General features: G+C 71.8%; 53 protein-coding genes (2 of these 53 cut by a window edge). 33 read left to right on the top strand and 20 right to left on the bottom strand.

Annotation, left to right across the window (positions count from 1 at the left end; genetic code table 11):
* On the bottom strand, positions 1-685 hold the 5' portion of the coding sequence (locus AB0J74_RS06725; protein WP_363445494.1) for an ATP-binding cassette domain-containing protein. It extends 287 nt beyond the left edge of the window; 685 of the gene's 972 nt are visible here — the first part of the coding sequence; it begins with the start codon at positions 683-685; its stop codon lies beyond the left edge, outside the window.
* 59 nt (positions 686-744) lie between these two features.
* On the opposite strand from AB0J74_RS06725, the gene AB0J74_RS06720 reads away from it, so the two are divergent.
* From AB0J74_RS06720 to AB0J74_RS06705, 4 genes are all read left to right on the top strand, one after another.
* Positions 745-1,431 (top strand): ABC transporter permease, encoded by a 687-nt coding sequence (locus AB0J74_RS06720; RefSeq protein ID WP_363445385.1) that lies wholly within the window; start codon positions 745-747, stop codon positions 1,429-1,431.
* Complete coding sequence (locus AB0J74_RS06715; RefSeq protein ID WP_363445383.1) at positions 1,428-2,147, top strand: ABC transporter permease; 720 nt, start codon at positions 1,428-1,430, stop codon at positions 2,145-2,147. Before AB0J74_RS06720 ends, AB0J74_RS06715 begins: the two co-directional genes overlap by 4 nt.
* A 234-nt stretch (positions 2,148-2,381) precedes the next feature.
* The gene (locus tag AB0J74_RS06710) at positions 2,382-3,386 is read left to right on the top strand and encodes a glycine betaine ABC transporter substrate-binding protein (protein ID WP_363445381.1); all 1,005 of its coding nucleotides are present in this window, start codon (positions 2,382-2,384) and stop codon (positions 3,384-3,386) included.
* 149 nt (positions 3,387-3,535) lie between these two features.
* On the top strand, positions 3,536-5,188 hold the full coding sequence (locus AB0J74_RS06705; RefSeq protein ID WP_363445379.1) for a hypothetical protein: 1,653 nt from the start codon (positions 3,536-3,538) through the stop codon (positions 5,186-5,188).
* A 1-nt stretch (position 5,189) separates the two neighbouring features.
* On the opposite strand, the gene AB0J74_RS06700 is transcribed toward AB0J74_RS06705, so the two are convergent.
* Together AB0J74_RS06700 and AB0J74_RS06695 are read right to left on the bottom strand one after the other, a co-directional pair.
* A complete protein-coding gene (locus AB0J74_RS06700) occupies positions 5,190-6,341 on the bottom strand; it encodes an NADH-quinone oxidoreductase subunit D (protein ID WP_363445378.1) in 1,152 nt (383 codons plus the stop codon).
* Positions 6,316-7,365 carry an SAM-dependent methyltransferase gene (locus AB0J74_RS06695; RefSeq protein ID WP_363445492.1) on the bottom strand — a complete coding sequence of 350 codons (1,050 nt, stop codon included), beginning with the start codon at positions 7,363-7,365 and terminating at the stop codon, positions 6,316-6,318. The genes AB0J74_RS06700 and AB0J74_RS06695 overlap by 26 nt, the downstream gene beginning before the upstream one ends.
* A gap of 140 nt (positions 7,366-7,505) precedes the next feature.
* On the opposite strand from AB0J74_RS06695, the gene AB0J74_RS06690 reads away from it, so the two are divergent.
* The 6 genes from AB0J74_RS06690 (at position 7,506) to AB0J74_RS06665 (ending at position 13,603) form a co-directional block, all read left to right on the top strand.
* Positions 7,506-8,417, top strand: coding sequence for a DUF2520 domain-containing protein (locus tag AB0J74_RS06690; RefSeq protein WP_363445376.1), 912 nt, complete (start codon positions 7,506-7,508; stop codon positions 8,415-8,417).
* Positions 8,414-9,250 (top strand): pantoate--beta-alanine ligase, encoded by an 837-nt coding sequence (gene panC / locus AB0J74_RS06685; RefSeq protein WP_363445374.1) that lies wholly within the window; start codon positions 8,414-8,416, stop codon positions 9,248-9,250. Before AB0J74_RS06690 ends, panC begins: the two co-directional genes overlap by 4 nt.
* Before the next feature lie 98 nt (positions 9,251-9,348).
* Complete coding sequence (locus AB0J74_RS06680) at positions 9,349-10,227, top strand: septum formation family protein (protein ID WP_363445373.1); 879 nt, start codon at positions 9,349-9,351, stop codon at positions 10,225-10,227.
* 62 nt (positions 10,228-10,289) lie between these two features.
* Positions 10,290-11,930, top strand: a complete 1,641-nt coding sequence (locus AB0J74_RS06675; RefSeq protein ID WP_363445371.1) for an L-aspartate oxidase — start codon at positions 10,290-10,292, stop codon at positions 11,928-11,930.
* The gene (nadC, locus tag AB0J74_RS06670) at positions 11,930-12,829 is read left to right on the top strand and encodes a carboxylating nicotinate-nucleotide diphosphorylase (RefSeq protein WP_363445369.1); all 900 of its coding nucleotides are present in this window, start codon (positions 11,930-11,932) and stop codon (positions 12,827-12,829) included. Before AB0J74_RS06675 ends, nadC begins: the two co-directional genes overlap by 1 nt.
* 6 nt (positions 12,830-12,835) lie before the next feature.
* A complete protein-coding gene (locus AB0J74_RS06665; protein WP_363445367.1) occupies positions 12,836-13,603 on the top strand; it encodes a type III pantothenate kinase in 768 nt (255 codons plus the stop codon).
* Here the strand turns inward: AB0J74_RS06665 and AB0J74_RS06660 are convergent.
* The gene (locus tag AB0J74_RS06660) at positions 13,576-14,316 is read right to left on the bottom strand and encodes a methyltransferase domain-containing protein (protein WP_363445365.1); all 741 of its coding nucleotides are present in this window, start codon (positions 14,314-14,316) and stop codon (positions 13,576-13,578) included. The two genes, AB0J74_RS06665 and AB0J74_RS06660, sit on opposite strands and share 28 nt — an antisense overlap.
* Positions 14,317-14,753: 437 nt before the next feature.
* Here AB0J74_RS06660 and AB0J74_RS06655 point away from each other — a divergent pair, with 437 nt between their 5' ends.
* Both AB0J74_RS06655 and AB0J74_RS06650 read left to right on the top strand, forming a co-directional pair.
* Positions 14,754-15,104 (top strand): Lsr2 family protein, encoded by a 351-nt coding sequence (locus tag AB0J74_RS06655; RefSeq protein ID WP_089255811.1) that lies wholly within the window; start codon positions 14,754-14,756, stop codon positions 15,102-15,104.
* A gap of 408 nt (positions 15,105-15,512) precedes the next feature.
* A complete protein-coding gene (locus tag AB0J74_RS06650) occupies positions 15,513-18,035 on the top strand; it encodes an ATP-dependent Clp protease ATP-binding subunit (RefSeq protein ID WP_363445363.1) in 2,523 nt (840 codons plus the stop codon).
* Between the two features lie 48 nt (positions 18,036-18,083).
* Here AB0J74_RS06650 and AB0J74_RS06645 read toward each other — a convergent pair whose 3' ends face one another.
* Entirely contained in the window at positions 18,084-18,995 is a 912-nt protein-coding gene (locus AB0J74_RS06645; protein ID WP_363445361.1) for an A/G-specific adenine glycosylase, read from the bottom strand.
* 80 nt (positions 18,996-19,075) lie between these two features.
* Between AB0J74_RS06645 and AB0J74_RS06640 the strand changes: the two genes are divergently transcribed.
* The 3 genes from AB0J74_RS06640 to AB0J74_RS06630 all read left to right on the top strand — a co-directional run bounded on the left by AB0J74_RS06640 (position 19,076) and on the right by AB0J74_RS06630 (position 20,900).
* Positions 19,076-19,588: an ACT domain-containing protein gene (locus tag AB0J74_RS06640; protein WP_363445359.1), complete on the top strand. Its 513-nt coding sequence runs from the start codon at positions 19,076-19,078 to the stop codon at positions 19,586-19,588.
* A gap of 7 nt (positions 19,589-19,595) precedes the next feature.
* Complete coding sequence (locus AB0J74_RS06635) at positions 19,596-20,138, top strand: peptide deformylase (protein ID WP_363445357.1); 543 nt, start codon at positions 19,596-19,598, stop codon at positions 20,136-20,138.
* Between the two features lie 75 nt (positions 20,139-20,213).
* Positions 20,214-20,900 (top strand): hypothetical protein, encoded by a 687-nt coding sequence (locus tag AB0J74_RS06630; RefSeq protein WP_363445355.1) that lies wholly within the window; start codon positions 20,214-20,216, stop codon positions 20,898-20,900.
* A gap of 5 nt (positions 20,901-20,905) precedes the next feature.
* On the opposite strand, the gene disA is transcribed toward AB0J74_RS06630, so the two are convergent.
* From disA to AB0J74_RS06610, 4 genes are all read right to left on the bottom strand, one after another.
* The gene (gene disA, locus AB0J74_RS06625; RefSeq protein WP_363445354.1) at positions 20,906-22,099 is read right to left on the bottom strand and encodes a DNA integrity scanning diadenylate cyclase DisA; all 1,194 of its coding nucleotides are present in this window, start codon (positions 22,097-22,099) and stop codon (positions 20,906-20,908) included.
* Between the two features lie 125 nt (positions 22,100-22,224).
* Positions 22,225-23,625: a DNA repair protein RadA gene (gene radA, locus AB0J74_RS06620; RefSeq protein WP_363445353.1), complete on the bottom strand. Its 1,401-nt coding sequence runs from the start codon at positions 23,623-23,625 to the stop codon at positions 22,225-22,227.
* Positions 23,626-23,654: 29 nt separating this feature from the next.
* Positions 23,655-24,365, bottom strand: coding sequence for a hypothetical protein (locus tag AB0J74_RS06615; protein WP_363445352.1), 711 nt, complete (start codon positions 24,363-24,365; stop codon positions 23,655-23,657).
* A 123-nt stretch (positions 24,366-24,488) separates the two neighbouring features.
* Complete coding sequence (locus AB0J74_RS06610; RefSeq protein WP_363445351.1) at positions 24,489-25,328, bottom strand: UbiA family prenyltransferase; 840 nt, start codon at positions 25,326-25,328, stop codon at positions 24,489-24,491.
* A 63-nt stretch (positions 25,329-25,391) separates the two neighbouring features.
* Between AB0J74_RS06610 and AB0J74_RS06605 the strand changes: the two genes are divergently transcribed.
* Genes AB0J74_RS06605 through AB0J74_RS06595 form a run of 3 tightly spaced genes read left to right on the top strand, consistent with a single transcriptional unit; the run spans position 25,392 to position 28,361 of the window.
* On the top strand, positions 25,392-26,105 hold the full coding sequence (locus AB0J74_RS06605) for a methyltransferase domain-containing protein (RefSeq protein ID WP_363445350.1): 714 nt from the start codon (positions 25,392-25,394) through the stop codon (positions 26,103-26,105).
* Between the two features lie 43 nt (positions 26,106-26,148).
* A complete protein-coding gene (locus AB0J74_RS06600; protein ID WP_363445490.1) occupies positions 26,149-27,315 on the top strand; it encodes an acyl-CoA dehydrogenase family protein in 1,167 nt (388 codons plus the stop codon).
* Positions 27,309-28,361: a type III polyketide synthase gene (locus AB0J74_RS06595; protein ID WP_363445348.1), complete on the top strand. Its 1,053-nt coding sequence runs from the start codon at positions 27,309-27,311 to the stop codon at positions 28,359-28,361. The genes AB0J74_RS06600 and AB0J74_RS06595 overlap by 7 nt, the downstream gene beginning before the upstream one ends.
* Before the next feature lie 36 nt (positions 28,362-28,397).
* Here the strand turns inward: AB0J74_RS06595 and AB0J74_RS06590 are convergent, their stop codons facing one another.
* Positions 28,398-28,556, bottom strand: a complete 159-nt coding sequence (locus AB0J74_RS06590) for a hypothetical protein (protein ID WP_363445347.1) — start codon at positions 28,554-28,556, stop codon at positions 28,398-28,400.
* A 145-nt stretch (positions 28,557-28,701) separates the two neighbouring features.
* Positions 28,702-29,559, bottom strand: a complete 858-nt coding sequence (locus AB0J74_RS06585; protein ID WP_363445345.1) for a hypothetical protein — start codon at positions 29,557-29,559, stop codon at positions 28,702-28,704.
* Positions 29,560-29,942: 383 nt separating this feature from the next.
* Here AB0J74_RS06585 and AB0J74_RS06580 point away from each other — a divergent pair, with 383 nt between their 5' ends.
* From AB0J74_RS06580 to AB0J74_RS06565, 4 genes are read left to right on the top strand one after another with little or no spacing between them, the layout of a single operon-like run.
* Complete coding sequence (locus AB0J74_RS06580) at positions 29,943-30,428, top strand: CarD family transcriptional regulator (RefSeq protein ID WP_116068121.1); 486 nt, start codon at positions 29,943-29,945, stop codon at positions 30,426-30,428.
* A gap of 42 nt (positions 30,429-30,470) precedes the next feature.
* Positions 30,471-31,163, top strand: a complete 693-nt coding sequence (gene ispD, locus AB0J74_RS06575) for a 2-C-methyl-D-erythritol 4-phosphate cytidylyltransferase (protein ID WP_363445343.1) — start codon at positions 30,471-30,473, stop codon at positions 31,161-31,163.
* 10 nt (positions 31,164-31,173) lie between these two features.
* Positions 31,174-31,650, top strand: coding sequence for a 2-C-methyl-D-erythritol 2,4-cyclodiphosphate synthase (gene ispF / locus AB0J74_RS06570; protein ID WP_363445341.1), 477 nt, complete (start codon positions 31,174-31,176; stop codon positions 31,648-31,650).
* Between the two features lie 23 nt (positions 31,651-31,673).
* A complete protein-coding gene (locus AB0J74_RS06565) occupies positions 31,674-32,609 on the top strand; it encodes a hypothetical protein (RefSeq protein ID WP_363445339.1) in 936 nt (311 codons plus the stop codon).
* Here AB0J74_RS06565 and AB0J74_RS06560 read toward each other — a convergent pair.
* On the bottom strand, positions 32,606-33,775 hold the full coding sequence (locus AB0J74_RS06560) for a cupin domain-containing protein (RefSeq protein WP_363445337.1): 1,170 nt from the start codon (positions 33,773-33,775) through the stop codon (positions 32,606-32,608). The genes AB0J74_RS06565 and AB0J74_RS06560 overlap by 4 nt on opposite strands.
* Positions 33,776-33,888: 113 nt before the next feature.
* Between AB0J74_RS06560 and AB0J74_RS06555 the strand changes: the two genes are divergently transcribed.
* From AB0J74_RS06555 to AB0J74_RS06545, 3 genes are read left to right on the top strand one after another with little or no spacing between them, the layout of a single operon-like run.
* Positions 33,889-34,725, top strand: a complete 837-nt coding sequence (locus tag AB0J74_RS06555; RefSeq protein WP_363445488.1) for a hypothetical protein — start codon at positions 33,889-33,891, stop codon at positions 34,723-34,725.
* Positions 34,722-35,930 carry a fumarylacetoacetase gene (fahA, locus tag AB0J74_RS06550; protein WP_363445335.1) on the top strand — a complete coding sequence of 403 codons (1,209 nt, stop codon included), beginning with the start codon at positions 34,722-34,724 and terminating at the stop codon, positions 35,928-35,930. Before AB0J74_RS06555 ends, fahA begins: the two co-directional genes overlap by 4 nt.
* On the top strand, positions 35,914-37,191 hold the full coding sequence (locus AB0J74_RS06545; RefSeq protein WP_363445334.1) for a PQQ-binding-like beta-propeller repeat protein: 1,278 nt from the start codon (positions 35,914-35,916) through the stop codon (positions 37,189-37,191). Before fahA ends, AB0J74_RS06545 begins: the two co-directional genes overlap by 17 nt.
* Here AB0J74_RS06545 and hisC read toward each other — a convergent pair.
* From hisC to hppD, 4 genes are read right to left on the bottom strand one after another with little or no spacing between them, the layout of a single operon-like run.
* The gene (gene hisC, locus AB0J74_RS06540; protein WP_363445332.1) at positions 37,188-38,267 is read right to left on the bottom strand and encodes a histidinol-phosphate transaminase; all 1,080 of its coding nucleotides are present in this window, start codon (positions 38,265-38,267) and stop codon (positions 37,188-37,190) included. The genes AB0J74_RS06545 and hisC overlap by 4 nt on opposite strands.
* Complete coding sequence (locus AB0J74_RS06535) at positions 38,264-39,205, bottom strand: RDD family protein (RefSeq protein ID WP_363445486.1); 942 nt, start codon at positions 39,203-39,205, stop codon at positions 38,264-38,266. Before AB0J74_RS06535 ends, hisC begins: the two co-directional genes overlap by 4 nt.
* Positions 39,206-39,210: 5 nt before the next feature.
* Positions 39,211-39,834: an RDD family protein gene (locus AB0J74_RS06530; protein WP_363445330.1), complete on the bottom strand. Its 624-nt coding sequence runs from the start codon at positions 39,832-39,834 to the stop codon at positions 39,211-39,213.
* Positions 39,835-39,844: 10 nt separating this feature from the next.
* A complete protein-coding gene (hppD, locus tag AB0J74_RS06525) occupies positions 39,845-41,041 on the bottom strand; it encodes a 4-hydroxyphenylpyruvate dioxygenase (RefSeq protein WP_363445328.1) in 1,197 nt (398 codons plus the stop codon).
* 118 nt (positions 41,042-41,159) lie between these two features.
* On the opposite strand from hppD, the gene AB0J74_RS06520 reads away from it, so the two are divergent.
* The 3 genes from AB0J74_RS06520 (at position 41,160) to AB0J74_RS06510 (ending at position 44,884) form a co-directional block, all read left to right on the top strand.
* The gene (locus AB0J74_RS06520; RefSeq protein ID WP_363445326.1) at positions 41,160-41,705 is read left to right on the top strand and encodes an Lrp/AsnC family transcriptional regulator; all 546 of its coding nucleotides are present in this window, start codon (positions 41,160-41,162) and stop codon (positions 41,703-41,705) included.
* A 72-nt stretch (positions 41,706-41,777) separates the two neighbouring features.
* Complete coding sequence (locus AB0J74_RS06515) at positions 41,778-43,199, top strand: PQQ-binding-like beta-propeller repeat protein (RefSeq protein ID WP_363445324.1); 1,422 nt, start codon at positions 41,778-41,780, stop codon at positions 43,197-43,199.
* 11 nt (positions 43,200-43,210) lie between these two features.
* The gene (locus AB0J74_RS06510) at positions 43,211-44,884 is read left to right on the top strand and encodes a fumarate hydratase (RefSeq protein ID WP_363445322.1); all 1,674 of its coding nucleotides are present in this window, start codon (positions 43,211-43,213) and stop codon (positions 44,882-44,884) included.
* Positions 44,885-44,920: 36 nt separating this feature from the next.
* On the opposite strand, the gene AB0J74_RS06505 is transcribed toward AB0J74_RS06510, so the two are convergent.
* Complete coding sequence (locus AB0J74_RS06505; RefSeq protein WP_363445320.1) at positions 44,921-46,378, bottom strand: hypothetical protein; 1,458 nt, start codon at positions 46,376-46,378, stop codon at positions 44,921-44,923.
* A gap of 224 nt (positions 46,379-46,602) precedes the next feature.
* Here AB0J74_RS06505 and AB0J74_RS06500 point away from each other — a divergent pair, with 224 nt between their 5' ends.
* Positions 46,603-48,003 (top strand): class II fumarate hydratase, encoded by a 1,401-nt coding sequence (locus AB0J74_RS06500; RefSeq protein WP_363445318.1) that lies wholly within the window; start codon positions 46,603-46,605, stop codon positions 48,001-48,003.
* 391 nt (positions 48,004-48,394) lie between these two features.
* Here the strand turns inward: AB0J74_RS06500 and AB0J74_RS06495 are convergent, their stop codons facing one another.
* From AB0J74_RS06495 to AB0J74_RS06485, 3 genes are all read right to left on the bottom strand, one after another.
* A complete protein-coding gene (locus AB0J74_RS06495) occupies positions 48,395-49,384 on the bottom strand; it encodes a LacI family DNA-binding transcriptional regulator (protein WP_363445316.1) in 990 nt (329 codons plus the stop codon).
* A complete protein-coding gene (locus AB0J74_RS06490; protein WP_363445314.1) occupies positions 49,384-50,295 on the bottom strand; it encodes a hypothetical protein in 912 nt (303 codons plus the stop codon). The genes AB0J74_RS06495 and AB0J74_RS06490 overlap by 1 nt, the downstream gene beginning before the upstream one ends.
* 108 nt (positions 50,296-50,403) lie before the next feature.
* On the bottom strand, positions 50,404-51,057 hold the full coding sequence (locus AB0J74_RS06485; protein ID WP_363445312.1) for a helix-turn-helix domain-containing protein: 654 nt from the start codon (positions 51,055-51,057) through the stop codon (positions 50,404-50,406).
* 43 nt (positions 51,058-51,100) lie between these two features.
* Between AB0J74_RS06485 and cysS the strand changes: the two genes are divergently transcribed.
* The 4 genes from cysS to AB0J74_RS06465 all read left to right on the top strand — a co-directional run.
* Complete coding sequence (gene cysS / locus AB0J74_RS06480) at positions 51,101-52,528, top strand: cysteine--tRNA ligase (protein WP_363445310.1); 1,428 nt, start codon at positions 51,101-51,103, stop codon at positions 52,526-52,528.
* Positions 52,528-53,643: a 23S rRNA (guanosine(2251)-2'-O)-methyltransferase RlmB gene (rlmB, locus tag AB0J74_RS06475; RefSeq protein ID WP_363445308.1), complete on the top strand. Its 1,116-nt coding sequence runs from the start codon at positions 52,528-52,530 to the stop codon at positions 53,641-53,643. Before cysS ends, rlmB begins: the two co-directional genes overlap by 1 nt.
* Before the next feature lie 60 nt (positions 53,644-53,703).
* Positions 53,704-54,906, top strand: a complete 1,203-nt coding sequence (locus AB0J74_RS06470) for an esterase-like activity of phytase family protein (protein WP_363445306.1) — start codon at positions 53,704-53,706, stop codon at positions 54,904-54,906.
* Positions 54,907-54,971: 65 nt separating this feature from the next.
* On the top strand, positions 54,972-56,504 hold the 5' portion of the coding sequence (locus AB0J74_RS06465; protein WP_363445305.1) for an Hsp70 family protein. Its footprint extends 1,251 nt past the window's final position; 1,533 of the gene's 2,784 nt are visible here — the first part of the coding sequence; it begins with the start codon at positions 54,972-54,974; its stop codon lies beyond the right edge, outside the window.

Below are 56,504 nucleotides of genomic sequence, written 5' to 3'. Positions count from 1 at the left end.
CCGGCTCGCCCAGCAACTGCGCCGGCGTGCCGAACTGCTCGAGGTGGGCGCCCTGGGAGAGGACCACGATCCGATCGCCCATCCGCACGGCCTCGTCGAGGTCGTGGGTGACCAGCACGACCGTCTTGCGCACCTCGGCCTGCAGGCGGAGGAACTCGCGCTGCAGCCCGGAGCGGGCGATCGGGTCGACGGCGGAAAACGGCTCATCCATCAGGAGTACGACGGGGTCGGCGGCCAGTGCCCGGGCGAAGCCGACCCGCTGGCGCTGACCGCCGGATAGCTCGTGCGGGTAGCGCTTGCCGTAGCGCGCCGGGTCGAGGCCGACCAGGTCGAGCAGCTCGTCGGCGCGGGCCCGGGTCCGCTGCTTGGGCCAGCCGAGCAGGCGGGGCACCGTACCGACGTTGGCGTGGATCGTCTGGTGTGGAAACAGGCCGACGTTCTGGATGACGTACCCGATGCGCCGGCGAAGTCGCACCGCGTCGGTGGTGGTGACGTCTTCGCCGTCGATCAGGATCTGGCCGGCCGTCGGCTCGATCAGCCGATTGATCATGCGCAGCACCGTCGACTTGCCGCAGCCCGACGGGCCGATCAGCACGACCAGCTCGCCCGCGTTGACGGAAAGGCTCAGCTTGTCGACCGCCACCGTGCCGTCGGGGTATTGCTTGCGCACGTCCCGCAGCTCGATAGGCGCGGCCTTGCGATCGGCCGGCGCGCTCGCACCGCCCTCCGGGGTAGCGTCCACCTATGTCCCTCCGCGACCTGGCGTATCAGGATGCCGCCAATCCCTGGTTCTCCTGGGACTACATCCGGACCAACTCGAGCACCATCCTTGACGCTCTTGGCGAGCATGTCACGTTGACGGCCGAAGCCGTGGCCGTCGCGATCGTCGTCGCCGTGCCGCTGGCCGTGGTCGCCTACTGGTACCGCCCGCTCAGCGGGCCCATCCTGGCGCTGTCCGGCGTGCTCTACACCATCCCGTCGCTGGCGCTGCTGGCCTTCATCGCACCCGCGGTGGGCCCGACCAAGTCGACCTCGGTGCTGATCGGGCTGGTCCTCTACGCCCTGCTGCTGATCATCCGGAATACGCTGGCCGGGCTCAACCAGGTGCCACGCGAGGCGCAGGAAGCGGCGACCGGCATGGGGTACTCCCGCTGGGGCCGGCTGCTGCGCGTCGACCTGCCGCTCGCGCTGCCCGGCCTGCTCACCGGCGTCCGGCTGGCCACGGTCTCGACCGTGGCGTTGGTCACCATCGGCGCGCTGATCGGCAAGGGCGGCCTCGGCAACCTGATCCTCGGCGGGTTCCGCAACAACTTCTTCAAGGCCCAGATCACCACCGGCACGATCCTGTGCGTGCTGCTCGCGCTGGTGCTCGATCTGATCCTGATCTTCGCTGGACGGGCGCTCACGCCCTGGAGCAGGAGAGCCCGATGAACGTCGTGCAGGAGGCCTGGGTCTACCTCAACGACCCGCTCAACTGGACCAACTCGGGCGGGATCCTCGACCGGCTCGGGGAGCACCTGACGATTTCCGGCGCCGCCGTCGGGCTGGGTCTGCTGGTCGCCTGGCCGCTGGGCATCTGGCTGGGCCACACCGGCCGCGGCGGTGGCCTGGTGGTGCTGCTTTCCGACCTGACGCTGGCGATCCCGACCATCGCGCTGCTGACCATCCTGCCGCTGACCTTCCTCGGCTTCGGCAAGCCGCCGATCATCGTGGCACTGGCGGTGTTCGCGTTACCGCCGCTGCTGGCCAACGCCTACACCGGCGTACGACAGGTCGACCCGGAAACCCGCGACGCGGCCAAGGGGATGGGCCTGTCCGGCTGGCAGTTGCTGCGTCGCGTCGAGTTGCCGCTGGCCGTGCCCTATCTGGCCGCCGGTTTTCGCACCGCGGCGGTGCAGGTGGTCGCGACGACGGCGCTCGCGTCCTATGTCAACGGTGGTGGGCTCGGCCAGATCATCGCCGAGGGCTTCGGCCTGGGCATCTCGGCCGCGGGTGGGCAGATCCTGGCCGGCGGCGTGCTGGTGGCGGCCCTGGCGTTGCTGGTGGAGGGTGCGTTGGCCCTGGTCGAGCGGCTGGCGACGCCGGCGCCGTTGCGCCCGGCGCGGCGGCGGGCCGACCGGGAAACCATCGCCACCGGCGCCGCCTGAGCAGTTTGCCCTGCTAATTACCGCCGTCGCGGATAAAGTCCCAGTTCGGTGCTTCGGACGGTTGGGGCACGACTACGCGACAGTGACAATTCAGTGACAACATCCTCACTTTCTTGTCGGTCCCCACTGACAACATGTTGGGTGAGAAATCGCGGACGGGAAGCTTGTCCCTCCGTCCGTCGGACACGCGGCCGGCCCAGATGGGGTCGCGCCGGGACACGGAAGGCGGGCATTATGCGCGCAGTTTCACGGCTCGCGGTGGGGGCGGCAGGAGCCCTCTTCGCGGCTGGTCTTCTTGCGGGTTGCGGTGACGCCGGCTCATCCGGCGCGCAGGCGCCGGCGGCCACTGGCGGGGGTGCGGGTTGTGCTCCGGTGGCCGGCCAGCAACTCGTCGTCCTGCAAGACGACAAAAAGCTCCAAAACAGCGACAACGTGGTCGCTGCGATCAACACCAAGGCGGCCAGTCCCCAGGTCGTGGCGGCCACCAACAAGGTCGCCCAGGCGCTCGACACCCCGAAGCTGATCCAGCTCAACCGCGCCGTCGACGTCGACCGCAAGACGCCCGCGGTGGCCGCGCAGGAGTTCGCGACCGCCAACAACCTGACCGCCGGCATCCAGAAGGGCCCCGGCGGCAACATCATCGTCGGCGAGGCCAACTTCAGCGAGAACGAGACGCTCGGCGAGCTTTACAAGATCGTGCTGACCGCTGCCGGCTACAACGTGACGGTGCAGCAGATCGGCAACCGTGAGCTCTACGAGCCGGCGCTCGAGAAGGGCGACGTCCAGGTCGTTCCCGAATACGCGGCCTCGGCGCTCGACTTCCTCAACACGAAGGTCAACGGCGCCAACGCGCAGCCGCTCTCCTCGCCCGACATCAACACGACGATGGCCGCGCTCCGGCCGCTGGGCGACAAGGTCGGCATCACGTTCGGCGAGCCGTCGGCGGCGCAAGACCAGAACGCGTTCGCCGTCACCAAGGAGTTCTCCGACAAATACGGCGTGACCACGCTGTCGCAGCTCGCCGACAAGTGCTCCGGCTCGGCCACCATCCTCGGCGGCCCGCCCGAGTGCCCGCAGCGACCCAAGTGCCAGCAGGGTCTGGTCGCGACCTACAACTTCAACGCCGGCAAGTTCAGCTCGCTCGACGCGGGCGGCCCGCAGACCAAGAACGCGCTGCGCACCGGCGCGATCAGTGTCGGCCTGGTGCTGTCCTCCGACGGCGACCTCGCCACCACCTGACCGGTTCCCGCGCGGCCGGCACCCGGGAAGCCGGGTGCCGGCCGCGCGGGGTAACCGCGGGTCACCAGGCTGGTGCTGACCGCATCGGCCGACCGGGCAGTCGGGCAAGCCATTCCGCTGCTCCGGATGTCTAGGTAGGCTTCCGACCCATGCCGACGCGCGACGACGAAGAGCCGCGGGGCCGTCCGCTGCTCAAGTTGTTGTTCTGGGCGGGCATCGGGCTGGCACCGCTCGCGATGGGGTTGCTCCTCATCGCCGACGGCAACGGCCCCCTGCGGATCGCCGCCGTGCTGGCCGTGCTCTCGGTCGTCCTCATCGGACTCTCGATCGGGCTGCGCGGCGACACCGACTCGGTCCGGGCCGACCTGGAAGACCTGGTCGCCGACGAGATCGACGAGTTGCAGAGCGACGTCCGCCGCGACATCGAGACCGCGGCGCGGGCCACCCACCGCTCCCTGGGCGAGAAGGTCCAGGCCCTCCAGCAGACCGTCGACGCGCTGCGCGCCCAACTCGAGGCCCAACGCGGCGCGGCCCGGCCAGCGGCGGCCGGCATCCCCGCGCAACCGGGCACCGCGGCCGGATACGGCGGCGCACCGGCGCGCGAGGGCGCGACCTACGGACGCGGCGAACCCACCACCTACGGGCGTGAGCCGGCGGCGGCCACCTACGGGCGTGAGGCCGGCGGCCGTGAGCCGGCGGCGGCCACCTACGGGCGTGAGGCTGGCGGGCGTGAGCCGGCGGCGGCCGGTTTCGGGCGGGAGCCGGCGGCGGCCGGCTTCGGGCCGGAGTCGGCGGCGGCCGGCTTCGGGCGTGAGGCCGGCGGGCGTGAGCCGGCGGCGGCCGGCTACGGCCGAGAGCCGGGCGCCGCAGGCGCCACTTACGGGCGGGACTCCGCCGGGCGGGGTTACGACAGCGGCTACGGGCGCGAGGCGGCGGCCGACGACGAGCCGGCGATGGCGTCGTCCGCGCGCACCTATGGCGCACCGGCCGACGGGCGCGGCGCGGCCACCCCGCCGCGGGCGCGCACGGCCGGTGGCGTGGTCCGGCACACCGAAACCGTCCAGGTCACCACCCGGCACACGGTTGTCGACGGGCGCGGCGGCTACGGCACCGGCGACATCTATGCCGACAGTGGTCCTGACTACCGCTCCGCCGGCACCTACGGCGGTCGGCGCGGCCAGGACGAGAGCCCGGCGGCCCCGACCTACGAGAGCTACGCGGGGCGGCGCAGCCGGGCCGACGACGAACCGCCGGGTTCGTGGACCGAGCCGCGGCCGGCCGGCGACCGGGAAGAGTCGTTCACCGACCGGCGGCTGCGCGAGTTGCGCGGCGACCGGCCCGCGATCGAGCGCGACGCCGACCCCGTCTACGCCGACCAGTGGTCCTCGGCCCGGGCCGGCGACCGGTGGGCCTCCGTCCGGGCCGATGACCGCGGCCGTGAGCTGCGGGTGGGCGAGCGCCGCGCGTCCGTGCGCGCCGACGAGTCGGGCACCGAATACCGGATCGAAGACCGCTGGGCGGCGGTCCGCCGCGACGACGAGCGGGCCAGCGGCGGCGCTGGCGGTCGCGGCCCGGATGCCTGGTATGCCGATGCCTGGTCCGGCAGCCAGGCCAACTCCGGCGGCAGCACGTACGGCACGGGCGGCAGCACGTACGGCACGGGCGGCAGCGCGTATGGGTCGAGCCGCGACGAGGACCGCGACGAGTGGTCGTCCAGCCGCGCCCTGCCCGCAGCCGAGAACGACTGGCGCCGCGGCGACTACGAGGAGGACGACCGCGGCGGCGACGACCGCTGGCGGTAGGTCACTTGTCGATGTCGCCGACGACGAAGAACATCGAGCCGAGGATCGCGATCAGGTCGGGCACCAGGCAGCCGGGGATCAGCGTGGTCAGCGCCTGCACGTTGGCGTAGGACGCGGTCCGCAGCTTCATCCGCCACGGCGTCTTCTCGCCGCGCGAGACCAGGTAGTAGCCGTTGATGCCGAGCGGGTTCTCCGTCCACGCGTAGGTGTGCCCCTCGGGCGCCTTGACCACCTTCGGCAGCCGCACGTTGACCGGCCCGGTGAGCTGGTCGACCCGGTCGAGGCATTCCTGGGCGAGGTCGAGCGACGCGTACACCTGGTCGAGCAGCACCTCGAACCGCGAGTGGCAGTCGCCGGCCGTGCGCGTCACCACCGGCACCGACAGCTCGCCGTAGGCCAGGTAGGGCTCGTCGCGGCGCAGGTCGAGGTCGAGGCCGGAGGCCCGACCGACCGGCCCGGAGGCGCCGTAGGCCGCCGCCTGCTCGGCGGTCAGCACGCCCACGCCGACCGTGCGGGCCAGGAAGATCTCGTTGCGCCGGATCAGGTTGTCGAGGTCGGGCATCCTGCGGCGGACCTCGCCGATGGCCGCGCGGGCCCGCTTGGTCCAGCCGGCCGGCACCTCTTCCTTGAGGCCACCGACCCGGTTGAACATGTAGTGCATCCGGCCGCCGGAGACCTCTTCCATCACCGTCTGCAGCGTCTCGCGCTCGCGGAACGCGTAGAACACGGGCGTGATCGCCCCGATCTCCAGGGGGTAGGAGCCGAGGAACATCAGGTGGTTGAGCACCCGGTTGAGCTCGGCCAGCGCGGTGCGCAGCCACACCGCGCGCTCCGGCACCTCGATGCCCATCAGCCGCTCGACGGCGAGCACCACGCCGAGTTCGTTGCTGAAGGCCGAGAGCCAGTCGTGCCGGTTGGCCAGCACGATGATCTGCCGGTAGTCGCGCACCTCGAACAGCTTCTCCGCGCCCCGGTGCATGTAGCCGACGATCGGCTCGCAGGAGACCACCCGCTCACCGTCGAGCACGAGCCGCAGCCGGAGCACGCCGTGCGTCGACGGGTGCTGCGGTCCGATGTTGAGCACCATGTCGGCGGTGTCGAGCCCGGCACCGGTGCCGACGGTCACCTCACGGAGATCCGACATGCCGGCCATCGTCCCACGTCCAGTCGTCGATACCCACCGGCTGGAGCAACCACCAGTGATCGCCCAGCCCGCCCGGCGCCAGCAGCTCGGCCGCGGCGGATGCCGCCGCCAGCGCCCGCACGTAACCAGCGGGATCGGAACCGGCCAGGCCGATCGGTGGCCGGCGGCCGTCGGCCCCGAGCGCTTTGAGCGCCTGCCGCTGCGTGATCAGTGTGTACGCGCGCCCGGCCACCGCCGCCCCCGCCGCGGCGACGGAATCCACGGCGACGTGCGCCGTCACGTCCCGACTGCCGTCCGGCACCGGCGCCACCTGTCGCCCGCCCTGATACCCGGTGAGCGTCCCGTCAAAAGGCCGCGCCTCGGCGAGATGCCCGTAGTCGACGGCGACGGCCAACCCCCGCTCGACCGCGCCCACCGCCCCGGCCCACGCCTCGTCCCGAGGCCGCCCCACCTCCCGCCGACCCCCTTGCTCTGCACCCTCGTGGGAAGCGGCGTCACCCCTGTGGGAAGCGGCGTCACCGACGCCGCTTCCCACAGGGGTGCAGAGCAAGGGCCACCAGCGGTCGAGCCACGCGGCGTCGGGCGGGTCGATCGGTTCGCCCGGGTGCTCGGCGCCGGTCGCGGGCTCGACCTCGACGTAGCGGTCACCCTCGACCACGTCCAGGGGCACGTTGTCGAGCCATTCGGTGGCGATCAACAGGCCGGTCACCCGGGCCGGGAGGGCGTCCTGCCAGTCGATCTCGTCGGGCAGGAAGGCGGGCCGCGGTGCCAACTCGACGGCCAGCGGCCGGAGGCGGTCGCGCAAGGATGTCGGGGCCAGCGCCAGCACGCCGGTCAGCAACTCGCCGCGGCCGGCGCCGACATCGACGAAATCCAGCCGGTCGGGGCGACCGAGCGCCGTGTCGACCCTGGTCAGCAGGCGTAGGACGGCCTCGGCCAGGACCGGGGAGGCGTTGGCGCTGGTGCGGAAGTGCCCGGCCGGGCCGGCGCCCGAGACGAAGAACCCAGGTGGGCCGTAGAGGGCGCGGGACATCGCGGTGGACCAGCGCACCCGAGAAGCCTAGACGGGGTTCAAACCGCCCGTGAAAGTCTTCACACAAGCTGTGTCCGATCTGTTTCCGGATCGCATACTTGATGTTGACCGGTACCTAACCTGACGAGGACTGGATCAATATGAGCGCACTGCCGCGCCACCCCTCGACGGGGCCGCTCACCGTCGGCGTCATCGGCGCCGGTCGGGTCGGAGCTGTCCTCGGTGCCGCCCTCGAGGCCGCCGGCCACCGGGTGGTCGCCGCCTCCGGTGTCTCCGCCGCGGCCAAGGGCCGGATCGCCCGCCTGCTGCCCGGCGCCGCCGTCCTTCCCGCCCACGAGGTCGCGCAGGCCGCCGACCTGCTGGTCATCGCCGTTCCGGACGACGCCCTGACGGGCGTGGTCAGCGGGCTGGCGAGCACCGGCGCGTTGCGGCCCGGCCAGGTCGTGCTGCACACCTCCGGCGCGCACGGGCTCGCCGTGCTCGGGCCGGCCGCGATCGCCGGCGCCCGGCCGCTCGCCCTGCACCCGGCCATGACCTTCACCGGCACCGCCGCCGATCTCGATCGGCTGCCGGGGATCTCCTACGGGATCACCGCGCCGGTCGATCTCAAGGCGTTCGCCGAAGACCTCGTGAACGATCTCGGTGGCCACCCCGAGTGGGTGGCCGAAGACGACCGGGCGCTCTACCACGCGGCCCTCGCGCACGGTGCCAACCACCTGGTCACGCTCGTCAACGAGGCGATGGACCGGCTGCGCGACGCCGGCGTCGTCTACCCGGAGAAGGTGCTCGGGCCGCTGCTGCACGCGGCGCTCGACAACACGCTGCGGATGCGCGACGGCGCGCTGACCGGGCCGGTATCCCGCGGCGACGCCGGCACGGTGGCCCGCCACCTCGAGGCGCTGGCCCGCACGGCGCCCGACTCCGTACCCGCGTATGTCGCCCTGGCCCGGCGGGCCGCGGACCGGGCCATCGCCGCGGGCCGGTTGCGCCCCCGCGACGCCGAGGCGCTGCTCGACGTGCTGGCCAGCGACCGTCCGGAGCGGGTGGCATGAAACTGGTCGACACCCGCGAGGCGCTCGCCGAGGCGCGTGCCGCACTGCCCGGTCGGGTCGCGGTCGTGATGACCATGGGCGCCCTGCACGCCGGGCACGAGGCGCTCCTGCGCGCGGCCCGGGCCGATGCCGACTCGGTGATCGCGACGATCTTCGTCAACCCGCTCCAGTTCGGACCCAACGAAGACTTCGACCGCTACCCGCGCACGATGGAAGCCGACCTGGAGATGTGCCGGCGGGCCGGCGTCGACCTGGTGTTCGCGCCCGGCCGCGACGAGGTCTACCCCGGCGGCGAGCCGCACGTGCGGGTCAACCCGGGCCCGCTCGGCGAACTGCTCGAGGGCGCCAGCCGGCCGGGGTTCTTCCACGGCGTGCTGACCGTGGTGCTCAAGCTCTTCAACCTGGTCCGTCCCGACCTCGCGTTCTTCGGGGAGAAGGACTACCAGCAGCTGACCCTGATCCGCCGGATGGTGCTCGACCTCAACCTGCCGATCGAGGTGCGCGGCGTGCCGACGGTGCGCGAGGCCGACGGGCTCGCGCTGTCGAGCCGCAACCGCTACCTGACCGAGGCCGAGCGGGTCGCGGCGCTGCGGCTCTCCGGCGCCCTGCGGGCGGGTGCGTCCGCCGCGGTGCGCGGCGCCGACGCCGACGGAGCGCTGGCCGCGGCACATCAGGTCTTCGCTGACGGTACGACCGACGTGCACCTCGACTACCTCGTGCTGCTCGATCCCGAGTTGGGGCCGCCGCCCGGTCACGGCCCGGCCCGGATGCTGGTCGCGGCGCGGGTCGGTGGCACCCGGCTGATCGACAACGCCCCGATCGATCTTGGTTGATCGATAACCTGGCGTGACCAGGCGGTTGCGCTCCGACGTTCCAATGTGCTCCGCTTAGGTGCCTGAACGCAACGCCCGGCGCCCGTGGGGAGGACGCGATGCGTCGTTGGATGCCAGCGGTCATGGTGTTGGTCCTCGCGAGTGCCGCGTGCGGCACGGCCGACGCCGGCGGAGGCGACGGGTCGGCCGTCGCGCCAGTCGCGGCCACACCGGCGCCGCCGCGCTGCCACCAGCAGGCCGGGCCGCGCACGGCCGAGACACTCGCCGGCACCGTCGACTGTGCCGCGCCGCACGAGGCGGAGACCGTCCACACCGGAGAGTTCGCCGGCGTCACGGCGGCGGCGCTGCCGGCCGGCGCGGTGCCCGCGGCCTTCCGCGAGTGCGACAAGGAAGCGGCGACCGTGCTCGGCGCCGACTGGCGCACGGCGCGACTGCGGCTCGACCTGGTGGTGCCCTCGGCGTCGGCCTGGGCGGCCGGCCAGCGCTGGTACCGCTGCGACCTGGTCGAGCTGACCGGCGTCGGACCCGACGCCAAGGTCGCCGAGCGCTCGGGCAGCCTGGAGGGCGCGCTGGCCACCCCCGACGCGCCGCTGCGGCTCGGTTGCGCGCTGGTCAAGCTCGACAAGCGCAGCAACGTGGACGCCGTCGCCGCCAGCCCCTGCGACGTCAAGCACGAGGGCGAGTTCGCCGGCGTGTGGACGGCGCCCGGCAAGGTGCCCTACCCGGTCAAGGACCGCGACTACGTGCCGTTCTACGAGGGCTGCCTGAAGACCATCGCGGCCTACGTCAAGATGCCCTACGAGCCGGGGTTCGGCGCGCGGACCGGTTACATCCCGGTGCTGGCGGACAAGGCCACCTGGGCGATGGGCGACCGGGGTGTGCGGTGCTTCGCCTGGATCCGGTTCCGGCCGCTGACCGCCTCGGTCAAGGGCGTCGGCGAGAAGGGTTTTCCGGCCAACATCGGCCTGCCGAGTTAGCCGCAGCACAGTTTGGCGGCTCAGGGCGGACATCTGATGATCTGACGGGGTTCACTGAATGGATGGACCCCCGTGTCGCGGAGTTGCCGGAGTTGCCCCGTCGCCTCGCCGGCCCGGAGCCGGGCTGGGTCGAGTCGACCGACGTGCTGGTCATCGGTTCCGGCATCGCCGGGCTGACCGCGGCGCTGCACCTGCGCGAGGCCGGCCGGCACGTCACGGTGGTCACCAAGGAAAACATCGACGACGGTTCGACCCGCTGGGCACAGGGCGGCATCGCCGCGGTGCTCGACCCCTTCGACACCCCGGAGGCGCACGCCGTCGACACCGAGATCGCCGGCGTCGGGCTCTGCGACCCGGCCGCGGTGCGGGTGCTGGTCGAGGAGGGCCCGATCCGGGTCCGCGAGCTGATGCGCCTGGGCGCCGAGTTCGACCGCAACGAAGACGGCTCGCTGATGCTCACCCGCGAGGGTGGCCACCACGCCAACCGGATCGTGCACGCGGGCGGCGACGCGACCGGTGCCGAGGTGCAGCGGGCGCTGCACGCGGCCGTGCGGCGCGACCCGTGGATCCGGGTGGTCGACCACGCGCTGGTGCTGGACCTGCTCACCGACGCCGCCGGCCGGGCCTGCGGGATCACCCTGCACGTGCTCGGCGAGGGCACCGAAGACGGGGTCGGCTCGATCATGGCCCGGGCCGTCGTGTTGGCCACCGGCGGGATGGGCCAGGTGTTCGCGTCGACCACCAACCCGGTGGTCTCGACCGGCGACGGCGTCGCGCTGGCGATCCGGGCCGGCGCCGAGGTCACCGACATCGAGTTCGTGCAGTTCCACCCGACGGCGTTGTTCCTGCGCGACACCGCCCGGGGCCAGCAGCCGCTGGTCAGTGAGGCCTTGCGCGGCGAAGGCGCGCACCTGGTCGACGGCGACGGCAAGCGGTTCATGGTGGGCCAGCACGAGCTGGCCGAGCTGGCGCCGCGCGACGTGGTCGCCAAGGGCATCCACCGGGTGTTGCTGGCCAACGGCACCGACCACGTCTTCCTCGACGCCCGGCACCTCGGCGGCGAGTTCCTGGCCCAGCGGTTCCCGACCATCGTCGCGTCGTGCCTGGCGGCCGGCGTCGACCCGGCCACCGAGCCGATCCCGGTCGCGCCCGCCGCGCACTACGCCAGCGGCGGCGTGCGCACCGACCTGCACGGCCGCACCTCGATTCCGGGGCTTTACGCCTGCGGCGAGGTTGCCTGCACCGGCGTGCACGGCGCCAACCGGCTGGCCAGCAACTCGTTGCTGGAGGGGCTGGTGTTCGCCAAGCGGATCGCCGACCACATCGCCGCCGACCTTCCCGAGCAGTCTGAGCCGGTGCCGGCCGAGGCCGACGCCTGGGTGCTCGACCCGGGCGTCCGGCCGGCGCTGCAGCGGGCGATGACCCGCGGGGCCGGGGTGCTCCGCTCGGCCGAGTCGCTGGCCGCGACCGCCGGAACGATCGTCGGCCTGGGCGCCACCAGGGGCCGGCCGACGACCGCGAGCTGGGAGGCGACCAACCTGGTGACGGTGGCCGCGGCGCTGGTCGCGGCGGCCACGGCCCGCGAGGAGACGCGCGGCTGCCACTGGCGCGAAGACCATCCGGCGGCCCGCCCCGAGTGGTTGGGCCACCTTTTTCCCGCCCTCGACGGCACCGGGACCCCGACACTGACCTGGGAGGCGTGATGCTACCGCAGTGGATCACCGACGACCTGCGTGCGAAGGGTCTCGACCCCGACGCGGTCGAGCAGGTGGTGCGCGCCGCGCTCGACGAAGACCTCGGCCCCGAGCACCGCGACGTGACCAGCGAGGCGACGATCCCGGTGGAGCAGGTCGACACCGCCGACGTGGTGGCCCGGGCCGACGGCGTGGTCGCCGGGCTGCCGGTGGCGGCCGCGGTGTTCGCCCTCGCCGGGCCCGACCTCCCGGAGATCGTTCTGAAGGCCCGCGACGGCGACCGGGTCTCGGCCGGTGACCTGCTGGCTAGCGTGACCGGGCCCACCCGCACCCTGCTCACCGCCGAGCGCACCGCGCTCAACCTGCTCAGCCGCCTCTCCGGGGTGGCGACGCACACCCGGCGTTGGGCCGACGCGCTGGCCGGCACCAAGGCGATGGTGCTCGACACCCGCAAGACCACGCCGGGCCTGCGCGCGCTGGAGAAATACGCCGTGCGGGCCGGCGGCGGCACCAACAAGCGGATGGGCCTGTTCGACGTCGCGATGATCAAAGACAACCACAAGCTGGCCGCTGGCAGCGTGGCCGAGGCCTTCCGCCGGGTCCGGGCGGCGTTCCCCGACGTGCCCGTTCAGGTGGAGGTGACCACGGTCGAGGAGGCCACCGAAGCGGTCGAGGCCGGTGCCTCGTTCCTGCTCTGCGACAACATGTCACCCGCGGTGCTGCGGGAGGTGGTCGCCGCGGTCGGCGACCGCGCCGAGCTCGAGGCCACCGGCGGACTCACCCTGGAGGTCGCACCGGCGTACGCCGCCACCGGCGTCGACTACCTTTCCGTAGGGGCGTTGACGCATTCGTCACCTATCTTGGACATCGCACTCGATCTTCGTCCGCCGCACCTGAGTCGGAGCTGACACCACATGCTGCTGTGCATCGACATCGGTAACACCAACACGGTGCTCGCCACGTTCGACGGCGACAAGTTGGTGCACAACTGGCGGATCAAGACCGACGCCCGATCCACCGCCGACGAACTCGGTCTGATGTTCCGCGGCCTCCTGGCGGGTGACGCGGTGGAGATCAGCGGTGTGGCCGCGTGCTCGACGGTGCCGGCCGCACTCCGCTCGTTGCGCACGATGCTCGCCCGCTATTACGGCGACCTGCCCAATGTGATTGTCGAGCCCGGTGTGAAAACCGGTGTGCAACTGGCCATCGACAACCCGAAGGAGGTCGGCTCCGACCGGGTGGTCAACACCCTGGCGGCGTACACCCTCTTCGGTGGTCCGTCGATCGTGGTCGACTTCGGCACCACCACCAACTTCGACGTGATCAGCGCGCGGGGAGAGTTCCTCGGTGGCGCGTTCGCGCCGGGCATCGAGATCTCCTTCGACGCGCTGGCCGCCCGCGCCGCCCAACTGCGCAAGGTCGAAGCGACCAAGCCGCGTTCGGTGATCGGCAAGAACACCGTCGAATGCCTTCAGTCCGGGCTCTATTTCGGCTTCGGCGGCCAGGTCGACCGGATCGTCGAGCGGATGACCGAAGAGCTGGGTTCGGTCAAGGCGGTCATCGCGACCGGTGGGCTGGCGCCGGTGGTGCTCGGCGAATGCCGCACGATCACCCACCACGAGCCGATGATCACGCTGATCGGCCTGCGGATGGTCTACGAGCGCAACGTCGACGCCCGGTAGACCCACGTGCGGTAGGGCAGCGTGAACGAATCCCGGCCGGCGAGGTCGGGATGCGTCTCCACGAGTTCGGTGAGCGCCGCCTCGAAGCGTTTCCGCTCGGCCGCGCCGGCGGTCAGGTAATAGGACCGGGTGGTCATCATTTCCACCAGTTGGGCACCCGTGAGCGACGTCTCGTGTGCGAATTCGCGAACCTGTACGGCGTCGAACCGCGCACCGAACGAGACCGGCCGGTCGTGTTCCTGGTCACCCGCCGAGCGAGCGATCCGGTCGAGCGCGGCGACCCATCGTTCCCGACTGTCACGCAGGTTCCAGATGGCGGCGAAATAGCCGCCGGGGCGCAGCACCCGGGCCGCCTCGGCATGCGCCACGTCCGGGTCGAACCAGTGGTAGGCCTGACCCGCGACGACCGCGTCGACGCTTCCGTCCGGCAATGGAATGTCTTCCGCGCTGCCGGCCAACGCTGTTCGGTCCGGCGTGGCGGCGGCCAGTTGGGCGCGCATTTCCGGGTCAGGCTCGACGGCGGTCACGGTGTAACCGGACGCGATCATGCCTCGGGTCAGGATGCCGGTGCCGGCACCGAGGTCGACCACCCGGCTCGGTGGCGGGCCGCCGACCGCCCATTCGATGGCCGCTCGCGGATACGACGGGCGGAAACGGTCGTAGCGCGCGGCCACTGCGCCGAACGAGAGCGCGTTGTTCTTCTTGGCGTCCATCGCGCCTGAGGCTAGCGCACTTATTCGTGACCGACGGCAATGTGACGGCCACCGATCCGAGCACTGTCAATGGATCGGTGCGATTGCGGCCAGCCGTTCGGTGACCCACGGTGTCGGTGCCTGCTCATCATCGCGAGCGGGCGTTCGATGCGTTCGAGTCCGATCCACGAGATTCCGATCAGAGCGTGACGCGCCTAACAACAACTCGCGACGTGGGTTGCGTGGGACGGGCCGATGGATCGTGTCCCGGTTCACCGCGACGGCGCGAATCAACCACGCTCTGTTGCCCAATCGGTAATCGTGGCGCCGGGATCCGGGGCCACGTTTTAAGGAAAGAGCAAGACTCGGTGCTGATTTCGCCGTCCTATTGACCGATCGCGCGGCGAACGAGCTATTGTGCTCTTGTTTGTGGGAGGGACCACGCGAAAGGACGGCCCGTGGCAAAGCAGATCATTCACAAGCTGGTCGATGACATCGACGGAGGCGACGCCGACGAGACGGTGAAGTTCGCCCTCGACGGTGTTCAGTACGAGATCGACCTCTCGAAGAAGAACGCCGACAAATTGCGGAACGCAATCGCGCCCTACCTGGCGGCCGGCTCGAAGGTGGGTCGGGGCGGGGTCGTCGTTGGCGGTCGCGCGGCACGTGGTCGCGGCGGGGCTGCCGCTGACCGCGAGCAGAACAAGGCCATTCGCGCCTGGGCCAAGAAGGAAGGCAAGGACATCTCCGACCGGGGCCGGATCCCGCAGGAGATCGTCGACGAATACCACGCGAAGGCCGGCCGCTAAGCGGACACGTCGCCGGGCGGGGGCCCCTCCCTGCCGGCCGCCGAGCGCGGCCGGCTGTCCCCGCCCCGGCCGGGCTCCCTCCCGAGAAATGTCGTCTCGCGCTTTGTCCCGGTTTGCGACCTGATCCCCGTCGGTACCCGGTCGCGTCGCTCCTGATCACCGAAATCGCAGCCCCACCGTGTTCGCTCTGCGCGTACACGTTCCCACCCGGGAACAGCCGATAAGCGTGCAGAGTTGGCAGATACGTCGCGGACAGGGGCCAGTCCGGCGCGCACGGCCGTAGCTGACCGCGCCCGCGGCGATAGAGTGAGGGTGCGCAGGCGTCTTCCCCGGGCGTCTGTGCATTGGTTCCGCCAAGTCGCTGGTCCGGCCAGACTCAGGCGCACGGCACGTGAGGAGCACGAGGGCATGTTCGAGCGGTTCACCGACCGAGCGCGACGGGTTGTCGTCCTGGCTCAAGAAGAAGCCCGGATGCTCAACCACAACTACATCGGCACTGAGCACATCCTGCTCGGCCTCATCCACGAGGGTGAGGGTGTCGCGGCGAAGGCGCTGGAGAGTCTCGGTATCTCCCTGGAAGGCGTCCGCCAGCAGGTCGAGGAGATCATCGGCCAGGGTCAGCAGGCGCCGAGCGGGCACATCCCGTTCACGCCGCGGGCCAAGAAGGTGCTCGAGCTATCGCTGCGCGAGGCGCTGCAGCTCGGTCACAACTACATCGGCACGGAGCACATCCTGCTCGGGCTGATCCGTGAGGGTGAGGGCGTCGCCGCCCAGGTGCTGGTCAAGCTCGGCGCCGACCTCAACCGGGTCCGCCAGCAGGTCATCCAGCTCCTCTCCGGCTACCAGGGCAAGGAGCCGGCCGCGGCCGGTGCCACCCCGGGCGAGGCCGCGCCGTCGACGAGCCTGGTGCTCGACCAGTTCGGCCGCAACCTCACCCAGGCCGCCCGCGAGGGCAAGCTCGACCCGGTCATCGGGCGCGAGAAGGAGATCGAGCGGGTGATGCAGGTGCTCTCCCGCCGCACCAAGAACAACCCGGTCCTGATCGGTGAGCCCGGCGTCGGCAAGACGGCGGTCGTCGAGGGCCTGTCCCAGCGGATCATCAAGGGCGAGGTGCCCGAGACGCTGAAGGACAAGCAGCTCTACACCCTCGACCTCGGCGCGCTGGTGGCCGGCTCCCGCTACCGCGGTGACTTCGAGGAGCGCCTCAAGAAGGTGCTCAAGGAGATCCGCACCCGGGGCGACATCATCCTGTTCATCGACGAGATCCACACCCTGGTGGGTGCGGGTGCCGCCGAGGGCGCGATCGACGCGGCGAGCATCCTCAAGCCGATGCTGGCCCGTGGCGAGCTGCAGACCATCGGCGCCACCACGCTCGACGAATACCGCAAGCACCTGGAGAAGGACGCCGCTCTCGAGCGCCGGTTCCAGCCGATCCAGGTGGGTGAGCCCTCGCTGGCGCACACCATCGAGATCCTCAAGGGCCTGCGGGACCGCTACGAGGCACACCACCGCGTGTCGATCACCGACGCGGCGCTGGTGGCCGCGGCGACGCTCGCCGACCGCTACATCTCCGACCGCTTCCTGCCCGACAAGGCGATCGACCTGATCGACGAAGCGGGCGCCCGGATGCGCATCCGCCGGATGACCGCGCCGCCAGACCTGCGTGACTTCGACGAGCGGATCGCACAGGTCCGCCGCGACAAGGAGTCCGCGATCGACGCGCAGGACTTCGAGCGGGCCGCGCAGCTGCGCGACAAGGAGAAGCAGCTCCTCGGGCAGAAGGCCCAGCGGGAGAAGGAGTGGAAGGCCGGCGACCTCGACGTCGTCAGCGAGGTCGACGACGAGCAGATCGCCGAGGTCCTCGCCAACTGGACGGGCATCCCGGTCTACAAGCTGACCGAGGAGGAGACCTCCCGGCTGCTGCGCATGGAAGACGAGCTGCACAAGCGGGTCGTCGGCCAGGAAGACTCGGTCAAGGCCGTGTCCAAGGCCATCCGCCGCACCCGGGCCGGCCTCAAGGACCCGAAGCGCCCCTCCGGCTCGTTCATCTTCGCCGGCCCGTCCGGCGTCGGTAAGACCGAGCTGTCCAAGGCGCTCGCCGAGTTCCTGTTCGGCAGCGAAGACGCGCTGATCCAGCTCGACATGTCGGAGTTCCACGACCGCTACACGGTCTCCCGCCTGGTCGGGGCGCCTCCCGGCTACGTGGGTTACGACGAGGGTGGCCAGCTCACCGAGAAGGTGCGCCGCCGGCCGTTCTCGGTGGTCCTCTTCGACGAGATCGAGAAGGCACACCCCGACGTCTTCAACACGCTGCTCCAGATCTTGGAAGACGGTCGCCTGACCGACGGTCAGGGTCGCATCGTCGACTTCAAGAACACGGTGATCATCCTGACCACCAACCTGGGCACGCGTGACGTCGCCAAGGCGGTGTCGCTGGGCTTCCAGGCCTCTGAGGATTCCGAGTCCAACTACGAGCGGATGAAGCAGAAGGTCAACGACGAGCTCAAGCAGCACTTCCGGCCCGAGTTCCTCAACCGGATCGACGACACCATCGTCTTCCACCAGCTGACCGAGCTCGAGATCCTCTCGATCGTCGACATCATGATCCAGCGGATCGAGGCTCAGCTGCGCAACAAGGACATGGGCCTGGAGCTGACCGACAACGCCAAGAAGTACCTGGCGAAGAAGGGCTTCGACCCCGTGCTGGGCGCCCGGCCGCTGCGCCGCACGATCCAGCGCGACATCGAAGACAACCTGTCCGAGCGGATTCTCTTCAACGAGCTCAAGCCCGGTCAGATCGTCGTGGTCGACTGCGAGGGCGACCCGCAGGACATCGAGAAGTCGAAGCTGGTGTTCCGCGGCGCGGAGAAGCCGGTCGAGGTGCCCGACGCGGTGCCGGCCGACCTCGGCGCGGCGGAGGCCACCGAGTAGGAGTTCGACCGTGTGAAGGGCCCGGCGCGTCAGCGCCGGGCCCTTTCGCTATCCCCGGGGCAGGGCGAAAACGTCGCCGGGGAGCGGGTCGACCAGGCCGTCGTCGATCAGCCCTCGCAGGGCCCGGTCGCGCTGGATCGGCTCCGGCCAGACCACGTCCAACCGTGCCCGGGGCACCGGCTCGACGGCCTCACGGAGCACGGCCAGCAACAGGCCGCGGACCTGGCGGTCGGTTCCGGTGTACGTCTGTGTGCGCCGGCTGGGGCCGCCCTGCGCCGGCCGGCCGGCGGCCCGCCAGGCGCAGCGGTCCGCCACCGGGCACATCGTGCAGCGGGGCGTCCGCGCCACGCAGACCACGGCGCCCAGTTCCATGAAGGCGGCGCTGGCCCGGGCCGCCAGGGCCGGCTCGGCGGGCAGCAGGGCGGCGGTGGCGGTCAGGTCCGCCGGGCGGGTGGTGTGCCCACCGTCGGCGGCACCGGCCACGGCGCGGGCGACGAACCGCCGCACGTTTGTGTCGACGACCGGCTGGCGCTGCCGGTAGGCGAACGCGGCGACCGCACGCGCGGTGTAGGCACCGACGCCCGGCAGGGCCAGCAGCGGGTCGAGGTCGTCGGGTACCACCCCGCCGTGCCGCTCGGCGATCGCCGTGGCGCACTCGTGCAGGCGCAGCGCACGCCGCGGATAGCCGAGCCGGCCCCACATCCGGATCGCCTCACCGGGCTCGTCACCGGCCAACGCGGCCGGCGTCGGCCAACGGGCCAGCCACGCCTCGTAGGCCGGCAGCACCCGGGTGACCGGCGTCTGCTGGAGCATCACCTCGCTGACCAGGATCGCCCAGGCACCTGCGTCGGGATGGCGCCACGGCAGGTCACGGGCGTTGGCGTCGAACCAGCGGATCGCCGCCGCGGCGATGGTCTCGTCGACGATGTCTCTCCGCTCCTCACCCAGGTCGCCCGGCATGCCACCTTCACGTCATCGTCGATCCTGCCATTCCGCGCGGCGGCCTTCGGCTCGGGTGCGGATCCGGCAGACTCTGTCGGGTGGACGAGCTAGCGATCACCGTGATCGGCCGGGACCGGCCCGGCATCGTGGCCGACGTCGCCGAGGCGCTGGCCGACCTGGGCGCCAACCTCACCGACTCGACGATGACCCGGCTGCGCGGCCACTTCGCGATGACCCTGGTGTGCACCGGTCCCGACGCGGGCGAGGTCGAGGCCGCGCTCGCTCCGCTGGCCGTGCGCACCCGGCTGCTGGCCACCGTGCGGGCGGTCGGGCCGGAAGAGGCCACCACGCCGGCCGGCGAGCCCTACGTGCTCAGCGTGCACGGCGCCGACCGGCTCGGCATCGTGGCCGCGGTGACCCGGGTCGTGGCCGACGCCGGCGGCAACATCACCGACCTGACGACTCGGCTCGCCGGCCCCCTCTACGTGCTGGTGGCCGAGGTGGAGTTGCCGCCGGGCACCGCCGAGCAGACCGAGCAGCGGCTCAACGCGGCCGCCGCCGGGCTGGGCGTCGACGTCGTGCTGCGCCGCGCCGAGTCCGATGTCCTGTGAAGCCGGCGTGAGCCTCGACGCCTGGCTCGCCACCCTGGCCCAACCCGGTGTGGTCCGGCCGGTGGTCAACGCACCCGACCCGGTGCTGGCCCGGGCCGGCGACGAGGTCGACCCCACCGACCCGGCCGTGCTCCGGCTGGCCGCCGACCTGGTCGCCACCATGCGGGTCTCGCCCGGCTGCGTCGGGCTGGCGGCACCGCAGATCGGCGAGTCCGCGCGGCTGTTCGCCGTCGACGTGACGGGCCACCCGAAGGCGGTGACCGTGCACGGCACGTTCGTGCTCTGCAACGCGACGATCGTCTCCGCGACCCGCTGGCGTCCGGGGCGCGAGGGCTGCCTGTCCGTGCCCGACCTGACCGGCGACGTGAAGCGGGCCAGCCGGGTGGTGGTGGAGGGCGCCCTGCCCGGCACCGGCGAGCCGGTGCGGCTCACCACGGACGGGTTCGAGGCCCGCGCTTTGCAACACGAAATCGACCACTGCGCGGGCATGCTGTTCCTGGACCGGGTGGCCGGCGCGCACGCGCTGTATCAGCGCAAGGTCTATCTGTAAACGACCCGCGCGCCGGAATGTCGCGCGGCGCGTCGCAATGGCAAGAACGGCGCGCACCGATACGGTGATCCCATCATGCGACTGACGGTTGGCCCCCTGCCACCCGCCGTCTACTGGCGGCGTCGGGCAATTGTGCTTGGCACGGCCGTGGTCGTTATCTTCCTTATCGTGCAGTCCTGCTCGGGCGGCGATGCCAGTTCGTCGGGCAATGCCCAAAATGGACACAGCAGCGCACCGGCCGCGGCGCCGAAGACCACCGTCCTGCGGCCGCAGATCGACCCGACCACCGACGAGGCCGCGCCGACCCAAGACCCGCCGCCCAGCAACCCGGCCCCGCGCACCGGAGACGCCGCACCGCCGCCCGACGACGGCTCGTGCACCGACGCGGAAATGCTGGTCACGCCGGTGCCCGAGGTGACCTCGGCCGACCGCGGCACGCTGATCGCGATCCGATTGCGGATCAAGAACTCCGGCAAGCGCACCTGCAACCGTGACGTCGGCGCCGACCAGCAGGAGCTCTACATCAAGAAGGGCGCCGCGAAGGTGTGGTCCTCGGACACCTGCGGCAATGTCAAGGGCACCGACGTGCAGCCGTTCACGCCGGGCTTCGAGCGCGAATACCGGGTCGACTGGAACGGTCACGACGTGAGCAAGTGCGCCGGCATCCTGGCCGACGGCCCGATCCCGCCGGCAGGCGACTATCAGGTGTTCGGCCGGCTGGCGACCAAGACCAGCAACCCGGTGAAGCTGACCCTCAAGTAGGCCGGCTAGACGTAGCGCTCCAGGATGGACGCTTCTGCCAGCCGGGACAGGCCTTCGCGGACACCGCGGGCACGGGCGTCGCCCACGCCGTCGACCGCCTGCAGGTCTTCGACCGTGGCGCCGAGCAGGCGCTGGAGGCTGCCGAAGTGGCCGACCAGGCGGTCGACCACCGTGCCGGGTAGTCGGGGGACCTTGGCCAGCAGCCGGAAGCCGCGCGGGCTGACCGCGGCGTCGAGCGCGTCGGAGGCGCCCGGGTAGCCGATCGCCTTGGCCACGGCCACCAGGTCGATCAGCTCGGTCGCCGACAGGAGGTCGAGCTCGACCAGCGCCTCGTCGAGGGTGCGGGCGCGGCGGCCGACCGGCAGGTAGTCGCGGATGACCAGGGTGCGGTCGGCGTCGACGCCGGCCATCAGCTCATCGAGTTGCAGGGCCAGCAGGCGGCCGTCGGTGCCCAACTCGACCACGTAGCCGGAGATCTCGTCGGCGATCCGGCGGACCATCTCGAGGCGCTGCACGACCGCGACGGCGTCGCGGACCGTGACCAGGTCTTCGATCTCCAGCGCCGACAGCGTGCCGGAGACCTCGTCGAGGCGCATCTTGTAGCGCTCGAGGGTCGCCAGCGCCTGGTTGGCGCGGGACAGGATGGCGGCCGAGTCGTCGAGGACGTGGCGGTGGCCGGCGACGTAGAGGCCGATGATGCGCATCGACTGGCTGACCGAGATGACCGGGAAGCCGGTCTGCTTGGCCACCCGCTCGGCGGTGCGGTGCCGGGTGCCGCTCTCTTCCGACGGGATCGACGGGTCGGGCATCAGGTGCACGGCGGCCCGCACGATGCGGGTGCCGTCGCTGGAGAGCACCACCGCGCCGTCCATCTTGCACAGCTCGCGCAAGCGGGTCGCGGAGAACTCGACGTCGAGCGGGAAGCCGCCGGTGCAGATCGACTCGACCACCTTGTCGTAGCCGAGCACGATCAGCGCGCCGGTGCGGCCCCGCAGGATCCGCTCCAAACCGTCGCGCAGGGCGGTGCCGGGCGCCATCAGTGCGAGGTTGGCCCGCAACGGGTCGCCCGTCGGGGTGCCGTTGGACGACACCGCCGGCGCGGGTGACCCGACGACTCGCTGCTGTGGCGCGCCGGCGACACCAGCGCGGCCCGGCAGGCTCGCGCCAGGGGTCTTGTTGGGGTCGCGGTCGAACGGCACGGGCAACAGTCTACGGACCGTCATGAACTCGCTGCGGTCACGGTTGGGCGCCGGGGCCGCCGAGTGGGCCCCGACGTCGCCGGATCCGCCGGCAAGTTCGGCTGAATCGGGCGAATCGCCGCTGGTCACTCGGCCGAGAACCGCGCCGCCCACTGCAACGCCGAGGAGAGGTCGGCGACTTCTTCGACCCGCAGCCCGGGCGCGGCGACACCGGTCTTGGCCGGGCCGCAACCCGGCGGCACGAGCGCGTATTGGAAGCCCAACCGGGCCGCCTCGGCCAGCCGGCGGGGGACCGCTCCGACCCGGCGCACCTCGCCGGTCAGCCCGACCTCGCCGATCGCGGCCAGCCGGGGCGATATCGCCAGGTTGAGCCCCCCGGAGGCGACCGCGAGGGCCATCGCCAGGTCGGCCGCCGGCTCGGTGACCCGAATGCCGCCCACGGTGGCCGCGAAGACCTCGCGGTCATGCAGGGTGAGCTGCTTGGTGCGGGTCTGGAGCACCGCCAGCACCATGGCCAGCCGGGCGCTGTCGATGCCCGAGACGGTGCGCCGGGGCGAACCGGGCACGGCCGCGCCGATCAGCGCCTGCACCTCGGTGACCAGCGCGCGTCGCCCCTCCATCGCCACGGTCACGCAGGTGCCCGGCACGGCCTCGGCGTAGCGGGTCAGGAACATGCCGGACGGGTCGGCCAGGCTGGCGATGCCGGCCTCGTGCATCTCGAAGCAGCCGACCTCGTCGGCCGCGCCGAAGCGGTTCTTCATGCCGCGCACCAGGCGCAGTGCCGAGTGCTTGTCGCCCTCGAAGTGGAGCACCACGTCGACCAGGTGCTCGAGCACCCGCGGCCCGGCCACCTGGCCGTCTTTGGTCACGTGACCGACCAGCACGGTGGCGATGCCGCGCTCCTTGGCCACCGAGACGAGCGCCGCGGTCACCGCCCGCACCTGAGTCACCCCGCCGGGCACCCCCTCGGCCCCGGGCAGCGAGATGGTCTGCACCGAGTCGAGGATCAGCAGGCCGGGCTTGACCGCGTCGAGATGGCCGAGCACCGCACCCAGGTCGCTCTCGGCCGCGAGGTAGAGCCGCTCGTCGAGCGCCCCGATCCGCTCGGCACGCAGCCGGACCTGGCTGACCGACTCTTCGCCGCTGATCACCAGCGAGGGTGTCTCACCGGCCTCGGCCCAGCGCTGGGCCACGTCGAGCAGCAGGGTCGACTTGCCGACGCCGGGCTCGCCCGCGAGCAACACCACCGCGCCGGGCACCAGGCCTCCGCCGAGCACCCGGTCGAGCTCGCTGACGCCGGTCGGGCGGGCCCGGGCCGGCGCGGCGCTGATCGTGGCGATCGGACGCGCCGGCTCGGACGGCAGGCGGGTGGCGACCACCTTGCCGCCGACGGCCGGGCCGGTCGTGCTCTCCACGACCGAGCCCCACTCACCGCACTCGGGGCAGCGGCCCAGCCATTTGGGCGGTTGGTGGCCGCAGGCGTCACAGACATAGGCCGGGCGCGTGGCCGCGGATCGGGTGCTCACCCGCGGAATCTATCGAGAAGGTCTGACAATCAGCCTTGGTTGGGCGCGACATCGGCCTCGTTGCCCTCGTCCGGCACGACCTTCGGGCCGCGGGGCACCGGCGACAACGGGACCGCGAGCCCGGCCTGCGCGGTGAGCTGCTGGCCGCCGAAGTCGAACACCACCGGCACCGAGTCGCCCGCGGTGAGCGCCTTCGTCAGCCCGGTGAGCAGCAGGAACGAACCCTGCTGCTGGTTGAGCTGCACGAAGCCGGCCGGCGGGATGGTGAGCTCGGCCGGGCCACCGACCGGCGCCTGGGTGGCCGGCGCGGCGGGCGTGGTCGGCGTCGGCGTCCCGGTGGCGCCGGCGGTCGGCGTGGCCGTGGCGGTCGGCTGCGCCGGCGTGGGGCTCGGCGTCGCGTTGGGGTTGACCAGCCGCACGGCCTCCGCGCCCGGGCTGCTGACCCGCACCGTCACCGGCTCGCCGGTGTTGTTGTAGAGCACGAGGGACAGCCGCGCGTCGGAACCGGCGGGGTAGCCCTCGAGCTTGAAGTCGACGGTCATGTTGCGCACGCTGTAGGAGCCCTGGCCGTTGTTGGCGGTCAGGTCGGCGTCGATGCCGTCGATCGCCGGCACCGTGTCGGCGGTCGACGACGTCTGGCCGGAACCGCAGCCCGACATCAGCAGGCTCGCCGATGCCGCGACGGCCAGGCCGGCGAGCAGCACCGCGGCACGGCGGGTCCGGAACTTCGAGCGCGTCACGTCGCTCCTCCTCGCTTGCAGATCTCGCGGCCGGGCCTCTCCGGCAAGCCGCGCTCCAGGGTAGTGGGGCGTGATCCGCGGTGGACGATCGACCCGCACGCAGCGCGCCGCGCTCCTGAGCGGTCACACCACGCGACCGCTCGCGACCAGCAGGACCACATCGATCACGGCGACCGCCATCACCGACTGGAACATCGCGACGGGCCGGCCACCGCGGGCCGCGGCCGCGCGGCCCAGGGTCCAACCGAGGGGCAGCACCACGGCCGCCACCAGCACGGCCGCGACGCCGGCCCAGGACGGTGGACCGGCCGGACCGACCACCAGCGCGACGGTCGCGGCCAGCAGCAGGACCGCTGCGGCGAGGCGCGAGCCGGCCGGGCCCAACCGCTGCGGCAGGCCGCGTACACCGGTGCGGCTGTCGTCGTCGAGATCCGGCAGCGCGTTGGCGAAATGCGCGCCCGCGCCGAGCAACGCGCCGGCCAGCACCAGCCAGGCCGGCGGGGCCGGTGCACCGGGTAGGGCGACCACCACGAACGCCGGCAACAGACCGAACGACACCGCATAGGGCAGGACGGACAGCGGGGTCAGCTTGAGCGGCCAGTCGTAGAGCAGTGCGGAGACCAGCGCCGCGATCATCAGCAGCGCCGCCGGAAAGCCGGTGGTCAGCGCGACCAGCACGCAGGCGACCGACGCGGCCAGCCCGCACCAGCCGACCAGCCGCCGGTCGATCGCGCCGGCGGCGACCGGCTTGTCGGCCCGCCCGACGGCCCGGTCGCGCTCGGCGTCGAGCCAGTCGTTGACCCAGCCGATCGCGAGTTGGCTGGCGAAGATCGCGCCGGCCGTCTTGACGATCCCGGCGCCGTCGTGCCCGACACCCCAGGCGAGCAACGCGGTGACCGTGGTGACCGCGGCGGCCGGCTCCGGGTGGGAGGCGCGCACCAGCGCCCGAAAAGACCAAGACATGAACGAAGTCTGTCGGTTCGCGAGCCGTCGTGCCAGGCACGACGTGCCTGTACCGTTTTGCAAATGCGGTCTCCCCGCCTCCGTAACGACCCGCGCCAGTACCACGAGCTGGCCGGCGAATGGTGGCGGCCGGACGGCCCCTTCGCGATCCTGCACTGGCTCGCCGAGGCCCGGGCCCGGCTGGTGCCTCCGGCCACCGTGCCGGGCGCCGTGCTGGTCGACGTCGGCTGCGGCGCCGGGCTGCTGGCACCGCACCTGAGCGCGCACGGTTATCACCATGTCGGTGTCGACCTGACAATGTCGGCACTGGAGCAGGCCGCCAGCCACGGTGTCACGCCGGTGGCCGGTGACGCCGCGTCGATCCCGCTCGCCACCGGCAGCGCGCACGTGGTCGTCGCCGGCGAGATCCTCGAGCACGTCCCCGACCTGCCGGCCGCCGTCGCCGAAGTGTGCCGGGTGCTGCGCCCGGGCGGCCTGCTGGTGCTCGACACGCTCAACGACACCGCGCTGTGCCGGGTCCTCGCCGTGCACGTGGCCGAGCGGATGCCGCGGGCGCCGCGCGGCATCCACGATCCGGCTCTGTTCGTCGACCCCGACCGGCTGACCCGGCTGTGCGCGGCGCACGGCGTGCGGCTGGAGGTGCGGGGCATCCGGCCGTCGGTGCCGGCGGTCGCCGGGTGGCTGGCCGGTCGCCGCCCGCGCCCGGGCCGCCGGCGGATCCTTCCCGTCGCGACCACCGCCGTGCTCTACCAGGGGCGTGGCCGCAAGGACCGTTAGGACGTTGACAAATGCTGGGACCCGGAGGGGGCAAGTGGTGGCGGTGGTGAACGCGCTGGATTCGGCGCGACGGATAGCGCCGCGAATGGCGGCTCGAGCGGGTGACTACGACCGGGCGGGTGACTTCCCGGTCGAAGACTTCGCGGACCTGCGTACGGCCGGACTCTTCGGTTTGATGGTGCCCTCGGCACTGGGCGGTGTGGGCGCCAGCTTCGCCGACTACACGGCGGTCGCCTACGAATTGGCCCGCGGCAACGGCGCGTCGGCGCTGGTGTTCAACATGCATGCCTCGGTCACCGGCGCGCTGGGAGCGGTCACCGAGGAGTTGGCCGATTCGCTGGGCCTGCCCGACAGCGCGCTGGCCGCCCGTGACGGGCTGCTCACCGACGCCGCCAACGGCGCCTGGTACGGCGTGGCGATGAGCGAACGTGGCGCCGGCTCGCGCCTGTCCCAGCTGGCCACCACCTACGAGGTGGTCGACGGTGGCTATCACATCAAGGGCGCCAAGACGTTCTGCTCGGGTGCCGGTCACGCCGACGCCTACCTCGTGGCCGCCCGCAGCGTGGGTGACCAGTCGGTGGTCTCGCAGTTCCTGGTGCCGGCCGGCAGCGACGGGCTACAGGTGGAGAAGACCTGGGACTCGCTCGGCATGCGGGCCACCTCCTCGCACGACCTGCACCTCGACGTGACCGTGCCGGCCGACCGGCTGCTCGGTGGCATGGAGGGGCTGGCGCTGGTGGTCGCCCAGCTCATGCCGCACTGGCTGATCGCCAGCTACGCGGCCGTTTACGTCGGTGTGGCGCAGGCCTCGATCGACGCCGCGGTCGAGCACCTGAAGGCCCGCAAGCTGACCCACCTGCCGGCCGTCCGGGCCCGGGTGGGTCGCGCCGACGCGGCGGTGGCGGCCGCCCGGCTGGCGGTCGCGGAGGCCGGCCGGCGGGTCGACGAGGAGCCCGGCGACCCGGAGACCAACCGCTGGGTCTGGCGGGCCAAGCTGCTCGCCGGCACGACCGCGGCCGAGGTGGCCGCGTCGATGCTGGAGGCGGCCGGCACGTCGGCGACCCGGCGCGGGCATCCGCTGGAGCGGCTCTACCGCGACGCCCGCTGTGGCTCGCTGCACCCCGCGACCTCCGACGTCTGTGCCGACTGGCTCGGCATCGCGGCGCTCGGCGGAGACCCTGACCACGACGGATCGGCCCCTCGGTGGTGACGGGGACAGCCACCGTCGCCGGGATCGGATTGGCGTTGCCGCCGGCGGCCAAGCAGACCGACCTCTGGGAGAGCTATTTCCGGGAGCACCTTCCACCCTCCGCACGGTCGCTCGGTGAGCGGATCTTCACGCACTCGGGTGTGGATACCCGTCAGGCGTGCGTCAGTCCGCTGCTCGAAGACGTCTCCGACTGGTCGACCGCGAAGCGGATGCAGCGCTATCTGATCGAGGCGCTGCCGCTGGGCAAGGAGGCGGTGAGCCGGGCGCTGACCGACGCCAACCTGTCGATCAACGACATCGGCATGTTCGCGGTCTGCTCATGCACCGGCTATGTCACGCCCGGCCTCGACATCCTGCTCAGTCGCGACCTGGGGATGGCACCGGGCACCCAACGGCTGTTCATCGGGCACATGGGCTGTTATGCGGCTTTGCCCGGGCTCGGCGCGGTCGGCGACTACGTGACCGCGCGGGGCCGCCCGGCGCTGCTGCTCTGCGCCGAGCTGACCAGCCTGCACATCCAGCCGACGGCCACCCGTTTCGACACGCAGCAGATCGTCGCGCACGCGCTGTTCTCCGATGCCGCGGCCGCCGTCGTGGTGATGCCCGGCGGCCCGGGATATGCCCTGGCCGAGGTCGTCTCGGTGACCGACACGACCACCGCCGACCACATGACCTGGGACGTCACCGACCTGGGCTTCCGGATGGGGCTGTCGCCCAAGGTGCCCAACGTGCTGTCCCAACACGTGCGGGAGCTGGTCGACGGCATGCTGGCCCGGCACGGGTTGAGCCGGGGCGAGGTCGACGGCTGGGCGGTGCACCCCGGTGGGCCGCGCATTCTCAACGTGGTCGAGCGCGAGCTCGCGTTGAGCGCCGAAGACATGGCGGCGTCGCGGGAGACCCTGGCGGAGAACGGCAACTGCTCGTCGCCGACCGTGCTGCTGATCCTCGAACGGCTCCGGCGCCGGGCCCACCCGCCGGAGCGGATCGTCACGCTGGCGTTCGGGCCGGGGCTGACCCTCTACGCCACGCTGATGGTGCGCAACTGAGAAGCCGGCCGGCGCCCAGCGGGCGCCGGCCGGTCATCAGTGTGACGGCCCCCGGGTCGAGCGCGCGTGCTGGGCGCGCTGGGCGCGGCGCACGCGGGTGATCCGGTTGAACAGCCGCTTGCGGTCGGCCTCGGCGATCAGGTCGCGCTGGTGTTCGTGGGCCAGGGTGAGCATGAACTCGGGGTTCTGATACATCGTCGCGTCTCCTTGAGTGGCGTTCGCTTTGATGTATCTATCGTCGGCCGCGGCGCCGCCCGAGACATCGGGAGCGGTTCCCTAACTTGGCCGGTCTGGGGTGCTTACCCGGGTCCTCAGCGGCGCCTAGGCATACCTACGCGGGTCAGCGGACGGGCAGGAATGCCAGGTCGGCGCCGTAGGCACTGAGCGGCGTGGCGCTGTCGACCACGCGGGTCACCTCGCCGGAGCGGGCGACCAGCGCGATCGGCCCGGTCACGGCGCCCGGTGTCGCCGCACCGCCCAGGGCGGAGCCGGGTGTGGCCGCACTGCTTAGCGCGGTGCCTGGCGGCGCCGCACCGCTCAGCGCGGTGCCCGGTGTGGCGGCACCGGCCAGGAAGTCGTCGAGCACCCCATCGGGGTCGCGCAGGCGGCGCACGGTGGCGTCGGCCGGGCCGGGTAAGGGCGACGGTGACGGCACGTTGCCGATCGCCACGACGGTCACCCCGGCCGGGGCCGCTTCGGCGATCTCGGCGGCGCACGGGCAGTCGGGGCGCAGGATCAGCACGGCCGGCAGCAGCGAGGTCAGCGGCACCGGGCTGCCGCGCTCGTCGATCAGGTCGAAGACCGGCACCATCCGGCGGGCGCCGCTGGTGGCCGCGGCCGGGCTGGCCGAGACGCTGCTGGCCGGCGGCTGCGCGCCACGCCGCTCGTCGGGCCACGCCGCGGCGAACAGACTGATCACCGCGGCCAGCAGCGCCGCCGTCATGATCAGTAAGGGGATCCGCAGCGATGCCGGCTCGGTGGCGGCCGCGTCGCCGTCGGGCGGGACACTGCCGCGGAAGCCGGCGCTCGGGAAGACCCGCCCGGACCGGGCTCCGCCGACCCGCTCCTCGCGCAACTGCTGCCGCACCTGTGCGGCCTCTTCGGCGAGCTCTGACGCGTCGTCGGGGATCCGCACGTCTGGCGGTAGCTCCGGAAGCTCGTCGAAGGGCCCGCTGTCACCGTTATCCGGCGTGCCCATGCTGCCCCCTGCGCCCGTGATCGCGGCCGAAGCCGCGCCTCCATCCAGAGTGGCGTACGAGGCGGATGAGCGCCACAGTTCACCCGGAGTTCGCCATTATTCGATCTTGCATAACGTCACTGTCGTCGCCCGCACGCGGGCGGCGAACGACCCCTGCGGGTTACCCTTAGAGGTGGGAAGCATTCACGTGCGATATCGACGAAGCCCCTGCGTATTCGTAACCCGAAGGTTACTCAGCGTGTTGGAAAACGTCGGCGCGGAGCGTGTCAAGCCTGAGAAAGACCTGTCACAAGCCCTCTGAGCTGCACTAACGGTCAGGACCGGGATGGGACATCGGTGCTCCCGCGTGTTACCCTAGACACAGCGAAAGGGGTTTCGAACCTATGGTTTTCAGTGTCGGCGAGACCGTTGTTTACCCCCACCACGGGGCCGCACTCATCGAGGCAATCGAGACTCGGGTCATCAAGGGCGAGGAAAAGCTCTACCTGGTTCTCAGGGTCGCTCAGGGTGACTTGACTGTGCGGGTGCCCGCCGAAAACGCCGAGATCGTCGGTGTCCGTGAGGTGGTCGGGGAAGAGGGCCTGAGCAAGGTCTTCGATGTGCTCCGTGCTCCGCACACCGAAGAGCCGACCAACTGGTCGCGGCGTTACAAGGCAAACCTGGAGAAGCTGGCGTCCGGCAACCCGCTCAAGGTTGCCGAGGTCGTTCGTGATCTCTGGCGTCGGGAGCGGGAGCGCGGCCTGTCGGCGGGCGAGAAGCGCATGCTCGCCAAGGCACGCGACATCCTGGTCGGCGAGGTGGCGCTCGCCGAGAAGAGCACCAAGGACGAGGCGGAGATCCTCCTCGACAAGGTGCTCACCGAGGCCTGACGTCCGTTCCGCAACAGATCAACTCCTCGCGAGGACCGCGACGTGACCGCGCAGCTCAACCCGCGCGGTGACGTCGCGGTCCTCGTTCCAGCTGCGGGCAGCGGCACCCGGCTCGGCCCCGGCGCACCCAAGGCGCTGCGGCTGCTGGGCGGCGAGCCACTGCTGGTGCACGCGTTGCGCCGGGTGTGCCTGGCCCCCTCGGTCGCCCTCGTCGTGGTCGCGGCGCCGCCCGCCGAGGTCGACGCGGTGCGGGCCCTGCTCGCATCCGTCGCGCCGGTCACGGTGGTCGCCGGCGGCGAGCACCGGCAGGCGTCGGTGGCGGCCGCGCTGGCTGCCGTACCCCTGAATCTGCCGATCGTGCTGGTGCACGACGCGGCCCGCGCGCTCGCGCCGCCCGAGCTGGTCGAAGCCGTCGCCGCGGCCGTCCGGGCCGGCGCCGAGGCGGTGATCCCGGTCCTGCCGGTGGTCGACACGATCAAAGAGGTCGGCCCGAGCGGCGAGGTCCGCGGCACGGTCGACCGGGCGCCGCTGCGGGCGGTGCAGACGCCGCAGGGCTTCCAACGGCAGGTCCTGGCCGCCGCGCACGCCGCCGCCGTCGACCCGCTCACCGACGACGCGGGCCTGGTCGAGAAGCAGGGCGTACGGGTGACCTGCGTCCCCGGCTCCGACCACGCGCTCAAGATCACGCGCCCGTTCGACCTGCTGCTCGCCGAGCACCTGCTGGCCACCGAATAAGCTGCCCACCGTGGAGCTTCCTCGGGTGGGCATCGGCACCGACGTGCACGGCTTCGAGCCGGGCCGCGATTGTTGGGTCGCCGGGCTGCTCTGGCCGGGCGTCGACGGCCTGGCCGGCCACTCCGACGGTGACGTCGCCGCGCACGCCGCCTGCGACGCGCTGTTCTCCGCCGCCGCCCTGGGCGACCTGGGCAGCAACTTCGGCGTCGACCGGCCCGAGTGGGCCGGCGCGTCGGGCGTCACGCTGCTCGCCGAGGCCGCCCGCCGGGTGCGGGCGGCCGGCTTCGTGATCGGCAACATCTCCGTGCAGGTCATCGGCGTGCGCCCGAAGATCGGCCCGCGCCGCGACGAGGCGCAGAAGGTGCTCGGCGCGGCCGCCGGCGCACCCGTCACGGTCTCCGGCACCACCACCGACGGGCTGGGCCTGACCGGCCGAGGCGAAGGCCTGGCCGGCATCGCCGTCGCGCTGCTGCACCCGGCGTCCTGACCCCGCGGGCTACGCTCGGGCGCGTGACCCAGGACGCCGACCCGACCGAGGGATATCTGCGCCGCGCCGAGCTGCTCGCCGAATTGGGTCACTACGACGAGGCGGTGGCCGAGCTCGCCGCGCCGATCGCCCGCGATCCCGGCAACACCGAGGCCCTGCTCCTGCTCGCGGCCGTGGAGATCGCCGCCGGTCACGCCGAGGCGGGCCTGGCGGCGGCGCAGCGGGCGGTCGCGGCCGACCCCGGCGCCCTGCCGCCGCTGGTCGAGCAGGGTTTCGCCCTCTGCGAGCTGCGCCGCTTCAAGGAAGCGGCGGCGGTCGCCGACCAGATCCTGGCCGCCGGCCCCGACGACCCGTACGCCCAACTGCACGGCGCCGCGATCCTCGGCGAGGCGCGCAACGGCCAGCAGGCCCTCGACGCCGCGTGGCAGGCCGTCGCGCTGGAGCCCGACAACGCCCGGGCCCACCTGGTGCTGGCCGGCATCGCCGGGCGGCTGGAGCTGACCGAGCTGGCCGAGCGGGCCCGTGGCGAGGCGGTGCGGCTCGACCCGAAGCTCGAGTCGGTGACCGGCCTGCTGCGCCGCTACGCGACCAGCCCGCCGGTGCTGGCCGGCGCCCACCGGATCCCGACGCTGGCCGTCTACGCCAGCGCCTACACGGTCGCCGTCGCGGTGCTCACCGCGACGCTGCACCCGACCACGCCCGGCGCCTCGCGCGGCCTGGCCCTGGTGCTCGGCGCCGGCGGCCTGGGCCTGCTCGGGGTGCTGGCCATGCGCCTGCCCAAGCCGCTGGGGGCCCAGGTGCACGCCGACCGGGCCTCCGCCGTCGCCGGCTACGCGGCCCTGGCCGGCCCGCTGCTGATCCTGCTCTACGCCGTCGTCGGCACACCCTGGCCGCTGGTGGCGGCCATCGCCGCGACCGCGGTGGCCGGCGTCGCGCTGGTCTCCAAGCTGCGCTTCTAGAGCGTGCGCCCCGACCAGGTCCACGCGTAGCCGGTGTCCTCGCAGGACAGCGCGGCGTCGCAGAGGTCCAGCGGGCGGAACGTGTCGACCATGACGGCCAGCTCGTCGAAATAGTCGATGCCGATCGAGCGCTCGGCGGCGCCCGGCTGCGGGCCGTGCGTGAAGCCCGACGGGTGCAGCGACATCGAGCCCTGCTCGATCCCGGACCCGCGGCGCGCCTCGTAGTTGCCGCCCGTGTAGAACAGCAACTCGTCGGAGTCGACGTTGTGGTGGTTGTAGGGCACCGGGATCGACAGCGGGTGATAGTCGACCTTGCGCGGCACGAACGAGCAGATCACGAAATTGGGACCCTGGAACGTCTGGTGTACGGGCGGCGGCTGGTGCACCCGGCCGGTGATCGGCTCGAAGTCGTGGATCGAGAACGCCCACGGGTAGAGGTGCCCGTCCCAGCCGACCACGTCGAACGGGTGGCTGGCGTAGACGTGCCGGGTCCAGCCGCGCCGGTGCTGCACCAGCACCTCGACGTCCGTACCGTCTTCGACCAGCGGGGTTTCGGGCCCGCGCAGGTCGCGCTCGCAGTAGGGCGAGTGCTCCAGGAACTGCCCGCGCACCGACAGGTAGCGCTTGGGCGGGCCGATGTGGCCGGTCGCCTCGATCGCCAGCAGCCGCAGCGGCTCGTCGCCGGTGGGCACCAGCCGGTGGATGACCGAGGTCGGGATGATCACGTAGTCGCCGGCGGTGGCGTCGAGGACGCCGAACGTCGACTCGACCCGCAGCGCGCCGGCCTCGACGTAGAGGCACTCGTCGCCGACCGCGTTGCGGTAGAGCGGCGACGGGCGGTCGGCGGTCACGTAGGAGATCCGCACGTCGTCGTTGGCCAGCAGGTGGGCCCGGCCGAGCACCGGGTCGGCGCGGGGCGTGTCGAGCTTGTGGGTGCGCAGATGCCGCGGCTTGAGTGGACGGTTGGGCGTGCGGGTCCACGCCGGCGGGTCGAACTCCTCGGCGGCCACGATCGCGGTAGGCATCGCACGGTGGTAGAGAAGCGACGAATCGGACGAGAAGCCTTCCTGTCCCATCAGCTCTTCGGCGTAGAGGCTGCCGTCGGGCTGCCGGAACTGGGTGTGCCGCTTGCGGGGTACCTCGCCGACGCTGCGGTAGTAGGGCATGTCGACCTCCCGTTGGCGTCCGATAATCGGACACCGTTGTCCGTTTCTTGTAGCGTCTACTAAGTTCAGTAACCGTGTCAACCGATCGCCGGACGCCAACGGACCAGCCGTTGATCGCCTCGCTCTTCCATCGACTCGTCGATGACGCGGCGGTCTTCCCGCCTGGTAACGCCGCGCTGCCCGACGCGGTCACGGCACACCGCGAACACCGCGCCGCCTGGTACGCGGACCTGGTCGGCCCGCTGCTGGTGCCGGCGTCGTCGGCGGACGCCCTGACCGCCCTCCTCGACCCGGCCGAGCGGCTGGCCATCGGCATCATCGGCGACCTGCCGATCGATCGGCTCGGCGTCCCCGACGACCCGCGCGTGTCGGTCCGCCAGATCGAGGCGGCCGCCGCCAAGCGCGGCGAAGACCCTCAGCCCGGCATCGCCCGGTTGCTGGCGCTCGCCGACCGCCTGCCCGAACTCGACGTCTACGCCGAACTTCCACTCACGTTCGGGCTGCTGGCCGGCCTCGACACGGTCGCGGAAGCGCGGCGTGGCGGCGCCCGGGTCGCGGTCAAGTTCCGCACGGGCGGGCTGGCCGCCGAGCTGTTCCCGACGCCGGTCGAGCTGGCCGCGGTGATCTGCGCCTGTCGCGAGCGGGAGTTGCCCTTCAAGCTCACCGCCGGGCTGCACCACGCCATCCGGCACGCCGACCCGGAGACCGGGTTCACCCACCACGGCTTCCTCAACGTGCTGGTCGGCACCGCGCTGGCGGCGGAGGGCGCGGAGGTCGCCGACGTGGCCGAGGTGCTCGCCGCGACCGACCCGGTGCCGCTGATCGAGCCGGCCCGGGCCCGCCGCGACCAGCCGCGCGGCCTGTGGGTCGGGTTCGGTTCGTGCAGCATGATCGAACCGCTGACCGACCTGATCCGGCTCGGGCTGGTGAACGGGGGATACGAGGGATGACCTGGGTTCCGGGTGCTGCGGGCTCGCCGTACGGCGTGCACAACCTGCCCTACGGTGTGTTCCGGCACCGCGGCCGGCCCGACCGGGTGGGTGTGCGGATCGGCGACCTGCTGCTCGACCTCGACGGCGCCGAGGCGGCCGGGCTGGTGCTCGCCGGCGGCGCGCTGCGCACACCGACGCTCAACGCGTTCCTGGCCCTCGGCCGGCCACAGTGGAGCGCGGTCCGCGCCCGGGTGACCGAGTTGCTGACCGACCCGGCGCACCGGGCCGCCGTCGAGCCGTTGCTGGTGCCGCTGGCCGAGGTCGAGTTGGCGCTGCCGTTCCAGGTCGGCGACTACGTCGACTTCTACTCGTCGGAGGCGCACGCGACCAACGTCGGCCGGATCTTCCGGCCCGACGACGAACCGCTGCTGCCCAACTGGAAACACCTGCCGATCGGCTATCACGGCCGTGGCGGCACGGTGGTCGTCTCCGGCACGCCGGTGATCCGCCCGAGCGGCCAGCGGGCCACCTCGACGGGCCCGGCCTTCGGGCCCTCGACCCGGCTCGACATCGAGGCCGAGGTCGGCTTCGTGGTCGGCACGCCGTCGCCGCTGGGCAGCCCCGTGCCGGTCGACCGGTTCGCCGACCACGTCTTCGGCGTCGTGCTGGTCAACGACTGGTCCGCCCGCGACCTGCAGGCCTGGGAATACCGGCCGCTCGGCCCGTTCCTGGCCAAGTCCTTCGCCACCTCGGTGTCGCCGTGGGTGGTGCCGCTGGACGCGCTGGCCGAGGCCTGGGTGCCGGCACCCGAGCAGGACCCGCCGGTACACGACTACCTGCGTGACATCCCGCACCTCGGCCTCGACCTGCGGCTCGCGGTCGATTGGAACGGCACGGTGGTCAGCCGGCCGCCGTTCGCCGGGATGTACTGGACCCCGGCACAGCAACTGGCCCACCTCACCGTCAACGGCGCCGCACTGCGCACCGGCGACCTCTACGCCTCCGGCACCGTCTCCGGCCCGGCCCGCGACGAGACGGGCTCGTTCCTCGAGCTGACCTGGGGTGGCACCGAGCCGGTCAAGCTCGACGGCGGCGAGCGCACCTTCCTCGAAGACGGCGACACGGTGACCATCAGTGCCACCGCGCCCGGGCCACACGGTGTCACCGTCGGCCTGGGCGAGGTGTCCGGCACCATCGTCGCCGCCGGTGCGCCGCACCGGTAAGGTGCCCACCGTGGTGGGATCGGCCCGGCGCCGGGTGATCGCGGTGCTCGCCGGCCTTGTGCTGGTGGCGGGCGCCGGTCTCGTGGTCTACCGGGTCTTCGCACCCGGCGAGGTGTTCGCCGAGCCGTCGAGCGGCTATCCCGCGGCGCCCACCCCGCGTCCGGCGGCGGTGCTCGGCACGCTGCCGGCCGCCCCACTGATCGTCGACGGCCGGCTGCGGGTGGTCGCCGACAAGCGCCAGGTCCGCGCCGACGGCCCGGTCGACTCGCGCTACCTCAACACGCCCTACTGGTCGTTCCGGCGCTGGCCGGCCGAACTCGTCGGCGTGGTGGCCGCGGGCACGACCGTGGTCACCCGCTGGTCCGACGGCGAACTCGTCGGCCTCGACGCCCGCACCGGGCGGGCCACCTGGCGGGCCAAGGGCGAGAAACCGACATCCCCCGGGTACGCCGGCCGGCGCACCGGCGCGCAGACCGTCTACGAGCCGCCGGGCCTGTTCCTGGCCGGCAACACGGTCGTGGTGGCGGGCGCGACCGCGACACAGGCCTACGACGCGACCACCGGCGCGGCCGGCTGGCACGACCCGGCACCCTGCGGCGGGCCCGACCCCGCCGGGTTCACCACGGCCGACAACCGGGTGGCGGTGCTGCGGGCCTGCGACACCGCGATCACGCTGCTCGACGCCGGCAGCGGTGCGGCCGCCGGCAGCATCGCCCGCAGCGCCGGCGACCTGGCCGCCGAGCCGCTGGACTGCGCCGCGCCGCGGTCGGGCTGCGCCGGGCTGCGTCTCGACCAGGGCGGGCACCGAACGGCCTGGCTGTTCGACGGCCAGCAGCCCCGGCAGGTCGGCGAGGCGGCCGAAGGCAGCACCGGCCCCGGCCTGGCCGCCGCCGACGCCTGGCTGGTCGACGGGCTCACGGTCCGGGTCGACGGCACGGCCGTGGTCGCGGCCAACGCCGGCGACGGCGCGGCGCGCTGGCGGCACGACCTCGCCGGGCCGGACGCCCAGGTGATCGCCGTGCAACCCGGCACGATCCACGTGCTGACCGCCGACCGCGACCTGATCACGCTCGACGCCGCGACCGGCGCCGAGCGATCCAGGATCCGCTACACCTACTTCGCCGAGCGGACCAACTGGGTGCCCGGCTACACCTACGCCGTCCGCGGCTTCGTGCTCACCGAGCGCCTGGCGGAGCCGGCGGCCGAGGACGACGCCGACTACTACTTCGACGCCCAGCCGGTGCTGCTCGCCCGTTCCTAGAGCGCGTTGGCCGCCGCGGCCAGGAACGCGTCGTTCTCGGCCGGGGTGCCGATCGTGACCCGTACGCCCTCGCCCTGGAACGGCCGGACGATCACGCCCTGCTTCTCGCACGCGGCGGCGAACTCGGCGGAGCCGGCGCCCAGTGGCAGCCAGACGAAGTTGGCCTGCGAGGCCGGCACGTCGGGCACCAGCTCGCGGATCGCGGTGGTGACCCGATCGCGCTCGGCGACCACCAGCGCGCACCGGCGCTCGACCTCGTCGGCCTGCTTGAGCGCGGCGATGGCCGCCGCCTGCGCGACGATGCTGGTCGAGAACGGCGTGACGACCTTGCGCACGGCGGCCGCGACGGTGGGCTGGGCGACCAGATAGCCGATCCGCAGGCCGGCCAGGCCCCAGGCCTTCGAGAGGGTACGCAGCACGACGACGTTGGCCCGGTCACCGTAGGCGCCGATGCCGTCGGGCACGTCGGCGTCGGTGATGAACTCGCGGTAGGCCTCGTCGAGCACCACCAGGACGTCGTCGGGCACGGTGTCGAGGAAGCGATCCAGCTCGGCACGGCCGACCGTGGTGCCGGTGGGGTTGTTGGGGTTGCAGACGAGGATCATCCGGGTCTGGTCGGTGATCGCCGCCGACATCGCCCGCAGGTCGTGGCCGTGCCCGGCGGTGTTGGGCACCCGCACGCTGGTGGCGCCGGTGGTGGTGGCGATGATCGGGTAGGCCTCGAACGACCGCCACGAGTAGAGGATCTCGTCGCCCGGCAGGCAGGTGACCCGTGCGAGGTGCTCGGCGAGCGCGACCGAGCCGCAGCCGGTGGCGATCCGCTCCGCGTCGACACCCAGGCGGTCGGCGAGCGCGTCCCGCAACTCGACGGCGGCGAGGTCGGGATAGCGGTGCGACCCGGCGGCCGCCGCGGTGACCGCCTCCACGACGCCGGGCAGCGGGCCGTAGGGCACCTCGTTGCTGGCCAGCTTGATCGCCTCGGTCATGCCCAACTCGCGGGCCAGGTCGGCGGGATTGCGGCCGGGCACGTAGCTGGGCAGCGAGTCGAGGTCGGCCCGGGTGAGTCGAGGTGTCATGACGGGCCTCCAGATGGGGGCGGCGGGGCGGTCCCGGCCGGCGGGTAGGCGCGCGCGACGACCACGACCGTCCTCGCGTGCTTGTCGTGCAGGGCCTGGTGCAACGGGCGGTCGACGGCCACCCACAGGGAGTCGAAGAACTGCAGGATGAAGCCGATGCAGCAGGGCCACAACAGCGTCGACAGTCCCGGGATGCTCCACCGGCGCGCCGACCGGACGAAGCCCATCTTGGGCACGCCGTCGGTGCGCACCACGCGCAGCCCGACCAGCCGCTTGCCGAGGGTCTGGCCGGTGTTGGCGACCGCCGGCACCTCGTAGGCGAACCAGAGGGCGAACGCGATGAGCAGGATCACGATCTGCAGCCGGCTGGCCTGGGCGCTGGGAGTCAGTTGCATCAGTTCGGTGAGCGAGTCGCCCTCGGCAGCGCGGGCGTTGAACTCGCGGTAATAGGGCCGCACCTCTTGCACGTACTGGTAAACGAACCAGCCGTTGACGACCACGTTGAGCAGCAGCACGGCGACGATATCGATCAGACGGGCGACCAGGCGCAGCCCGGGCGGCGCGAGCGGCACTCCGGCCGGCGCCATGGCCGCGGGCTGCGGCATGGTCTGCACGGGGAGCGGCTGGGGCCGGCTGTAGGTCTGCTGCTGGCCATAGAGCGGCTGCCCGTAGCTCGGCTGCTGCCCGTAGCCGGGGTAGCCGTTGCCCCCGTGGCTCTGGCCGTAGAGGGGCGCTCCGTTGGCGATCTGGCCGGCCGGCGATGTCGGTGCCGGAGTGCCGCCGGGCGGCGGGGTGGGCTCCGGTGGCGGCGGAGGCTCCTCGGGCGGGCCGTCGGGGGGTGTCGCGTCGGCGGGGATAGGCGCGCCGATCCAGCCTTCACCGTCCCAATAGCGCTGGGTGGTCGGTTCGGCTGGGTCTTTGTACCAACCCGGGGACACTGAGCTCACTGCACGACCTTAGCTACCACTGTCTCGGCGGCCTTGTCGTGGAGGGTCTGCTGGTACGGCTTGTCCCACAGTTGCCAGAGGCCGTCGAGGATGTTGAGGAACGGCACGAACATCGCGGCGACGAACTGCAGCAGGTAGCGCCGGACCAGGATGCCCCGGTCGAGAGGCCGACCCGGCTGGAGCGGCAGCACCCGCAGCGACATCACCCGCTTGCCGACCGTCTGTCCGGTTCGTAGCTGGTATTCGACGAAGTAGAGGTAGCTGAGAATGACCTGTAGCGCGAAGACGGCCGCGTAGAACACCAGGTACCAGACGAACACCTCGACCGGGAACCGATCCTGCTCCAGGTCTTCGGCGTGGACCAGCGGCAGGAATACCGTGAAGATCATGATCGGGCAGGACAGCACGAGGGTGATGCCCCCGATGATCAGGCCGTCGATCAGGTAGGCCAGGAACCGGTCGCCGAAGCTGGCGAGCGGATGGCCGCTCGGGCCGATGGGCGCCGGCGGTGGCACCCAGGGGCCGGCGTACCCCTGTTGCATCGGTATGTGGCCCGGGCCGGCCGGAGGATAGGCCGGCGGCGGCCCGGCGCCTGGGTTCTGCTGGGGGTCGGGATGCACCCGGACAGTGTTACAGGTTTCCCCGAGCCTCTTGTTCCCGCTCGATGGCCTCGAAGAGGGCCTTGAAGTTGCCCTTGCCGAAGCCGAGCGATCCGTGCCGCTCGATGAGCTCGAAGAAGACCGTCGGGCGGTCCTGCACCGGCTTCGTGAAGATCTGGAGCAGGTAGCCGTCCTCGTCGCGGTCGACCAGGATCTTGCGATCCTTGAGCTGCTCGATGGGCACCCGCACGGTGCCGATCCGGGCCCGCAACTCCGGGTCGTCGTAGTAGGAGTCGGGCGTATCCAGGAACTCGACCCCGGCCGCCCGCATCGCGTCGACGCTGGCCAGGATGTCGTTCGTCGCGATCGCGATGTGCTGCGCGCCCGGGCCGTCGTAGAACTCGAGGTATTCGTCGATCTGCGACTTCTTGCGGGCGATCGCCGGCTCGTTGAGTGGGAACTTCACCTTGCGCGTGCCGTTGGCGACCACCTTCGACATCAGGGCCGAATAGTCGGTCGCGATGTCGTCGCCGACGAACTCGGCCATGTTGGTGAAGCCCATGACCCGCTTGTAGAACTCGACCCAGTGGTCCATCTTGCCGAGTTCGACGTTGCCGACCACGTGGTCGACGGCCTGGAAATAGCGCTTGGGCTGCACGCCGGCCGCGATGGCGGCGGAGCGGTCGACGATCGGCCCGCGGGCCACGAAGCCCGGCAGGAACGGCCCGGAGTAGCGGGACCGGTCGATCAGCGAGTGCCGGGTGTCGCCGTAGGTCTCGATCGCCGCGAACCGGACGGTGCCGTGCTCGTCGGTGACGTCGGTCGGCTCCGTGTGCACGCTCGCGCCCTGCCGGATCGCGTAGGCGAAGGCGGCGTCGACGTCGGGCACCTCGAGGGCGATGTCGACCACGCCGTCGGAGTGGCGGGCGACGTGCGCCGCGTCGGCGGCCTGCGGGCTGACCGCGCCGCGGAAGACGAACCGGGCGGTGCCGCTGGTCAGCACGTACTCCGCGTACTCCCGGAAGCCCTGCTCCGGGCCGCGGTAGGCGACGCAGGTCATGCCGAACGCGGTGGAGTAGTAATGCGCTGCCTGCTTGGCGTTGCCGACCAGGAAGAGGATGTGGTCGAGCCCCTTGACCGGGAACGGATCGGCGGCGATGTCGTGCTCGACCGCGCCGATCAGCCGGTCGGCCGTGGCCTGGTCGGTTTCGTTGAGCGCCTGAGTCATCGTCGACTCCCCTCGTGTGGCTGCCGTCTATGCTGAGCGTCACCTGGATCCCAGATGCTGGTCAACTGTCCTAGAATTGTCTGCGCAGCTTGTGCAATCCGTCCGGGGGATGGGCGAAATGACATCGCAAATTGTCCAGCTCGACGAGTTGGACGCCGCCTTGATCGACCTGCTCGCCCGGGAGCCCCGGATCGGCGTCCTCGAATGCTCCCGGCGGCTGCGGGTGGCCCGCGGCACGATCCAGGCGCGCCTCGACAAGCTGGTCAGCCGCGGCGTGATCCGCGGCTTCGGGCCGGAGATCGAACCAGCTTCCATCGGGTACGGCGTGACCGCGTTCGTGACGCTGGAGATCGCGCAGCGGCAGGGGCATGATCCGGTAGCGGTGCACCTGTCGCGCATCCCCGAGGTGCTGGAGGCGCACACGATCACCGGGTCAGGCGACCTGATGTGCCGCGTGGTCGCCCGCTCCAACGCCGACCTGCAGCGGGTGATCGACCAGATCGTGGCGCACGGTGCGGTCTCCCGGGCCTCGACGATCATCTCGTTGACGGAGCAGATCGCGTTCCGGGTGCTGCCCTTGGTCGCGGCGGCTGTCTCGCCCGCGGCGCCGGCTTCCGGGTCCGCGGCCCCGGCGGCTCCGCCGGCCTCCGTGGACGCGGATTAATTTCGCAAATCGCATCGACACGGGTTTATCGCCGTCCCGGATCGTGCGTCGGCGTGTCGTTATGGTGCCCGGGTGGCGAGGGGTAAAGGCGAGGGCCCCTGCGTGAAATGCTGGGCCGCGTTCGTCGCGGTCCTCCTCGTCGTGGGCTATTTCACCGGCGTGCTCACTCCGCTGCTCGACCGGGTCTGGGCCATGGTCAACACCGATCAGCCGCTGACCACCCCCGCGCCGCTCTGGCAGCAACGCCTCGGCGGCACCCCACGGAGTGCCACCATCGCCGGCGGCGCGGTCATCATCGAGCAGCGCACCCTGGTCGAGTCGCGCGGCCTCGGTTCGGGCGCCCAACTCTGGGAGCACAAGGCCGACTGGGCCGCCGTCGCCGGTGAGGGCAACTCCGCCGTCGTGGTCACCGGCAAACTGCTGGTCAAGGGCTACGAGGTGGTCGACCCGATGTCGGGCTCGGTGCGCCGCCGCGACACCGAGGCGCGGGCCGTCTGGACCTATCGCAACGGGATGCTCGACGTGCGCTGCCACGGCGCCGAAGACTGCACGCTGTCGGCCTGGGACCCGCTGGGCACCTCGCCGCGGTGGACCGTCGAGATCCCGGGCATCGGCTTCGTGCTGTTCGCCGACAACCCCGACATCCTCGGCACCAAGCCGATGACCACCAAACGGATCGACGACAACGCCGGCGGCCCCGACCTCATGCCGCCGATGGTCGGGCTGCCGATCGACAACCGGGTGTACGTCGTCGACACCGCCGAGGGCCAGGTGGTCCGCGAGATCGAACCTGACCGCGACGAACGGGTCGTCGTGGTCGGTGGCCGGGTGCTTCGGATCAAGGCCGTCTCGGCCGACGGCACCTGCTATTTCTCGGTCGTCGCGTCGGACGCGGCGACCGGCGGCGAGGTGTGGCGCAACGCGGGCATCAACATGCGTACGGCCAAGGACGGCGGCTGCGCACAGCGGGACGACCCGGCCGGCGGCCGCAACGTGGTCGTCGGGGTCGCGGCCGACGCCCGCGAGTTGGTGATCGACGCGTACGACGGCCGGATCCTGTTCACCGGTGCCTCGGGCGAGCACCTGCTCGGCGTCAACGACGATTACGCGGTCGTGCGTACCGCCGATGCCGCTTCGATCCGCAGCGCCGAACTGGGTGGCCGCGGCCGATGGCAGCGCCCGGTCTCGTCGGCCGGCAAGGTCGCGCTGACCGCGCCCGCCGTGGTGGTCGTCGACGAGCGCCCTGACAAGATCATCGCGCTCAACCCGGCCACGGGTGCCGAACTGGTCAACGTGCGCTCCGACGCCGACGTACTGGCTGTCGGCCCGGCCGGGTTGATCATCGTGAGCGGCCGCAACCTGGCCTACCTGCCGTTCCAGGGCGCCGGCGGGGTGCCCAACCCGCCGCCCGCCGGCGGCAATCCACCCGCCGGCACCCCCGGCCCCGGTGCGGAGTGTGGCGGGCCCAAACAAGAGGTCTGCAAGGCCGGCTAGGCTAGCCGCTCATGAGCGACGCCGCCGCCTTCAGCTACTCACCGTTGCTTCCCACCGGCGATGACCTGACCGAATATCGGCTGGTCAGCGACGAGGGCGTCGACGTGGTCAAAGGCCCGGGCGGCCGGCAGTTCCTTACCGTCGACCCGGCTGTGCTCACCGCGCTGACCGCGGAGGCGATGCATGACATCGCCCACTACCTGCGCCCCGCCCACCTGACCCAACTGCGCTCCATCATCGACGACCCGGCGGCGTCGCCCAACGACCGCTTCGTCGCCCTCGACCTGTTGCGCAACGCCAACATCGCGGCCGGCGGCGTGCTGCCGATGTGCCAGGACACCGGCACCGCGATCGTGATGGGCAAGCGGGGCCGGCACGTCCTGACGGACGGCACCGACGAGGAAGCGATCGCCCGCGGCGTCTACCAGGCGTACACCCGGTTGAATCTGCGCTATTCACAACTCGCGCCGATCACGATGTGGGAGGAGCGCAACACCGGGACCAACCTGCCCGCGCAGATCGAGCTGTACGCGGAGGATCCCGGCGGGCACCCCGACGCCTACAAGTTCCTGTTCATGGCCAAGGGCGGTGGCTCGGCCAACAAGTCGTTCCTCTACCAGGAGACCAAGGCGCTGCTCAACCCGACGCGGATGATGCAGTTCCTGGAGGAGAAGCTGCGACTGATCGGCACGTCGGCCTGCCCGCCCTACCACCTGGCCGTGGTCATCGGCGGCACGTCGGCCGAGCACGCGCTCAAGACCGCGAAGCTGGCCTCGGCCAAGTATCTCGACGGCCTGCCCACCTCGGGCTCCTTGACGGCGCACGGCTTCCGCGATGTCGCCCTGGAAGCCGAGGTCCTGGAGCTGACCCGCCAGTTCGGCATCGGCGCCCAGTTCGGCGGCCGCTACTTCTGCCACGACGTGCGCGTCGTCCGGCTGCCCCGGCACGGCGCCTCCTGCCCGGTCGCGATCGCGGTCTCCTGCTCCGCCGATCGCCAGGCGGTCGCGAAGATCACCCCGTCCGGCGTCTGGCTGGAGCGCCTGGAGACCGACCCGGCCCGCTTCCTGCCGGAGGTCACCGACGCCCATCTCGACGCGAGCGAGGTGGTGCGGGTCGACCTCAACCGCCCGATGGACGAGATCCGGGCCGAGCTGTCGAAATACCCGGTGAAGACCCGGCTGTCGCTCACGGGGCCGTTGGTCGTCGCCCGCGACATCGCACACGCGAAGCTCGCGGAGCGGCTGGACGCGGGCGAGCCGATGCCGTCCTACATGCGTGATCACGCGGTCTACTACGCGGGTCCGGCGAAGACGCCCGAGGGTTACGCGTCAGGTTCGTTCGGCCCGACCACGGCCGGCCGGATGGACTCGTACGTGGCCCGCTTCCAGGCGGCCGGCGGCTCCCAGGTGATGCTCGCGAAGGGCAACAGGTCGGCGCAGGTGACGCGCTCGTGCGCGGAAAACGGCGGGTTCTATCTGGGCTCGATCGGTGGCCCGGCGGCGCGCCTGGCCCAGGACTGCATCAAGCATGTCGAGGTGCTCGAGTATGCCGAGCTGGGCATGGAAGCGATCTGGAAGATCGAGGTCGAAGATTTTCCGGCCTTCATCGTCGTAGACGACAAGGGCAACGACTTCTTCGCCGAGGTCACCAAGCCCACCCTGACGCTGCAGATCGGCAAGCGGTAGGCGGTCGGCCGCCGCCCGGCGGCCGACCACCTTCTCTCACTCGACGCGGAACTGGTATTCGGTCACGTCGGAAACGATGTCGCCGACATGCTCGTGAACTCGCAGCATGACCCAGCCGGTCGTCTCCGGGGTCCACGTGATCGTGGAGGTCTCTCCGTCGACGGTCTCGACCGGACCGTCGTTGAAGGAGTAGTCGTAGCCCGTCACGCCCTCGTGAGCGGGTGCGAAGGTGAACTCGCCGCTGCCACTACCGACGCCCCACATCGGGTATTGCGGTGAGGAGACCTGCGGTGCGTGCGAGGTGAGGTCCCAGCCGATCTCGGCTATCTCCGATTCGCTGCCGTCGGCTGTGCGGCTGCGTACCTGCAACGGCAGAAAGGGAAAGTCGCGCGGGGTGTATCGGACGGTGGCCGTGCCGTCGGGACCGGCGGGTGCGACCTGCTCGGTGGCGCCGAAGTCGGTTGACCAGACGTATTCGGTCACGCCGGGGGTGCCCGGGTGGAAGACCAGCGTGATTTCCTGGCCGACCAGGGGCGGCGCGGTGCCGTCGGCCGGGAAGTCCGGCGAGGTGACCGTGGGAGTCGTGGGCGGGTAGACGACGTAGACGACTGCCGACGCCTCAGCCGTGGGAACGCCGGTTGCCGTGTGACCGGTTACCGAGATGGTGTTGCGGCCCGGCGCCGTGGGCGTGACGACGAAGGTCGCGGTGCCGTCCGCCGCGGCAGCGACCGTCTGGGCAGGCTCGTCGTTCAGGCGGTAGTCGTAGGAGACGAGTCCGCCGAGACTGCCGGGGACGACCCGGAACGTGTGCGGCTCGCCCGGGCCGGCGTCGGGGGTCAGGTCGGTCAGCCGCGGCTCGGTGTTGCGTACGACGAACGCGTAGGTCGTCGCGGCGGAGCGATTGAGGGTGCGATCGATCGCCTGGACCGTGATGATGTTGGTGCCGTAGAAGGTCGGGGTGAACTCGACGGTGACCTTGCCCGTGCGTCCCACCGGCACCTCGGTCAGGCCGGCGCCCACCGCGGACCAGCGGAAGGCCACCACATCGGTGTCGGCGCCCGCGACCGCGAACGTGAACCTGCCCGGAATGCCGGGGCCACCGGCCTGGCTGGTCGCGGGGTAGTCGGTGGAGGTCACCGTGGGCGCGTGCGGCGTGGTCGTGTCGATGGTGAACGCGCACTCTGGCGACCAGAGCGACTTCGCGCCGGCCGCGTCGGTGGCGCGCACCTCGAACCGGTAGCGCACGCCGTTGGTCAGGGTCGCCGGCGCGGCCGCCCGGGCGACGCCGCCGCTGGTCAGCGGGGTCGCCGGCCACTCGACCCGCTGGCCGGGCAGGCCGACCGGCCACAGCGCGAAGGTCGCGGTGACCTTTTCGTATGGGTTGACGCCGAAATCGGGGTCGTCGAGGGCGGCGACGAATTCGGGCGTGGGTGTGCCGATGAAGATGCCCTTGTCACCGCAGGTGATGCCGGAAACGGACAGGCTCGAAGGCACGGCGGGTCGGTGATTCGCTGGCGCGGCCTGGGCGGCCCCGGCCGGGATGAGAATTGCGCCGATGGCCGCCGCGGCGACCAGAAGACGGAACAACCGTTCCTCCTGAATATCGGTGGTCGCAAATTCTAGGTGCGGCGGCGATGCACCGTTGTCCCGTGCGGAGGGGCGGCCCGAGCGGGGTGGATCACTCTGCGTCCCTCGTCGCGGAGGGGGAGGATGGAACGGTGAGTGCAGCCGAAGAGAACGGGTTCCGCGTCGAGCGGGACACCATGGGTGAGGTACGCGTGCCGGCCGAGGCGTTGTGGCGCGCGCAGACGCAGCGGGCGGTGGAGAACTTCCCCGTTTCCGGGCGCGGGATCGAGCCGGGCAACATCCGGGCGCTTGCGCAGATCAAGGGGGCCGCGGCCGCGGTCAACGGTGAGCTCGGGGTGATCGACGCTGCCCTGGCCACGGCGATCCAGGTCGCTGCCGCGCACGTCTCCGGTGGTGGGTTCGACGACCAGTTCCCGATCGACGTGTTCCAGACCGGGTCGGGCACCTCGTCGAACATGAACGCCAACGAGGTGATCGCCACGCTCGCGGCCCGGGAGGTCGGGCGCGACGTGCATCCCAACGACCACGTCAACGCGTCGCAGTCGAGCAACGACGTCTACCCCTCGTCGATCCACCTCGCCGCCACCGAGGCCGTGGTCAACGGGCTGATTCCGGCGCTCGACCACCTCGCCGGCGCGCTGTCGGCGAAGGCCGTGGAGTTCGCCGACGTGGTCAAGGCCGGCCGTACCCACCTGATGGACGCCACGCCGGTGACCCTCGGTCAGGAGTTCGGTGGGTACGCGACCCAGGTGCGCAACGGCATCGCCCGCCTGGAGTCGACCCTGCCCCGGCTCGCGTCGCTGCCGCTGGGTGGCACCGCCGTCGGAACCGGCGTCAACACGCCGCCCGGGTTCGCCGCGAAGGTCATCGAGCGGCTGCGGGCCGAGACCGGGTTGCCGCTGTCCGAGGCGGAGGACCACTTCGAGGCGCAGGGTGCCCGCGACGGCCTGGTCGAGGCGTCGGGGCAGCTTCGCACGGTGGCGGTCGGGCTCTACAAGATTGCCAACGACATCCGGTGGATGGGTTCCGGACCGCGGGCCGGCCTCGGTGAGCTGCGGATCCCTGACCTTCAGCCGGGTTCGTCGATCATGCCGGGCAAGGTCAACCCGGTCGTCTGCGAGTCGGTGCGGCAGGTCGCGGCACAGGTGATCGGCAACGACGCGACGATCGCGTTCGCGGGTTCCCAGGGCGACTTCGAACTCAACGTGATGCTCCCGGTGATGGCCCGCAACATCCTGGAGTCGATCCGTCTCCTGGCCGCGGCCAGCCGGATGCTGGCGGACCGGTGCGTGGTCGGTCTGGCGGCGAACGAGGAAGTGGCCCGCGCCTACGCCGAAGGGTCCCCGTCGATCGTCACCCCACTCAACCGCCACCTCGGCTACGACGAGGCCGCTTCGATCGCCAAGGAAGCGCTGGCCAGCGGCCGTTCCATCAGATCCGTCGTCATCGACCGCGGCCACGTGGAAAGCGGCAAGATCACCGAAGCCGAGCTGGATTCACTCCTCGACGTTTTGCGGATGACCCGGCCTTAGCGATTGAGGCTCCGCCACCGGCGCGTGCGGCCCGCCCGCGGGAGCGGCGGAGGTGCTCGCCGCGGGTCCGCGCTGCCCGGCTGCGTCGGGGTCCGCTGGCGCGGCGGCATGCGCCTGGTTTCGAGCGGCATCGCCTCCGCCTAGGCGTACCCGGTCATCGCGACCTACGACGGACCCGATGATCGACAGGACACGGCTTAGTCAGTGCGTCCGGTGGGTGGGGCCGGGTCGCATCGGGGTGGGCGGTTTTGTGCGTTCGGTGGGTGGGGCCGGGTCGCATCGGGGTGGGCGGTTTTGTGCGTTCGGTGGGTGGGGCCGGGTCGCACCGGGCTGGCCGGTTTGTGCGTCCAGCGGGTCGTGCCGCTCGGCGCGGCGGACTCTTCCGCCCTCCTCAGGCCGCCGAGCTGCGACGGATCTGCAGCGGCGCCGGTTCGACCCGGTGCCAGTTGGGCCCGGCCTCGCTGGCCAGCAATGCCTTCGTGGCCAGGGCCGCCATGTGTTCGACGGGCTGGCGGACCGAGGTCATGGCCGGCGTGGCCACCGAGGCCAGGAAGCTGTCGTCGAAGCCGACCAGCGCGACGTCATCCGGGACTCGGCGCCCGCTTTCCTCCAGCGCCCGCAGGACGCCCATCGCGGTCAGGTCGCAGGCCGCGAAGATGCCGTCCAGATCGGGGTGGGCGGCCAGCAACCGGCGTGTGCCTGAGACGCCCGCCTCCAGGCAGAAGCCGCCCTCGGCGCCGATCGGCTCGTGGCCCGCGTCGACCGACGCCGACAGGAAGCCGCGGCGGCGGCCCGTCGCGCAGGAGTTGCCGGGCTTGCCGTGGACCGCGACCACCTTGCGGCGGCCTGTGCGGTAGAGGTGCTCCACCGCCGAGCGGGCACCGGCCGTGTTTTCCGCCTCGACCGAGGCGACGCCCTGCGCCGAAAGGCCCAGCGAGACCACCCGGTCGCAGCGGGCCGCGAAGCGCGCCGCCAGTGGGGGCGAGACGTTGACCAGCAACGCGCCGACGCCGACGATCCGCGCGACGTCGTCGAGGCGGCGTGGGGCGTCGGGCTGCTCGATCACGTGGACGCGCATCTGGGTGTCGCTGCCGGCCAGCGCCGACAGGATGCCGGACATGACCCGGCTGTAGTAGGGGTTGCTGCCGAGCATGACCCCGGCGTCGTCGATGACGATCAGGTCGATGACGTCGCTGTGGCCTTTGGCCAGGGCCCTGGCCGCCAGGTCGGGGTGATAGCCCAGCAACTCGACGGCGTGCCAGACGCGGCCGCGGGCGTCGTCGGACACCTTGCGGCCGCCGGAGATCACGCGGGATGCCGTCGCGCGCGAGACACCGGCCGCGCGGCCCACGTCTTCTAGTGTCGGCTTCTTTGCCTCCATCACCGCATGTTAGGGGAGAGAGCGCTCTCCACGACATCCTGTTTTCGCTTGGTTCGGCATCCGCGAGCGGTCAGGGCCGCCCTGACCTCGCGCACCACCTCGGAAAACTCCCGCCGGGGGGACGTGCGTAACACCAGCCAGCCATCGTTGATCATGACTGCTTCGCCGTGGCGGTCGGGCGCGCACCACAGCGCCACCCGGTATTCGGGCCAGGCCAGTGGCGGGCGGACCGGCAGAACGGGGGGACGGGCCCGGGCCATCGGCAGGCCGGCCAGGAACAGGCGCACCCGCAGCAGCGACTCGGCCCGCGACGCCGCGTTGCCGTCGGCCAGCGACAAGGTGTGCGCGGCCCGGCGGCCACCGGGTCGGTCGGCCAGCCGGGCCGCGACCCCGGCCAGAAGCGCGGGCGTCACCAGCTTGTGGAAAAGCAACCCGTCGGCGAGCGCCACCGCGTCGGTCAGCGGCAGCCACACCGCCGCGTCCCAGGCGGTGCGGGCCGGCGTGGTGACCGGCACCTCGTCGTCGCCGCCGGCCAGGCGGACCCGGCACACGTCGCCCGGGTCGAGCGGCACCCGGTGCAGGACGGTGCCGCTCGAAGCGCCCACGCGCCGGTCGCCGAGCACGATCAGATGAACCGGGTCGTCGGGGCCGGCCACCGTCCGGAGGCCGTGCGCGGTCGCCGCGGACGGGCCGGCCAGCACCACCGACCCGATGGGCACCCGGACCAGCGTCGCCCGGCAGGCCAGCGCGTGATCGCGGGCCAGCCGGGAGTCGGCATAGACGTTGTGCCGCAGCCGGGCCCAGCACCGGGCCCGCAACTGATGCACCGACAGCAGGCCGGCCGCCACGGCGGCGCTGCCACGGAACACCCGCCACTCGAGCGCCGCGGGTCGGGGCGATTCGCGAGTCATGGGAACCAGCGTGCGACCCGGGCCAGCCGGTGGACAGACCTGTGGATAACTCGCGTGACAGCGCCGTACACAGCCTGTGGATAACTGTCCGGAGGCTGTGGAAAGACGCTAGGAGGCGAGCGCGCCGGAGACCGCCGCGGCGGCCGCCGTCACCTGTGGGCCCACGTCGGCGAGGTCCAATGCCTCCAGCGCGACCACGCCAACGCTCGCGTCCAGGCCCTCGACCCCGAGCACCGGCGCGGCGACCCCGAACGCGCCGGCCTGCAACTCACCGATGGTGGTCACCGGATCGGGCGAACCCGATCGCCCGGCGATGATCGCCCGGCCGGCCGCGCCCCGCGCCAGCGGATGCCGCGACCCCGCCCGGTAGGCGACGTGGAACGCCGTCCAACTCGGCTCGACCACGGCGAGCGCCACTGCCTCCGTACCCTCGGCGATGGTCAAATGGGCCGTGGCGCCGACCTCCTCGGCCAGCCGCCGCAACGCCGGCAACGCCGCCTCGATCACCAGCGGGTGGGCCCGCCGGGCCAGGTGCAGCACCCCGGCACCCAGGCGCAGCCGGCCCGCGCCGTCGCGGCGCACCAGGCCGTGTGAGGTGAGCGCGCCGACCAGCCGGTAGACCACGGCCCGGCCCACGCCGAGCCGGTCGGCGGCCTCGGTGACGGTCAGGCCCTCGGGGGTGTCGGCCACCAGATAGAGCAGCCGCAGGCCACGATCGAGCGTCTGGGCGGTCTCGCCCGCGCGATAGGCCGGCTGCGTCACACCGCGAGCATAGGCGTAAACGGATCAACGCTACCCTTGTCAGGTGACGCTGCGTTTGCATGACACCGCGACCCGGTCGGTGCGGGATTTCGTCCCGCGAGAGCCCGGCAAGGTCTCGATGTACCTCTGTGGCCTCACCGTGCAGTCCGAGCCGCACATCGGCCACCTTCGTTCCGGCGTCAGCTACGACGTGCTCCGCCGGTGGTTCGAGCGCAACGACTACCAGGTGAGGTTCATCCGCAACATCACCGACATCGACGACAAGGTGCTGCAGAAGTCGCTGGAGCAGGGCCGCTCGTTCTGGTCGATCGCCTACGCCAACGAGGTCATCCTCGACGCCGCCTACCGCTCACTGAACGTGCTGCCGCCGACCTACGCGCCGCGGGCCACCGGCCACATCACCGAGATGCACGGCCTGATCGCCCAGTTGATCGACAACGGTCACGCGTACGCGGCCGAAGACGGTTCCGGCGACGTCTACTTCGACGTCAAGTCCTACGCCGACTACGGCTCCCTGTCGGGGCAGCGGGTCGACGAGATGGCCAGTGCCGCCGACAGCTCCGACCGGGCCAAGCGCGACCCGCGCGACTTCGCGCTGTGGAAGGGCCACAAGAGCGGCGAGCCGGTCGAGGCGCAGTGGCCGAGCCCCTGGGGCGCCGGCCGACCGGGCTGGCACATCGAGTGCTCCGCGATGTGCCTGCGCTATCTCGGCCCCGAGTTCGACATCCACGGCGGCGGCCTCGACCTGACCTTCCCGCACCACGAGAACGAGATCGCCCAGTCCCGCTCGGCCGGCCTGCCGTTCGCCCGCTTCTGGGTCCACAACGGCCTGCTCAACCTGGGCGAGGCCAAGATGGGCAAGTCGACCGGCAACGTGCTCGACCTCGACTACGTGACGGCACTCGGCGTGCGGATGGTCGAGTTGCGGCACTACTTCGTCTCGGTGCACTACCGCTCCCGCATCGACTACTCCGACGAGGCGCTGCGCGAGTCGGCGACCGCCTACCGGCGGATCGAGGGCTTCGTCCAGCGGGCGGTCGAGGCGGTGGGTGCGATCCCGGCGGGCGACCTGCCGGCGGCGTTCGCCGAGGCGCTCGACGACGACCTCAACACCTCCGGCGCGTTCGCCGTCGTGCACGAGGCCGTGCGCGCCGGCAACACCGCTCTGGCGGCGGGCGATGATGAGGGCGTACGCGCGGCGCTGGGCAGTGTCCGGGCGATGCTCGACGTGCTCGGCCTCGACCCGCTCGACCCGGCCTGGTCGGTCGCGTCGACCGGTGGCACGCCGGGCGAGGAGTTGCGCGAGATCATCGACTCGCTCGTCGCCCTCGCGCTCGACCAGCGCGCGCAGGCGCGCACCAGGAAAGACTGGACCGCCGCGGACGCGGTCCGGGACCAGCTCAACTCGGCCGGGGTCAACGTCGAAGACACCCCGCACGGCCCGCGTTGGACGATCGGAACGAGGGACTGATGGCGGGCAACTCACAGCGACGTGGCCGACGGGTCACCCCCAAGAAGGGCGCGAGCGCCGGCTCCGGCGGCAAGAACCGATCCAGCCTCGCCGGCAAGGGGCGCACCCTGCCCGCCGACGAGCGGCCCTGGCACAAGGGCTACTCGGGCACCGAGAAGCTGCCCAACCGCACCGCCTGGAAGCAGGAGAAGGAGAAGCGGGCCGCGGCGGCCGAGGGTCGCGCGCCCAAGATCGGCCAGCCCGGCACCAAGGACACCACCTGGGGCAAGGGCACCAAGGGCAGCAAGCCGCGGCAGGGCACCCGGCAGGCACCGCAACGCGGCGGCAACCCGCGGGTGGCGCCGGGCCGGCGCTCCAACACGCCCCGCGACGCACCGGAGTTGCTGGTCGGCCGCAACCCCGTGCTCGAGGCGCTGCGCGCGATGGTCCCGGCGACCGCGCTCTACGTCGCGCAGGGCATCGACATCGACGACCGGATCACCGAGATCGTCCGCACCGCCGGCGACCGGGGCATCCCGCTGCTCGAGGTCGGCCGCGCCGAACTCGACCGGATGACCGGCGGCGTGCTGCACCAGGGCGTCGGCCTGCAGGTGCCGCCGTTCGCCTACGAGCCGTTCGACGACCTGATGGCGGCCGCGCTCGAACACCCCACGCCGCTGCTGGTGGCGCTCGACGGGATCACCGACCCGCGCAACCTCGGGGCCACGATCCGCTCGGCCGCCGCGTTCGGCGCGCAGGGCGTCTTCGTCCCCGAGCGGCGGGCCGCCGGCATCACCGCGACCGCGTGGCGCACCAGCGCCGGCGCCGCCGCGCGGGTGCCGGTCAGCCAGGTGGTCAACCTGACCCGAGCGCTCAAGGCCTGTCAGCGCGAGGGCTTCGTGGTGATCGGGCTCGACGCCGACGGTGAGGCCGACATCTACAACCTCGAAGCCGCCGTCGGCCCGCTGGTGGTCGTCGTCGGTTCCGAGGGACGCGGCCTGTCCCGGCTCGTGGGCGAGACCTGCGACATGCGGGTCGGCATCCCGATGGTGTCCGAGGTGGAGTCGCTCAACGCGAGCGTCGCCGCCGCGGTCGCGCTCGCCGAGATCGCCCGGCGGCGCAGCGAAGCGGCCTGACAGCCGGCGTTCACATCGAGCCCCCGGCCGGTTCACCCGGGCTGGCTAGCTTCTCGGCTCATGACGAAACGTCGCAATGTTTGGATGGGCGGGGCCATGGCCGTCGCCCTCGCCGTAGGTGTCGCGGGGCCGGCGTCGGCGCACGACGCCGACGAGTTCGGCCCCGCGACCCTGACCGGGTTCGCTTCGCTCCCGGCGCTCACCTTCGTGCCGGCCAGCGAGCCGTCCGGCTCGCTGCTCGACACCGCGCCCGTCAACGGCGTTGCCGCACCCTGGGATGACCAGCCCGTGCAGGGCTTCAGCGGCATCGTCAAGAACGGCGACGGCAGCTACGAGGTCATGTCCGACAACGGCTTCGGCAACAAGGCCAACAGCGCGGACTTCGTCCTGCGCATCCACACCCTCGCGCCGGTCTTCCACGAGAACAAGGTCGACGTTCTCGGTGGCATCAACCTGACCGATCCCAAGGGGTACGTGACCTGGCCGCTCGTCCGCAAGGACCGGGTGCTGACCGGGCAGGACTTCGACGTCGAGTCGATCCAGCGGGCCGCCGACGGCAGCTACTGGATCGGTGACGAATTCGGCCCGTTCCTGCTGCACTTCGACCGCACCGGCGCCATGATGCAGGCGCCGATCTCGCTCCCCGGCGTGTTCGCGCCGGAGAACCCGCTGCGCGGCACCACCCCCAACAACATCAACAGCAGCAAGGGCTTCGAGGGCATGGCGCAGTCGCCCGACGGCCGCAAGCTCTACCCGCTGTTGGAGGGCACCGTCGCCGGTGACACCCCGGGCACCCTGCGGCTCAACGAGTTCGACGTGCGCGCCGGCTCGTACACCGGCAAGCACTACGTCTACAAGCTCGACGACCCGGCCAACGCGATCGGCGACGCCATCGCCGTCGACGGCCACCGGTTCCTGGTCATCGAGCGCGACAACGGCCAGGGCGACACCGCCAAGACCAAGCGGATCTACCTGGCCAACATGAGCGACCGCGACAAGGACGGCGCCATGGACAAGACCCTGGTCGCCGACCTGATGAACATCAACAACCCGAAGCAGCTCGGCGGGTTCGGCAAGACCTTCACCTTCCCGTTCCAGACGATCGAAGACGTCGCGATCCTCGACAACCAGACGATCGCCGTGCTCAACGACAACAACTTCCCGGGGTCGGCCGGCCGCACCGCCGGTGTGCCCGACAACAACGAGTTCATCACGCTGAAGCTGACCGAGAGCCTCAACGCCGACCGGCGCTTCCTCGACTGAGGTAGCGGGATGCCCGGCCGTACTATGCAGGCCGGGCATCCCCTCGCCCCCGCGGAGGTCGGTAGATGCAAGGGCACGCGCTCGGGGTCGATCTGGGCACGTCTAACACGGTTGCCGTGCTGCGTTGGCCCGACGGGCGCACCCGGCCGTTGCTCTTCGACGGTCAACCCCTCTTGCCGTCTGGTGTGCTCCTCGACGAGGCCGGCCGGCTGCACGTCGGCCGCGACGCGGAGCGGCTCGCCCAGGCCGACCCGGCGCGCTACGAGCCCAACCCGAAGCGCCACGTCGACCTGCCCAGTGTGCTGCTCGGCGACCGCGAGGTGGCGACCGTCGACCTGCTCGCCGCGATCCTCGCCGCCGTCGCGCACGCGGCCGTCGAGGCGGTGGGCTACCTGCCGCCGGCCACCCTCACCTATCCCGCTGCCTGGGGCCCGCAACGCCGGCAGGCGTTGACCGAGGCGCTGTCCCGCGCGGGCTGGCCGGCCAGCACGCTGGTGCCCGAGCCGGTCGCCGCGGCCCGCTACTTCGCCGAGGTGCTGCGCCGCCCGGTCCCGGTCGGTTCGGCGCTCGCGGTGTTCGACTTCGGCGGCGGCACGCTCGACATCGCGGTGGTCCGCAACGCCGGCCCGGACCGGAGCGGCCGGTCGCGCTTCGAGGTGGTCGCCTCCGGTGGCGTCGCCGAACTCGGCGGCCTCGACCTCGACGCCGCCCTGGTCGGGCATCTCGGCCAGGTGCTCGCGGGCACCGACCCGGCCGCCTGGGAGCGGTTGCGCAACCCGGTCAACGCCGCGCAACTGCGCGACCGGCGGCGGTTCTGGGACGACGTACGCGGTGCCAAGGAAATGCTCTCCCGCGCGGCCGTGGCGCCGGTCGCGGTGCCCGGCGTGGACCAGGCGGTCCACGTCACCCGCGAGGAACTCGAACGGCTGGCCACCCCGCTGCTGCGCCGGGGCGTCATGGAGACCGCCTCGGTGATCGCGAGCGCCAACCTGCGCCCCGACCAACTGGCCGGTCTGTTCCTGGTCGGCGGCTCCTCGCGGGTGCCCCTGGTGGCCCGGCTGCTGCATGCCGACCTCGGCGTCGCGCCGACGGTCCTCGAACAGCCCGAGTTGCCGGTCGCCGAGGGCGCACTCGCCGAACCGCCGGCTGCGCGGGTTCCAGCCCAATCGACCGCCCCGGCCTGGGCACCCGCCCACGTGCCGGCCAACGCCCCTGGCCAGGCGACCGGCCCCGGCCAGCCCCACGCTCCCAGTCAGGCCGACGCCCACGGTCGTGCGACCACGCTTGGCCAGGCCACCGCCCAGGCAACCGATCCGGCCCAGGCAACCGACCCGGCCCAAGCCTCCGGCTCGGCCCAGGCAACCGACCCGGCCCAGGCCTCCGGCTCGGCCCAGGCCGGAGCCGCGGGTCTCGCCGGACCGACCTCGCCGGCGCCGGCCGGGCCGTGGAGCCCGCCGCCGGGGTCGCCCGCCGCGCGGTCGCGCCGCGTACCCCGGAAGATCCTGATCCCGGCGGCGGCGCTCGCGCTGGTCGTGGTCGTCGCCGCGGTCTCGGTGGTGATGACGCTGCTCAATCGGGACGGTTACGACAAGGTCGAG

Source organism: Asanoa sp. NPDC049573 (genome assembly GCF_040676615.1).
Classification (GTDB): Bacteria; Actinomycetota; Actinomycetes; order Mycobacteriales; family Micromonosporaceae; genus Asanoa.
This window is presented reverse-complemented; position numbering and strand designations above follow the sequence as displayed.

Excerpts from the sequence above, each read along its gene's own strand:
- AB0J74_RS06630 (WP_363445355.1), top strand. The coding sequence starts at position 20,214 with ATGCGACTGACGGTTGGCCCCCTGCCACCCGCCGTCTACTGGCGGCGT.
- AB0J74_RS06495 (WP_363445316.1), bottom strand. The coding sequence starts at position 49,384 with ATGGAGGCAAAGAAGCCGACACTAGAAGACGTGGGCCGCGCGGCCGGT.
- AB0J74_RS06715 (WP_363445383.1), top strand. The coding sequence starts at position 1,428 with ATGAACGTCGTGCAGGAGGCCTGGGTCTACCTCAACGACCCGCTCAAC.
- AB0J74_RS06610 (WP_363445351.1), bottom strand. The coding sequence starts at position 25,328 with ATGTCTTGGTCTTTTCGGGCGCTGGTGCGCGCCTCCCACCCGGAGCCG.
- AB0J74_RS06680 (WP_363445373.1), top strand. The coding sequence starts at position 9,349 with ATGCGTCGTTGGATGCCAGCGGTCATGGTGTTGGTCCTCGCGAGTGCC.
- AB0J74_RS06700 (WP_363445378.1), bottom strand. The coding sequence starts at position 6,341 with ATGGCCGGCATGTCGGATCTCCGTGAGGTGACCGTCGGCACCGGTGCC.
- AB0J74_RS06710 (WP_363445381.1), top strand. The coding sequence starts at position 2,382 with ATGCGCGCAGTTTCACGGCTCGCGGTGGGGGCGGCAGGAGCCCTCTTC.
- fahA (WP_363445335.1), top strand. The coding sequence starts at position 34,722 with ATGACCTGGGTTCCGGGTGCTGCGGGCTCGCCGTACGGCGTGCACAAC.
- AB0J74_RS06590 (WP_363445347.1), bottom strand. The coding sequence starts at position 28,556 with ATGTATCAGAACCCCGAGTTCATGCTCACCCTGGCCCACGAACACCAG.
- AB0J74_RS06585 (WP_363445345.1), bottom strand. The coding sequence starts at position 29,559 with ATGGGCACGCCGGATAACGGTGACAGCGGGCCCTTCGACGAGCTTCCG.
- AB0J74_RS06645 (WP_363445361.1), bottom strand. The coding sequence starts at position 18,995 with ATGCCGGGCGACCTGGGTGAGGAGCGGAGAGACATCGTCGACGAGACC.
- AB0J74_RS06695 (WP_363445492.1), bottom strand. The coding sequence starts at position 7,365 with ATGTCCCGCGCCCTCTACGGCCCACCTGGGTTCTTCGTCTCGGGCGCC.
- hisC (WP_363445332.1), bottom strand. The coding sequence starts at position 38,267 with ATGACACCTCGACTCACCCGGGCCGACCTCGACTCGCTGCCCAGCTAC.
- AB0J74_RS06720 (WP_363445385.1), top strand. The coding sequence starts at position 745 with ATGTCCCTCCGCGACCTGGCGTATCAGGATGCCGCCAATCCCTGGTTC.
- AB0J74_RS06470 (WP_363445306.1), top strand. The coding sequence starts at position 53,704 with ATGACGAAACGTCGCAATGTTTGGATGGGCGGGGCCATGGCCGTCGCC.
- AB0J74_RS06675 (WP_363445371.1), top strand. The coding sequence starts at position 10,290 with ATGGACCCCCGTGTCGCGGAGTTGCCGGAGTTGCCCCGTCGCCTCGCC.
- AB0J74_RS06705 (WP_363445379.1), top strand. The coding sequence starts at position 3,536 with ATGCCGACGCGCGACGACGAAGAGCCGCGGGGCCGTCCGCTGCTCAAG.
- AB0J74_RS06650 (WP_363445363.1), top strand. The coding sequence starts at position 15,513 with ATGTTCGAGCGGTTCACCGACCGAGCGCGACGGGTTGTCGTCCTGGCT.
- AB0J74_RS06520 (WP_363445326.1), top strand. The coding sequence starts at position 41,160 with ATGACATCGCAAATTGTCCAGCTCGACGAGTTGGACGCCGCCTTGATC.
- AB0J74_RS06510 (WP_363445322.1), top strand. The coding sequence starts at position 43,211 with ATGAGCGACGCCGCCGCCTTCAGCTACTCACCGTTGCTTCCCACCGGC.
- AB0J74_RS06490 (WP_363445314.1), bottom strand. The coding sequence starts at position 50,295 with ATGACTCGCGAATCGCCCCGACCCGCGGCGCTCGAGTGGCGGGTGTTC.
- nadC (WP_363445369.1), top strand. The coding sequence starts at position 11,930 with ATGCTACCGCAGTGGATCACCGACGACCTGCGTGCGAAGGGTCTCGAC.
- AB0J74_RS06580 (WP_116068121.1), top strand. The coding sequence starts at position 29,943 with ATGGTTTTCAGTGTCGGCGAGACCGTTGTTTACCCCCACCACGGGGCC.
- AB0J74_RS06560 (WP_363445337.1), bottom strand. The coding sequence starts at position 33,775 with ATGCCCTACTACCGCAGCGTCGGCGAGGTACCCCGCAAGCGGCACACC.
- hppD (WP_363445328.1), bottom strand. The coding sequence starts at position 41,041 with ATGACTCAGGCGCTCAACGAAACCGACCAGGCCACGGCCGACCGGCTG.
- AB0J74_RS06690 (WP_363445376.1), top strand. The coding sequence starts at position 7,506 with ATGAGCGCACTGCCGCGCCACCCCTCGACGGGGCCGCTCACCGTCGGC.
- rlmB (WP_363445308.1), top strand. The coding sequence starts at position 52,528 with ATGGCGGGCAACTCACAGCGACGTGGCCGACGGGTCACCCCCAAGAAG.
- panC (WP_363445374.1), top strand. The coding sequence starts at position 8,414 with ATGAAACTGGTCGACACCCGCGAGGCGCTCGCCGAGGCGCGTGCCGCA.
- AB0J74_RS06665 (WP_363445367.1), top strand. The coding sequence starts at position 12,836 with ATGCTGCTGTGCATCGACATCGGTAACACCAACACGGTGCTCGCCACG.
- AB0J74_RS06605 (WP_363445350.1), top strand. The coding sequence starts at position 25,392 with ATGCGGTCTCCCCGCCTCCGTAACGACCCGCGCCAGTACCACGAGCTG.
- AB0J74_RS06660 (WP_363445365.1), bottom strand. The coding sequence starts at position 14,316 with ATGGACGCCAAGAAGAACAACGCGCTCTCGTTCGGCGCAGTGGCCGCG.